The organism is Ruegeria sp. CG4, assembly GCF_056537185.1.
This window is the reverse complement of record NZ_JBQFRB010000004.1, coordinates 228,996-284,348: the sequence shown is the minus strand read 5'-3', so window position 1 is coordinate 284,348 and position 55,353 is coordinate 228,996. Positions and strand designations below refer to the sequence as shown.

General features: G+C 55.8%; 60 protein-coding genes and 1 pseudogene (2 of these 61 running past the window's edge). 23 read left to right on the top strand and 38 right to left on the bottom strand.

The annotated features are described in order from the left end of the window. On the top strand, nt 1-358 hold the end of the coding sequence (locus tag ACR0J2_RS13660) for a phytanoyl-CoA dioxygenase family protein (RefSeq protein WP_480812900.1). The gene continues 431 nt to the left of window position 1, outside the view; 358 of the gene's 789 nt are visible here — the last part of the coding sequence; its start codon lies off the left edge, out of view; it ends in the stop codon at nt 356-358. A gap of 44 nt (nt 359-402) precedes the next feature. Here ACR0J2_RS13660 and ACR0J2_RS13655 read toward each other — a convergent pair whose 3' ends face one another. Both ACR0J2_RS13655 and ACR0J2_RS13650 read right to left on the bottom strand, forming a co-directional pair. Continuing rightward, nucleotides 403-1,452: an aromatic ring-hydroxylating dioxygenase subunit alpha gene (locus ACR0J2_RS13655; protein ID WP_480812899.1), complete on the bottom strand. Its 1,050-nt coding sequence runs from the start codon at nt 1,450-1,452 to the stop codon at nt 403-405. Nucleotides 1,453-1,550: 98 nt separating this feature from the next. After that, nucleotides 1,551-2,480 carry a LysR substrate-binding domain-containing protein gene (locus ACR0J2_RS13650; RefSeq protein ID WP_170808145.1) on the bottom strand — a complete coding sequence of 310 codons (930 nt, stop codon included), beginning with the start codon at nt 2,478-2,480 and terminating at the stop codon, nt 1,551-1,553. A gap of 95 nt (nt 2,481-2,575) precedes the next feature. Here ACR0J2_RS13650 and ACR0J2_RS13645 point away from each other — a divergent pair, with 95 nt between their 5' ends. The 3 genes from ACR0J2_RS13645 to ACR0J2_RS13635 all read left to right on the top strand — a co-directional run bounded on the left by ACR0J2_RS13645 (nt 2,576) and on the right by ACR0J2_RS13635 (nt 5,095). Further along, nucleotides 2,576-3,661, top strand: a complete 1,086-nt coding sequence (locus ACR0J2_RS13645; RefSeq protein WP_480812898.1) for a hypothetical protein — start codon at nt 2,576-2,578, stop codon at nt 3,659-3,661. A 156-nt stretch (nt 3,662-3,817) separates the two neighbouring features. Further along, complete coding sequence (locus ACR0J2_RS13640) at nt 3,818-4,774, top strand: fatty acid desaturase family protein (protein WP_480812897.1); 957 nt, start codon at nt 3,818-3,820, stop codon at nt 4,772-4,774. A gap of 3 nt (nt 4,775-4,777) precedes the next feature. Next, on the top strand, nt 4,778-5,095 hold the full coding sequence (locus ACR0J2_RS13635) for a non-heme iron oxygenase ferredoxin subunit (RefSeq protein ID WP_480812896.1): 318 nt from the start codon (nt 4,778-4,780) through the stop codon (nt 5,093-5,095). Between the two features lie 33 nt (nt 5,096-5,128). Here the strand turns inward: ACR0J2_RS13635 and ACR0J2_RS13630 are convergent, their stop codons facing one another. From ACR0J2_RS13630 to ACR0J2_RS13615, 4 genes are read right to left on the bottom strand one after another with little or no spacing between them, the layout of a single operon-like run. Continuing rightward, nucleotides 5,129-6,010 (bottom strand): amino acid ABC transporter permease, encoded by an 882-nt coding sequence (locus tag ACR0J2_RS13630; protein ID WP_170613904.1) that lies wholly within the window; start codon nt 6,008-6,010, stop codon nt 5,129-5,131. A gap of 55 nt (nt 6,011-6,065) precedes the next feature. Beyond that, nucleotides 6,066-6,899: a transporter substrate-binding domain-containing protein gene (locus tag ACR0J2_RS13625; RefSeq protein WP_170613903.1), complete on the bottom strand. Its 834-nt coding sequence runs from the start codon at nt 6,897-6,899 to the stop codon at nt 6,066-6,068. A gap of 36 nt (nt 6,900-6,935) precedes the next feature. After that, nucleotides 6,936-7,778, bottom strand: a complete 843-nt coding sequence (locus ACR0J2_RS13620; RefSeq protein ID WP_170613902.1) for an amino acid ABC transporter permease — start codon at nt 7,776-7,778, stop codon at nt 6,936-6,938. A gap of 1 nt (nt 7,779) precedes the next feature. Beyond that, a complete protein-coding gene (locus ACR0J2_RS13615) occupies nt 7,780-8,526 on the bottom strand; it encodes an amino acid ABC transporter ATP-binding protein (RefSeq protein WP_480492299.1) in 747 nt (248 codons plus the stop codon). A gap of 313 nt (nt 8,527-8,839) precedes the next feature. On the opposite strand from ACR0J2_RS13615, the gene ACR0J2_RS13610 reads away from it, so the two are divergent. The 3 genes from ACR0J2_RS13610 to ACR0J2_RS13600 are packed head-to-tail and all read left to right on the top strand — an operon-like array spanning nt 8,840 to nt 11,406. Next, nucleotides 8,840-9,418, top strand: a complete 579-nt coding sequence (locus ACR0J2_RS13610; RefSeq protein WP_480812895.1) for a carboxymuconolactone decarboxylase family protein — start codon at nt 8,840-8,842, stop codon at nt 9,416-9,418. Nucleotides 9,419-9,429: 11 nt separating this feature from the next. Continuing rightward, nucleotides 9,430-10,017, top strand: coding sequence for a helix-turn-helix transcriptional regulator (locus ACR0J2_RS13605; protein WP_170613900.1), 588 nt, complete (start codon nt 9,430-9,432; stop codon nt 10,015-10,017). 12 nt (nt 10,018-10,029) lie between these two features. Continuing rightward, nucleotides 10,030-11,406 carry an MATE family efflux transporter gene (locus ACR0J2_RS13600; protein WP_170613899.1) on the top strand — a complete coding sequence of 459 codons (1,377 nt, stop codon included), beginning with the start codon at nt 10,030-10,032 and terminating at the stop codon, nt 11,404-11,406. A 48-nt stretch (nt 11,407-11,454) separates the two neighbouring features. Here the strand turns inward: ACR0J2_RS13600 and ACR0J2_RS13595 are convergent, their stop codons facing one another. Next, on the bottom strand, nt 11,455-11,649 hold the full coding sequence (locus ACR0J2_RS13595) for a hypothetical protein (RefSeq protein ID WP_480812894.1): 195 nt from the start codon (nt 11,647-11,649) through the stop codon (nt 11,455-11,457). A gap of 239 nt (nt 11,650-11,888) precedes the next feature. Here ACR0J2_RS13595 and ACR0J2_RS13590 point away from each other — a divergent pair, with 239 nt between their 5' ends. Then, entirely contained in the window at nt 11,889-12,338 is a 450-nt protein-coding gene (locus tag ACR0J2_RS13590; protein ID WP_480442023.1) for a MaoC family dehydratase, read from the top strand. A gap of 373 nt (nt 12,339-12,711) precedes the next feature. Here ACR0J2_RS13590 and ACR0J2_RS13585 read toward each other — a convergent pair whose 3' ends face one another. Further along, nucleotides 12,712-13,806, bottom strand: coding sequence for an Ntn hydrolase family protein (locus ACR0J2_RS13585; RefSeq protein ID WP_480812893.1), 1,095 nt, complete (start codon nt 13,804-13,806; stop codon nt 12,712-12,714). A gap of 198 nt (nt 13,807-14,004) precedes the next feature. On the opposite strand from ACR0J2_RS13585, the gene ACR0J2_RS13580 reads away from it, so the two are divergent. Beyond that, the gene (locus ACR0J2_RS13580) at nt 14,005-14,343 is read left to right on the top strand and encodes a helix-turn-helix domain-containing protein (RefSeq protein ID WP_170613896.1); all 339 of its coding nucleotides are present in this window, start codon (nt 14,005-14,007) and stop codon (nt 14,341-14,343) included. Nucleotides 14,344-14,628: 285 nt separating this feature from the next. Here ACR0J2_RS13580 and ACR0J2_RS13575 read toward each other — a convergent pair whose 3' ends face one another. The 11 genes from ACR0J2_RS13575 to ACR0J2_RS13525 all read right to left on the bottom strand — a co-directional run bounded on the left by ACR0J2_RS13575 (nt 14,629) and on the right by ACR0J2_RS13525 (nt 26,528). Beyond that, complete coding sequence (locus tag ACR0J2_RS13575) at nt 14,629-16,137, bottom strand: aldehyde dehydrogenase (NADP(+)) (protein WP_480812892.1); 1,509 nt, start codon at nt 16,135-16,137, stop codon at nt 14,629-14,631. 3 nt (nt 16,138-16,140) lie between these two features. After that, on the bottom strand, nt 16,141-17,136 hold the full coding sequence (locus tag ACR0J2_RS13570) for a 4-hydroxythreonine-4-phosphate dehydrogenase PdxA (RefSeq protein WP_480812891.1): 996 nt from the start codon (nt 17,134-17,136) through the stop codon (nt 16,141-16,143). Nucleotides 17,137-17,139: 3 nt separating this feature from the next. Next, entirely contained in the window at nt 17,140-17,850 is a 711-nt protein-coding gene (locus ACR0J2_RS13565) for a GntR family transcriptional regulator (protein WP_170613893.1), read from the bottom strand. A 1-nt stretch (nt 17,851) separates the two neighbouring features. Continuing rightward, entirely contained in the window at nt 17,852-18,766 is a 915-nt protein-coding gene (locus ACR0J2_RS13560) for a dihydrodipicolinate synthase family protein (protein WP_480812890.1), read from the bottom strand. Next, a complete protein-coding gene (locus ACR0J2_RS13555; protein ID WP_480812889.1) occupies nt 18,763-19,938 on the bottom strand; it encodes an L-rhamnonate dehydratase in 1,176 nt (391 codons plus the stop codon). Before ACR0J2_RS13555 ends, ACR0J2_RS13560 begins: the two co-directional genes overlap by 4 nt. A gap of 2 nt (nt 19,939-19,940) precedes the next feature. Next, nucleotides 19,941-21,440 carry a tripartite tricarboxylate transporter permease gene (locus ACR0J2_RS13550; protein ID WP_170808133.1) on the bottom strand — a complete coding sequence of 500 codons (1,500 nt, stop codon included), beginning with the start codon at nt 21,438-21,440 and terminating at the stop codon, nt 19,941-19,943. A gap of 5 nt (nt 21,441-21,445) precedes the next feature. After that, nucleotides 21,446-21,931 (bottom strand): tripartite tricarboxylate transporter TctB family protein, encoded by a 486-nt coding sequence (locus tag ACR0J2_RS13545; RefSeq protein ID WP_170613889.1) that lies wholly within the window; start codon nt 21,929-21,931, stop codon nt 21,446-21,448. 69 nt (nt 21,932-22,000) lie between these two features. Next, on the bottom strand, nt 22,001-22,951 hold the full coding sequence (locus tag ACR0J2_RS13540) for a tripartite tricarboxylate transporter substrate binding protein (RefSeq protein ID WP_170613888.1): 951 nt from the start codon (nt 22,949-22,951) through the stop codon (nt 22,001-22,003). Nucleotides 22,952-23,451: 500 nt separating this feature from the next. After that, nucleotides 23,452-24,975, bottom strand: a complete 1,524-nt coding sequence (locus ACR0J2_RS13535; protein ID WP_480812888.1) for a tripartite tricarboxylate transporter permease — start codon at nt 24,973-24,975, stop codon at nt 23,452-23,454. A gap of 1 nt (nt 24,976) precedes the next feature. Further along, on the bottom strand, nt 24,977-25,468 hold the full coding sequence (locus ACR0J2_RS13530; protein ID WP_170613886.1) for a tripartite tricarboxylate transporter TctB family protein: 492 nt from the start codon (nt 25,466-25,468) through the stop codon (nt 24,977-24,979). Nucleotides 25,469-25,544: 76 nt separating this feature from the next. Further along, nucleotides 25,545-26,528 (bottom strand): tripartite tricarboxylate transporter substrate binding protein, encoded by a 984-nt coding sequence (locus ACR0J2_RS13525; RefSeq protein WP_480812887.1) that lies wholly within the window; start codon nt 26,526-26,528, stop codon nt 25,545-25,547. A 108-nt stretch (nt 26,529-26,636) separates the two neighbouring features. Here ACR0J2_RS13525 and ACR0J2_RS13520 point away from each other — a divergent pair, with 108 nt between their 5' ends. Genes ACR0J2_RS13520 through ACR0J2_RS13510 form a run of 3 tightly spaced genes read left to right on the top strand, consistent with a single transcriptional unit; the run spans nt 26,637 to nt 29,633 of the window. Continuing rightward, on the top strand, nt 26,637-27,305 hold the full coding sequence (locus ACR0J2_RS13520) for a response regulator transcription factor (protein ID WP_480812886.1): 669 nt from the start codon (nt 26,637-26,639) through the stop codon (nt 27,303-27,305). Next, nucleotides 27,298-28,647, top strand: coding sequence for a sensor histidine kinase (locus ACR0J2_RS13515; protein ID WP_480812925.1), 1,350 nt, complete (start codon nt 27,298-27,300; stop codon nt 28,645-28,647). The genes ACR0J2_RS13520 and ACR0J2_RS13515 overlap by 8 nt, the downstream gene beginning before the upstream one ends. Continuing rightward, nucleotides 28,626-29,633 (top strand): ABC transporter substrate-binding protein, encoded by a 1,008-nt coding sequence (locus ACR0J2_RS13510; protein WP_480812885.1) that lies wholly within the window; start codon nt 28,626-28,628, stop codon nt 29,631-29,633. The genes ACR0J2_RS13515 and ACR0J2_RS13510 overlap by 22 nt, the downstream gene beginning before the upstream one ends. Before the next feature lie 145 nt (nt 29,634-29,778). On the opposite strand, the gene sigZ is transcribed toward ACR0J2_RS13510, so the two are convergent. Beyond that, on the bottom strand, nt 29,779-30,465 hold the full coding sequence (sigZ, locus tag ACR0J2_RS13505) for an RNA polymerase sigma factor SigZ (RefSeq protein ID WP_480812884.1): 687 nt from the start codon (nt 30,463-30,465) through the stop codon (nt 29,779-29,781). 2 nt (nt 30,466-30,467) lie between these two features. Between sigZ and ACR0J2_RS13500 the strand changes: the two genes are divergently transcribed. Together ACR0J2_RS13500 and ACR0J2_RS13495 are read left to right on the top strand one after the other, a co-directional pair. Next, a complete protein-coding gene (locus tag ACR0J2_RS13500; protein WP_480812883.1) occupies nt 30,468-31,178 on the top strand; it encodes a glutathione S-transferase family protein in 711 nt (236 codons plus the stop codon). 87 nt (nt 31,179-31,265) lie between these two features. After that, on the top strand, nt 31,266-32,309 hold the full coding sequence (locus ACR0J2_RS13495) for a PLP-dependent cysteine synthase family protein (RefSeq protein WP_480812882.1): 1,044 nt from the start codon (nt 31,266-31,268) through the stop codon (nt 32,307-32,309). Nucleotides 32,310-32,474: 165 nt separating this feature from the next. On the opposite strand, the gene ACR0J2_RS13490 is transcribed toward ACR0J2_RS13495, so the two are convergent. The 4 genes from ACR0J2_RS13490 to ACR0J2_RS13475 all read right to left on the bottom strand — a co-directional run bounded on the left by ACR0J2_RS13490 (nt 32,475) and on the right by ACR0J2_RS13475 (nt 36,020). Continuing rightward, nucleotides 32,475-33,491 (bottom strand): GlxA family transcriptional regulator, encoded by a 1,017-nt coding sequence (locus tag ACR0J2_RS13490; RefSeq protein WP_480812881.1) that lies wholly within the window; start codon nt 33,489-33,491, stop codon nt 32,475-32,477. Between the two features lie 340 nt (nt 33,492-33,831). Beyond that, complete coding sequence (locus ACR0J2_RS13485) at nt 33,832-34,083, bottom strand: Na+/H+ antiporter NhaC family protein (RefSeq protein ID WP_480812924.1); 252 nt, start codon at nt 34,081-34,083, stop codon at nt 33,832-33,834. Nucleotides 34,084-34,257: 174 nt separating this feature from the next. Next, nucleotides 34,258-34,386 carry a hypothetical protein gene (locus ACR0J2_RS13480; RefSeq protein WP_480812880.1) on the bottom strand — a complete coding sequence of 43 codons (129 nt, stop codon included), beginning with the start codon at nt 34,384-34,386 and terminating at the stop codon, nt 34,258-34,260. 725 nt (nt 34,387-35,111) lie between these two features. Next, complete coding sequence (locus ACR0J2_RS13475; protein WP_480812879.1) at nt 35,112-36,020, bottom strand: LysR family transcriptional regulator; 909 nt, start codon at nt 36,018-36,020, stop codon at nt 35,112-35,114. Nucleotides 36,021-36,117: 97 nt separating this feature from the next. On the opposite strand from ACR0J2_RS13475, the gene ACR0J2_RS13470 reads away from it, so the two are divergent. The 5 genes from ACR0J2_RS13470 to ACR0J2_RS13450 are packed head-to-tail and all read left to right on the top strand — an operon-like array spanning nt 36,118 to nt 40,945. Then, entirely contained in the window at nt 36,118-37,119 is a 1,002-nt protein-coding gene (locus ACR0J2_RS13470) for a sterol desaturase family protein (protein WP_480812878.1), read from the top strand. After that, nucleotides 37,109-38,137 carry a sterol desaturase family protein gene (locus tag ACR0J2_RS13465; RefSeq protein WP_480812877.1) on the top strand — a complete coding sequence of 343 codons (1,029 nt, stop codon included), beginning with the start codon at nt 37,109-37,111 and terminating at the stop codon, nt 38,135-38,137. Before ACR0J2_RS13470 ends, ACR0J2_RS13465 begins: the two co-directional genes overlap by 11 nt. Continuing rightward, entirely contained in the window at nt 38,134-39,135 is a 1,002-nt protein-coding gene (locus ACR0J2_RS13460) for an Ldh family oxidoreductase (RefSeq protein WP_480812876.1), read from the top strand. Before ACR0J2_RS13465 ends, ACR0J2_RS13460 begins: the two co-directional genes overlap by 4 nt. Beyond that, the gene (locus ACR0J2_RS13455) at nt 39,132-39,980 is read left to right on the top strand and encodes a hypothetical protein (RefSeq protein WP_480812875.1); all 849 of its coding nucleotides are present in this window, start codon (nt 39,132-39,134) and stop codon (nt 39,978-39,980) included. The genes ACR0J2_RS13460 and ACR0J2_RS13455 overlap by 4 nt, the downstream gene beginning before the upstream one ends. Further along, nucleotides 39,977-40,945: a sugar phosphate isomerase/epimerase family protein gene (locus ACR0J2_RS13450; protein WP_480812874.1), complete on the top strand. Its 969-nt coding sequence runs from the start codon at nt 39,977-39,979 to the stop codon at nt 40,943-40,945. Before ACR0J2_RS13455 ends, ACR0J2_RS13450 begins: the two co-directional genes overlap by 4 nt. Before the next feature lie 386 nt (nt 40,946-41,331). On the opposite strand, the pseudogene ACR0J2_RS13445 reads toward ACR0J2_RS13450, so the two are convergent. Together ACR0J2_RS13445 and ACR0J2_RS13440 are read right to left on the bottom strand one after the other, a co-directional pair. Further along, a pseudogene (locus ACR0J2_RS13445) lies at nt 41,332-41,442 on the bottom strand (IS6 family transposase); the annotation flags it as partial. A gap of 72 nt (nt 41,443-41,514) precedes the next feature. Continuing rightward, nucleotides 41,515-42,186 carry a GntR family transcriptional regulator gene (locus ACR0J2_RS13440; RefSeq protein ID WP_170596893.1) on the bottom strand — a complete coding sequence of 224 codons (672 nt, stop codon included), beginning with the start codon at nt 42,184-42,186 and terminating at the stop codon, nt 41,515-41,517. Nucleotides 42,187-42,300: 114 nt separating this feature from the next. On the opposite strand from ACR0J2_RS13440, the gene ACR0J2_RS13435 reads away from it, so the two are divergent. The 4 genes from ACR0J2_RS13435 to ACR0J2_RS13420 all read left to right on the top strand — a co-directional run bounded on the left by ACR0J2_RS13435 (nt 42,301) and on the right by ACR0J2_RS13420 (nt 46,348). Further along, nucleotides 42,301-43,299: a TRAP transporter substrate-binding protein gene (locus ACR0J2_RS13435; protein ID WP_480812873.1), complete on the top strand. Its 999-nt coding sequence runs from the start codon at nt 42,301-42,303 to the stop codon at nt 43,297-43,299. Nucleotides 43,300-43,377: 78 nt separating this feature from the next. Beyond that, nucleotides 43,378-43,863 (top strand): TRAP transporter small permease, encoded by a 486-nt coding sequence (locus ACR0J2_RS13430; protein ID WP_170347550.1) that lies wholly within the window; start codon nt 43,378-43,380, stop codon nt 43,861-43,863. Nucleotides 43,864-43,894: 31 nt separating this feature from the next. Continuing rightward, the gene (locus tag ACR0J2_RS13425) at nt 43,895-45,157 is read left to right on the top strand and encodes a TRAP transporter large permease (RefSeq protein WP_480459664.1); all 1,263 of its coding nucleotides are present in this window, start codon (nt 43,895-43,897) and stop codon (nt 45,155-45,157) included. A 45-nt stretch (nt 45,158-45,202) separates the two neighbouring features. Next, nucleotides 45,203-46,348, top strand: a complete 1,146-nt coding sequence (locus ACR0J2_RS13420; protein ID WP_480812872.1) for an alpha-hydroxy acid oxidase — start codon at nt 45,203-45,205, stop codon at nt 46,346-46,348. 24 nt (nt 46,349-46,372) lie between these two features. On the opposite strand, the gene ACR0J2_RS13415 is transcribed toward ACR0J2_RS13420, so the two are convergent. The 12 genes from ACR0J2_RS13415 to ACR0J2_RS13360 all read right to left on the bottom strand — a co-directional run. Next, nucleotides 46,373-46,786, bottom strand: a complete 414-nt coding sequence (locus tag ACR0J2_RS13415) for a methylglyoxal synthase (RefSeq protein ID WP_117868137.1) — start codon at nt 46,784-46,786, stop codon at nt 46,373-46,375. Beyond that, a complete protein-coding gene (locus tag ACR0J2_RS13410) occupies nt 46,767-47,285 on the bottom strand; it encodes a 2,4'-dihydroxyacetophenone dioxygenase family protein (protein WP_170596888.1) in 519 nt (172 codons plus the stop codon). Before ACR0J2_RS13410 ends, ACR0J2_RS13415 begins: the two co-directional genes overlap by 20 nt. Nucleotides 47,286-47,294: 9 nt before the next feature. Beyond that, complete coding sequence (locus ACR0J2_RS13405) at nt 47,295-47,996, bottom strand: SDR family NAD(P)-dependent oxidoreductase (protein WP_480812871.1); 702 nt, start codon at nt 47,994-47,996, stop codon at nt 47,295-47,297. Continuing rightward, the gene (locus ACR0J2_RS13400) at nt 47,993-48,619 is read right to left on the bottom strand and encodes a 2-dehydro-3-deoxy-6-phosphogalactonate aldolase (RefSeq protein ID WP_480812870.1); all 627 of its coding nucleotides are present in this window, start codon (nt 48,617-48,619) and stop codon (nt 47,993-47,995) included. The genes ACR0J2_RS13405 and ACR0J2_RS13400 overlap by 4 nt, the downstream gene beginning before the upstream one ends. After that, a complete protein-coding gene (locus ACR0J2_RS13395) occupies nt 48,616-49,536 on the bottom strand; it encodes a 2-dehydro-3-deoxygalactonokinase (protein ID WP_480812869.1) in 921 nt (306 codons plus the stop codon). The genes ACR0J2_RS13400 and ACR0J2_RS13395 overlap by 4 nt, the downstream gene beginning before the upstream one ends. Beyond that, nucleotides 49,517-50,206, bottom strand: coding sequence for an RraA family protein (locus ACR0J2_RS13390; protein ID WP_010437256.1), 690 nt, complete (start codon nt 50,204-50,206; stop codon nt 49,517-49,519). The genes ACR0J2_RS13395 and ACR0J2_RS13390 overlap by 20 nt, the downstream gene beginning before the upstream one ends. Before the next feature lie 12 nt (nt 50,207-50,218). Further along, nucleotides 50,219-51,250, bottom strand: coding sequence for a C-terminal binding protein (locus ACR0J2_RS13385; RefSeq protein ID WP_480812868.1), 1,032 nt, complete (start codon nt 51,248-51,250; stop codon nt 50,219-50,221). Beyond that, nucleotides 51,243-51,737, bottom strand: coding sequence for a lactoylglutathione lyase family protein (locus ACR0J2_RS13380; protein ID WP_108861949.1), 495 nt, complete (start codon nt 51,735-51,737; stop codon nt 51,243-51,245). The genes ACR0J2_RS13385 and ACR0J2_RS13380 overlap by 8 nt, the downstream gene beginning before the upstream one ends. 22 nt (nt 51,738-51,759) lie before the next feature. After that, nucleotides 51,760-52,548: an SDR family NAD(P)-dependent oxidoreductase gene (locus ACR0J2_RS13375; RefSeq protein WP_480812867.1), complete on the bottom strand. Its 789-nt coding sequence runs from the start codon at nt 52,546-52,548 to the stop codon at nt 51,760-51,762. Between the two features lies 1 nt (nt 52,549). After that, nucleotides 52,550-53,551, bottom strand: coding sequence for an ABC transporter permease (locus tag ACR0J2_RS13370; protein ID WP_050606102.1), 1,002 nt, complete (start codon nt 53,549-53,551; stop codon nt 52,550-52,552). Beyond that, nucleotides 53,548-55,071 (bottom strand): sugar ABC transporter ATP-binding protein, encoded by a 1,524-nt coding sequence (locus ACR0J2_RS13365; RefSeq protein WP_117868124.1) that lies wholly within the window; start codon nt 55,069-55,071, stop codon nt 53,548-53,550. The genes ACR0J2_RS13370 and ACR0J2_RS13365 overlap by 4 nt, the downstream gene beginning before the upstream one ends. 84 nt (nt 55,072-55,155) lie before the next feature. Further along, a protein-coding gene (locus ACR0J2_RS13360; RefSeq protein ID WP_117868122.1) for a sugar ABC transporter substrate-binding protein crosses the window boundary here: on the bottom strand, nt 55,156-55,353 show its 3' end. 837 nt of this gene lie beyond the right edge of the window; the window shows 198 of its 1,035 coding nt (coding positions 838-1,035); its start codon lies off the right edge, out of view — the gene reads right to left on this strand; the stop codon is at nt 55,156-55,158.

Genomic DNA, 55,353 nt, shown 5'->3' with positions numbered 1-55,353 from the left:
TAAATACCGACCGTTCAAAACCGATCAACTGGGTGGTTTCTTGCATTATCTTGAGCAGGACAACCCGGAATACATCGACATGCCGGACTTTGAGGCCAACCGCGCAGACTTTGACATCTTTCACTATGAGCATATGGAGCCCGGTGACGCTTTGGCCTTTGACGGGATGACCGTGCATTCGGCGATGGGCAACAGAACCACGACCCGCCGAAGACGCGGATATGCAATACGGTTTGCAGTCAAAGGGGCAACCTATGAACCGCGCGATGCGGTGACCGAATGGCTGCATGATGAAAGCCTGCAACCCGGCGCCCCGTTTGCAGGCGGACGTTTCCCGGTTATCTACGAAACTGCATAGGCTGAATGTGGCAAGGGCCGGTGTTCCGGCCCTTCACCGCGACCTCAGGCAGATTTCGCGACGTTTTCCGTTGCAGGGTTTTCCGCCTCGATCGCGCGGTCAAGCACACGGCGGAACTGTTTTGCCCCGGCATCCAGGCCAAGATCTATGTGGGGCGTTTTGGCGTATTTCATTCCCTTGTGAACTTCTTCCAGCACGTCTTTGTCCTCAAGAAACGCCATTCGAGCCCCATCATTCATGAATTTCGAAACTTCGGCATTGTCCGGATAGGAGTTGCGGTGCTGGAACCAGAAATACCGCGTCCGGTCCTCATCAATCGGGGTCATGAAGTTGTACGAGATATTAATGAATGTCTCATCAACCGGGTCCTTGTCATATCCACCTGTACCAACGGGTGTGTAGATGGATTTGTTCAGTCCGATTGCCGGCATACACATCTCGTAATGCTGTAACCGGTCACAATCGCCGTCGAAGGACACCAATTTCGCATAGTAAGGAGACGGCGGCTTCTTCTCGATCCACCGGGATACGATCACGCCACGGTCCGTCTTCTCGACGTTCAGGGGTTCTTCGTCGGTGCCCGCGCCTGCAAAGGACGTAACGTGCACCCAGGCCACATGGCTGGGATCCAGCAGGTTGTCGCAGACCCAAAGGTAGTGGCAGTCGATGTCCATCACACCACCATCGGTCAGACCCCAGCTTGGATCGTCGAAGTTCTCCACCGGGAATATTTTGTCGGGATCGGCCAGCGCCGGATCGCCCATCCAGATCCAGAGCAGCCGATACCGATCAACCACGGGATAGGATTTCACAACCGCTCGCCGGGGCGTCATGCCACGTTGTGTGGGGCTGTCGATACATGTGCCGGAACAGTCGAAGGTCAAACCGTGATATCCGCACTCGACCAGATCACCCTTAAGGTTGCCTTTCGAGAGCGGCAGCTTGCGATGGGGACACGCGTCTTCCAACGCGACCGGAGTTCCATCTTGCTGCCGGTACAGCACGATATTCTCGCCCAGAAACGTCTCGGCCCTCAGGTCGCGGCTGATATCCTTGCTCCACGCAGCGACATACCAGCAGTTCTTCAGATACATGATCCGGATCTCCGTTCGGTTTGTTGGCTTTGCGCCAGTATGGAGCAATTTGCCCGCGTTTCGCCATGCCGGATTGGTAATGCGACATATAAGGTGGACTAATTTGAAACCGGTGCAGGATCGGGTATGTCCGGCTGCGCCCGAGCCTCTGCCTGAATCCAGTTCAGGAACTCGCTTACCTTCTGGCTGTCCTTGGTTTCGGGTCGGCGCACAAGCCAGTAAGACAGGGGCGATTGCGTCAGGTGGGGAAAAGGCCGTACCAGGCGACCATCGCAGAGCGCATCAATAACCAGAGGCTCACGACCAAGCGCCACACCCAACCCTTCGATTGCGGCCTGCACAACCATATTCGACTGCCCCAACCTGCGCGTGCGTAGTGCGGCAGGCAAACTTAAATCACATTGCCGCGCCCAGAAATCCCATGTCGGACTGGCCGTGCCATGGTGCAGGTTTTCATCCACCAAAAGCGTATGAAGGGACAGATCCTCGATACTCTGAAGCCTTGGCAGAAGGCCGGGCGCACATACAGGAAACAACTGTTCCTTCATCAACAAATCGACCTGAAACCCGGGGTATTCGCCCAGTCCATATCGAATCCCGATATCTGCATCGACGCGTGAAAAAGGGTGTTGCCCGGTGTCGGTGGCAATCGAAATCGAAAGATCCGGGTGGGCCAGGTCAAAGTGAATAAGCCTTGGAAACAACCAGTTAAAGGCGAACCCCGGCAAGCACGAAATAACGATTGTCCGGTCACTACGGGTTTTGTCCCGCAAATGCGTGCAAACATCAGAAATGCGCCCTAACCCATCGGAGATTGCCAGGGCAAGTTGCTCACCCTCGCGCGTGGGGCGCGACTGGCGCGCTCCACGGACCAGTAATTCTCTGCCAAGCCATTCTTCCAGAGACCTGACGTGCTGACTTACGGCGCTTTGACTGACACCCAGTTCTTCTGCTGCGGGCGAAAAGCCCGAATGGCGCACCACGGCTTCAAATGCGCGAAGCGCCGAGTATGGTAGGTTCAAGATCATATTAGCCACCCTAATGCCAGCCATTATTTCTTTCAAATGGATTAGAACCGCGTGCGTCCATTAAATTCATTAAAGTCAGGTATTAGGGGTTATTGATGTCCGACACGACGCCCGAGCGAGGAGCGCGAAATCTGCTGGTGAACTGTGCGCGTGCATCCGCAGGCGACCGGCTGCTGATCGCGTATGAACCCCCGGAGTTTGGGTATTTTGATGCCGACTGCGTCAAGGTGGTCAGAAATGCCGCCCAGCAGCTGGGGCTGGTCGTTGACGCGGTCGATGTCGGTTTCAACCCTGACAACCCGCATCTTTCGCCCGATCTTCTGTCCCGTTTTCAGGCCGCGGACATCATTTTGTTTCTGGCGCGTCTGGGGGATCAGTTGCGGTTTTCGGACATGCCGCAGGGCAAGAAGATTATCGTCAGCTTTGCCGTGAACCAGGAGCTTCTGGGTTCAGGGTTTTCCAACGGACACCACGACGCATTTATGGAACTCAAGGCCGACGTCAACGCGGTTCTGGACAGGGCGGATGACGTACGGATCACCTGCCCTCTGGGATCGGATGTGCGTGGGCGACCAATTATGGATTTGAAACCCACCGGCGATACATCCATTTTGCGGTTTCCGATGTCCGTATTCACACCAGTTCCCGCGTACAGTTTTTCCGGTCGTGTGGCCATCAGCTTCCTGACGGGCACAGGATCGAAATATTATGACGACTATACACTGGAATTTGACAGACCGGTCTTCGCCATGATGGAGAACGGTCGCCTGACGCGGTTTGACGGTGACCCCGAAAATGCCGCCAGGGCCGAGGCACACTATGATCGGGTCGCCGGACAGTTCGGCATCGACCGGAATTTTGTACATTCCTGGCACGCGGGCATTCATCCCGGCTGCGGATACCCATGGGACATGCGGGAAAATTTCGAGCGCTGGGGAGGTGCCGCTTTCGGCAATCCTCGCATTCTGCATTTCCACACATGCGGAGCATATGCCCCGGGCGAGATCAGTTGGAACGTGATTGATCCGACAATCGTGATTGATGGGGCGACGTATTGGGATCACGGTGTTTTCCACGCGGAAAGGTTGCCCAACGGTCCGTCGATACTCGCCCGGCATTCCTGCGCCGCTGATTTGTTTGCAAATCCCGATCCAGATATCGGGCTGCGCGTGGCTGTCTGACCTATCCCGGCTTGATCGAATCACGCTCTGGTTAGATAATCCATTGTTAATAAGGCCTGACCGAGTTGGCCTTATGGTGCGGAGCACTCCCGTCTCCGGTGCCGGATCATGTGCAGAGGGCGCGACCCCCACACCGGCAAAAATTGTGGAAATCACATGCCAAAACCAATCGTCACGCCGCTGACTCAGGCCCTGGCCGAAGGAAAACTCACGCGCGAAGAACTCAGAAGCTACATGCAACGTTCGAACGGACCGGGATTACGCCACCTGGCGCTTTGGGTCCTGTTACTTGCCTTTACATCAACACTCATTACTCTTGCCTGGGACAGCTGGCTGATTTGGCCTGCCATGTTCCTGCAAGGCGTCGTTCTGGTGCACCACTTCTCGCTGCAGCACGAATGTGTGCACTACACGGTTTTTCGGACCCGCTGGCTGAATGATCTGGTGGGACAGATCTGCGGGCTGATCATCATATTGCCGCACCGCTTTTTCAGGTACGAGCATTGCGATCATCACACGTACACACAGCTGACCGGAGAAGACCCTGAACTGATCCCATTGCCCAAGTCCTTGGGGCAGTACTTTCTGTACCTTTCCGCTCTGCCCTACTGGCGCGGCAAGTTCACAGAGGTGTTTCGCCATGCATCCGGACGCCTGAGCGAGACCGAGCTTCGATTTATCCCGAAGGTCGAACACAAGGCCGTATTTCGGGACGCACGAATGATGCTGGGTATCTATGCCGCACTATTCTTGGCCATGGCGCTGACCGGGTGGTGGGGTTTGATCTGGTACTGGATCATACCGCTGTTTCTGGGCGAACCGGTCATGCGGTTTGTGCGCATGACCGAACATGTCGGGCGGCCCGCTGTTGCCAAGATGTCGGAAAACACCCGGACCAACCTGGTATCGGCACCGATGGCGTTTTTATGCTGGAACATGAACTATCACGCGGAACATCACTATGTCGCCTCTGTGCCGTTTCATGCATTGCCCCGTCTGCATGAAAAACTGAAAGACCATATATTCGTTGAAAATGGCGGGTATCTGGCTGCCCATCGCGACATTCTGCGTCAGATCTTGCAGCGCAAACGCGAACATGCGGCTGAGGTTTGAACGATGGCGGCTGAAAAAACCTGGCGCGATGTGATCGCGGTGTCCAAACTTGAGAAAAACTGGGTCACGCGAGTCGAAATCGGCCCGCGCATGATTGCGGTCTACGATACACCAACCGGCATCTACGCATCGCTGGCGTTGTGCAACCATGGCGGGGCCGATCTTTGCGACGGCTATTTTGATGGCCACGTGATCGAGTGTCCGCTGCATCAGGGTGCGTTCGACGTGCGGGACGGCAAGCCTGTGTCTGCCCCGGCCACGCGCTCTATGCGGGTGTTCGAGACGCGGGTTGAAAACGGGATGGTTCAGGCCCGTTTCTGACAAACGCGCTGAACGTTCAGACGAATAACGAACTCATCTTTTGTCTGATCGTTTTTCGAGGCGTGCAAAAAGACGGCTGAGGCCAAAACAAACGACAAAGTAAAACGCTGCGGTCGTGATCCACGCCTCGAATATCATTCTAGATGAAGCGACAAGTTCAACTGTCTTGTAAGTGAGTTCCTGAACCGAAATCAGTGACAGGATCGAGCTGTCCTTGATCAGGGATATGAACTGGTTTGCCAGCGGCGGGACCACTTTTTTCATCGCCTGAGGCAGCACGATGTAGCGCAGCTCCTGAAAACGGCTCATCCCGATCGAACGGGCAGCTTCGCGCTGGCCTTTTGGGATGGACTGAATCCCGGCCCGGACAATTTCCCCCACAAACGCGCTTTCGAACAGGGCCAGAACGATGACGCCGGAAACCAGCGATGGGAAACGCCGCATTTCGCCGAAGAAAAACGTCCAGATCTGGTTGTCTTCCTGTCGTGCAATTCCGCGGGCCCAGCGTTCCAGGTTCAACGCATCGATCAGTTGCTGGGACAGGAAAAAGAAGAAGATAAAAACAACAACAACGGGCGGGACATTACGCAGGAATTCCAGATAGGTGCGCGCCAGCATCCGGATCGTCAGGTTGGCCGAACAGCGCGCGACACCCAGTATCGTGCCCAGCAGCAAAGCCAGAATGCCCGAATAAATGCTGATGCGAATGGTGGCCGCCAGACCCTGCAACAGCAGGTTGGCAAAATACTCCTCACGACCTGTATGCCAGCCAACGATATATCCGGGGATCAGTTCCCAGCGCCACTTGTAGTTCAGCGTGCCTTCAATCGACACCCAGATATACCCGAAGAAGGCGAGCAAAATCGCCATGATCAGGTAATCAGGCCATCTGAGTTTCTTGAGGAAGTTCTGCACCGGGTCCGCTCCGCCTTAGTTCCGGGGGCGGTGTGCCCGCCCCCGGTCGGATTTGTTACTGTGCAACCTGATCAGCCCACTCTTCGGTGGCGAACCAGTAGTTGTGACGCTCTTCCAGCCAGCCGGACCGCCATTGCTGGGCAATCCAGTTGTTGAAGAAGTTCATGGCGTCCGGGTCGCCCTTGCGCATGCCAAATGCTTCACCACGCGGGTCGAAAAGTTCGCCCTCGAGAACAACCAATGTCTCGGGGTTGCGACCTGCCTCACGGTTGGGGGTCGGTTGCGACGCCATCGTAGCATGGGCATTCCCGTTCAGAACTTCCTGAGTGGACGCGCCGTCTTCATCAAAAAGCAACAGGTTGGCTTCGGGGAATGCCTTCGCAATCACGGTCGCCGGGGTCGCGCCGCGACGGGCCGCGAAAGTTACCTCCGACGAATTCAGATCTTCGCGCGACATGCCCGCCGTCAACTCCTTGTTCGCCAGAATTGCAAGGCCCGAATATGCATATGGGTCTGTGAAATTGATTGTCAGGTTACGCTGTGCCGTCACGGACATGCCCGAGATGATCACGTCAAAATTGCCCGATACCAGCGCCGGAATGATTCCGTCCCAGGCGGTGGGCACAAATTCAACCTCGACGCCCATGTCCTCGGCCAGTTTTCGGCCGACATCCAGTTCAAAGCCGATCAGATCGCCATTCTTGTCGCGCATCGACCATGGCACAAACAGCGACAGGCCGATCCGGATCACCCCGTCCTGTTTGATGGTTTCAATAACACTTTCGCTGGACAGTTCCTGGGTCGCGCTTTGCGCCCAGCCCGACGTCGCCACACCAGTCGCCACGACCGCGCCCAGGGCTGCCCCGAGCATTCTGCGAGAAAGCTTCATCTTGGTTCTCCTTGTTGTCCGACAATTGTTTCAGTTTTATTGGTCGACGGCATATTTCTTCTCCAGATGGCTTACGCCAATCGACAGGATCAGGGTCACCACCAGATAGACCAGTGCGATGGTGAACCAGATTTCAAAACTCATATACGTGTCTGAAATGATGTTGCGTCCGAAGGTGGTCAATTCGGCCACCGCAATCACGCTGACAATCGCTGAGGACTTGATGAGGTGCACGACCTCGCCGGTCATCGGCGGCAGCATGAAACGGACGGATTGGGGGAGGATGATATAGCGATACGTCTGGGCAGGGCTCATCCCGATGGATTTGGCGGCCTCCCACTGACCGGTCGGAACCGCGTTAATCCCGGCCCGCAGGATTTCCGATATCAGGGCGGAATGGAACACGGCCAGCGTCAGGATGCTGGCGGTATAGCGATCAAACCCGAAAATCGGCCCCAGAACGTAATAGAACAAATAGAGCAGGACCAGCAGCGGGATGTTTCGGATCAGCTCCAGATAACCGACGGCGACGGCCGACCCAACGACCAGACCGGACAGGCGCAGCAGCGCCACGAACAATCCAATAACGGTTGCCAGCAGAAACGCGGTAACCGATAGCTTGATTGTGGCCACCAGCCCGATCGGGATTTCACCCCATTCGAACCCCAGTTCGGTGTTGCGGTACAGAAATTGCGGCACCCTGTACCATTGCCAGTTATATCCCATGCCCTGCGCGCCAACGTACGAGCCATAGGCAATCAGCCCCACGATGATCGCATACATGACGACGGAAACGGGGACCGAGCCGAAAAAGCGCTTGTAGAGCGGTGGCTTGGGCAACGGCTGGCCCTTTGGTGCAGATATGCCCAGATCGCTCATGTCAGTGTTCCAGTATCTGGTTCAGGAACAACCGGCACCGTTCGCTGGATGGGTTGGTAAAGAACTGTTCCGGCGGCGAAACTTCGACGATCTGACCGGCTTCCATGAAAACCATCGTGTCAGCGACTTTGCGGGCAAAACCCATTTCATGCGTGACGACAACCATCGTCATGCCTGTGTCGGCAAGCTCGACCATCACATCAAGCACTTCATTGATCATTTCAGGGTCAAGTGCGGAAGTCGGTTCGTCAAACAGCATGATCCGGGTCTCCATGCAAAGAGACCGGGCAATGGCCACGCGCTGCTGTTGACCGCCGGACAACTGCGCCGGGTATTTGTCGGCCTGTTCCGGAATGTGGACACGGTCAAGATAGTTGCGCGCGGTTTCTTCGGCCTTTGCCTTCGGGACCTTACGTACCTTCATGGGGCCGATCATCAGGTTTTCCAGCACAGTCAGATGTGGAAACAGATTGAACTGCTGGAAGACCATGCCAACTTCCTGACGCAACTCCCGGATCTCCTTGGCCCCTTCAAAAACCTCGATCCCATCAATCACGAGGCGCCCAGAATTATGCCACTCCAGCCCGTTGAAACAACGGATCAGGGTCGACTTCCCGGAACCTGAGGGACCACAGATGACAACCTTTTCACCCTGGTGAACGGTCAGATCGATGTTCTTCAGCGCGTGAAAGCCACCATAGAACTTGTCCAGATTGCTTACCTCGATCATCGGAGTGGGTTGGTTCATGCCTGACCTGTTCTAATTCGGGATCGCATATTGAGGGCGTTGTGAGTTCAGGAAGCCTATGGCAAGAGCGGTCGCCTTCGGAAATACCTGCGCGCGGAACACTTGTTTCGGCGCAATTCTGGATCGGCCCAAGCAGTGCCATCGACTTGGCGATACGATTGAGTGGGGCAATCTGGTAAGGCCATGGAATCCTCAATTCTGTTGCGCACTGATTAATATGGTTGCTTAATATGCAATATTCGTCAATAAAAAACTCAGCGGGTAGTTTCTGACTGCCTGAAATTTGAGCTGACGGCCAACGGAAGGAGCATGAATGTCTGCCTGGATTCGGATGATTTCTGACGAGGATGCCGACGATCAGCTAAAGGCCGCATTGGACCTGGCCCGTACGCCGCACGGAACCGTCGACAATGTCATGCGCGTGCATTCGCTGCGGCCCAATACGATGAATGGGCACGTTATTTTGTACCGGGCCTGTCTGCACGATGACGTCAACACCGTGCCCATGTGGTTTCAGGAAGTCATAAGTTCCTATGTGTCCACCCTGAACGGCTGCCCCTATTCCTATGCCAATCACTGGGCCAATGCCCGGCATCTGATCGGGGATGATGCACGCGCAGACAGGATTGAAGCCGCGCTGAAAGCCAACCGCCCGGAGGACGCATTTGACGGCGCACAACTGGCAGCGATGGTCTATGCCGGAAAACTTACCCAATCGCCCGCCGCGATGGCCGAGTCTGACGTCTCGGCCTTGAAAGAAGCCGGATGGGACGACGGAGAGATCCTCGAAATCAACCAGATTGTTGGATATTTCAACTACGTGAACCGGTTGCTGAACGGTCTCGGCGTAACCACAGAGGGCGATGTCGTGGGTTATTACGCCGACGAGTGACGGGATGTACCATGCAGGATGACACTCCGGGAAGACAGATTGACCGCGCGATCGGTGCATCGCTGAAGGAGCTGCGCCAAAGCCGGAAACAATCGGCCCGTCGTCTGGCCGAGCAATCGGGCATTTCAGCGGCGATGGTCAGCCGCATTGAAAACGGGCTTGTGTCACCTTCGATCGATACATTGGCCGCTTTGGCCGAGGCGCTTGAAGTGCCCATCGTCTCGCTGTTTCGCGAAGCGCGGACAGATCACACCGACTATACCCTGGTTCGCCACGGACAGGGGCTGAAGTCCACCCGTCTTGCTGGCGGGCATTCCCATGAATACGTCAATCTGGCCCTGCATTCCCGCAAGGACCTGCGATTTCAGGCGCGGCGGGTCACTCTTCTGCGCGATGAAGGGCGCCCGCCAACTTATGTCGGCCACGGTGTCGTCTTTGTTCAGGCGCTGGAGGGTCAGGCTGTCTATCGTTACGGCGAGGCGCGATTCACCCTGTCAGCCGGGGACAGCATCAGCGTCGATGCCGAACTGAACCATGGGTTCGAAGAGGTTTTGACACCGGAATTCGTCTTTCTGACCGTTCAGGCCGAGCGCCCGTAAAGAAATGCTGAAATGGCCATTCCTGCCGATCTTGATCTGACGCGAGGGCCGATCTCGGTGCATTTTCGCACCTTGGCCATTCCCGGCGCCATCGGGATGCTGTTCAACACGCTCTACAATGTTGTCGACATGTTCTTCGCAGGGCTCTTGTCCACAAGTGCTCAGGCCGGGCTCGCACTTGGGTTTCAGGCGTTTTTTGTTGCGATCTCAATAGGCGTTGGGCTTGGCGCTGCAATGAGTGCACTCGTCGGCAACGCACTGGGCGCGGGTGATCATCGAAAGGCACGCAGACTGGCCGCACAAGGCATGAGCTATGGCTTCCTGGCCGCGTGCGTCCTTGCGCTGGCTGGTCTGTGGTATGGTCCTGCACTGATCCGTTTGGTGTCCGAGCCCGGGGATTATCGCGATGCAGGTCTGCGGTATTTCTTTTGGTTGCTCCTTGCTCTTCCAGGTTTTCTGCTGGCCTTTGGCTGTAACGGTATCCTTCAGGCACATGGCGATGCCGTTTCCATGCAGCGGGCGCTGATTGTCGCATTTTTCGCCAATATCGGACTGAATCCATTGCTGATCTACGGGGTTCCGGGCCTTGTTCCCGGCATCGGGTTTGACGGTCTGGCAGTTTCAACCGTGATCAGTCAGACAGGGGTCATGCTCTTCCTGATACGTCAGGTGCTCAGACGGCGCAGGATGCAACGGATGCGGGCGCGGAATTTTGTTCCGCGCCTGGAAAAATTCACTGAAATCTCGGTACAGGTGTTGCCCACAGCCACGTCGTTCATGGTGATGTTGCTGTCCGGGTTCGTGATGCAGTTTGCGCTTAAGATTTTTGGCGAACACGCAATCGCAGGGTACGGCGTGGCCATTCGTCTGGAGCAAATCCTGCTGTTGCCCGTGTTGGGCGTCACCGGCGCACTTCTGCCCATAGCCTCCCAGAATTTCGGAGCCCGAGACGGTGCGAGGGTGCGCGAAGCCTTGTTCTATTGCTGGAAGGTTGGGTTCATCATGACCGCCATCGCCGCACCTGTCCTGTGGATTTTCGGCGGTCCGGTTCTGGGCCTGTTTACTGACGACCCCGAAGTGATCCGCGTGGGACTAAGCTACCTGCGCGTCGACAGCCTGATCCTGCCGTTCTACATGATGCTGTTTTCGATCAACTCGCTTTTGCAGGCACTGAAAAGGCCGATCTGGACCGTCTGGATCAGCCTGTATCGGCAGGGTTTTGGGGTTGCTTTCTTCGTCTGGATATTTGTCGGCCTGCTGAGTTTCAACGAAATCGGCGTGTGGATCGGAACGGCCGCAGCGGTCATAACCGGGTGGATGATTGCCGTTCTCATTGCAACACATGTGGCACGTCGCGAGCTTGGTGGACTCTGGAAGCCGGTGATCTAATCAGAGGCCGGTACGTATGCTGTTAGTGAAGAAGATTTGACTTTCCCACTAGCTCGTTCTCGGGGCCACTGAATCCGTCCGGCGAGCCTGAGGGATGATGTCGCTCAGCGTCAAGTGTTCCAATTTCGGCATAATGGCCAGAATGGCGCTGCCATGTTCCAGCATGTCCGGGATTGAGCTTGCATTTACAAGACCGCCGGCCTTACGAATGATCAGGGATCCCCGCCAGAGCGTCCCGGTCATTCAGGTGCGCCACGTAGTAGGTGCAACGACATCCATCGATCACATCGCCCAAGAGGTTCTGACTTTTTGCAGCAGTCCATCGGTCTCGCGACGAAAAGTCATTATTGAAGGCGGCATTCACCTTTACTGAGGTCAGTTTCAGGTTCAAACATGTATACGTCGCGTTTGCCACTTACGTCTGATCGGCAGGCGTTGGGTTGTCGTTGACGGACAACTGCGCGTTTTTCTATGCTGTTGGAATGATCAGCGGCAAGTTTTTTGACGATCTGTCAGTCGGAGACACCTTCGAGACTGGTGGGATTACGCTCACCGAAGGCGCAATAATTGATTTTGCACTTACGCACGATCCGCAGCCCTTCCACGTGAATAAAGTGGCGGCGAAGGAGTCGATTTTCGGCGGGATCATTGCCAGCGGCTTTCAAACCATAGCGCTCACCTTCCGGCTGTTTCGTGATACCGGCGTACTTACTGGCACCAACCTGGGCGGCCATGGCATGGACGAGGTACGATGGCTCGCTCCGGTGTTCCCGGGAGACACACTTCGTGCTCGTGTTACGGTTGAGGTGCTCACACCGTCACGCTCGAAGCCAGACCGTGGAACGGTACGGTTCCGCTATCTGACGTTTAACCAGGATGATATCGAGGTGCTCAATTTGGTTATGGATCACGTAATGGCACGGCGGCAATAAGTCGGTTGAATTTCATATTTCGGTAGTTGGGTTCTGAGTTTTTTCGGCGCCGACACCGGATCGCGGTCCTGGCCGACCTCCGCACTTTAAAACCTGCTCGGAGCGCTCTATCGCCAACGGAGAGGTTCCAGCATCCTTTCAACAGGTTGCCGAAGGCTATTGCACTCGCCCCTTTCTTACCGTTCGTCGGATTGTCGCATTGCTGCGTGGCGACCTGTCAGACCGTACTTCGGTTCAAAGGCAATATCCTGTCGCCGCCAGAGATTGGCAGTGCGCAACAAAGTTGACGGGGATATTGGCAGCGGGGCATTTCAATATAAGAAAAGCCCCCGTCGGGTAACGGGGGCTGTTTTTGAGTTTCATAGGAGTTGCATCAGGAGCCTGTTTCGGGTTTCGGGCACGGGCGGAACTCGATCATCCGCCCACCTTCGTTGGCTTGATCCATGGCATCCGCACAGACCTGACCACCGTTAAGATCGTGGGCGATTTTGGCATCTGTGATCGAGTACGAAATTTCCGCAGCGGTCGCGAAATCCCGCACTGTGATGACGTCGTCTCCCAGGATCGTTCTGCTGGTCTGTCTGGTAGTATAAGTCGCTCCGATGGTTGGGTCGATCACCTGCTGCGGGACACTGGCACCGCTGTCATACATGTTCTGTACCGTTCCCAAAGCTTCCGGCTTGGACATACCACCCAGAGAAATGTTCTGGTTAAGCCAGGTCAGACGCAGGTGTCGGCTTGCCGAGGAAATGTCCGCCGGAACGTTCTCTGCAGTCTTTCCATCTTCCGCATTGAACGCTGCAATGTTCTCGCGGTGGTACTGCAACAATGGCGCGTTCGCTTTTACCCCAAGGTCCGAACCTTCAACATTGCCGGAGTAAACCAGAACCTCACCGCCCTCGTTCACTTGGAACAGAACGACATCACCATTTGCGTCCACGGCCGAAACATGCACTCCGTGCTGACCCGCATGACCCAAATCTGCTGACCAGGCGAACTGGAACTCACCCGAGTTATACGCCTCGGCGATTTCGGGGGCGGTGTCGTACATTGCGACCAGATAACCCGGCGCGTCGGCCAAGTTCACGGCCGGGGCGCCATTGTCCTTGTAATCACCAATGTAGTCTGCACTGGGGGACATATAGAGCGTATCCGCAACCATTCCCTTGTCGTTGAAGGCCTGTGCCTGAACACCGTGGAAAGACTCGTTCTCTACCCAAGCTACAGTGAAGTTCTTCGCCGGTTCGTCTGATTGGCGCGCGTATCCATCGGCTTCGTAAGATGTGACGTCATCGCCAACGCCGAAAGTCACAAGATCCATTCCGGTTTTTGTGCCCCAATCTACTGAGCGAACATAGGCGACACCGTGGTCTGATTGCTTGGCAAGCCGCGAGCAGGCGTCCGCTGATGACGCCAATGCGGTCGAGGCCATGAGGGTTGCCATCATTACTTTTGAAAAGAGGGTCATTGTCGTTTCTCCGTCTATCTAGTGTGATTGATCATCTCTGTGAGGCCGATATAGACGTTGAATCATCTATGTGCAATGATTTTGCGCACATTTCCGGTATGCTGTTTTTGCAATGCCACCTTTGCCGGTACCGTTGACTGATGTGTAGATCGCCATTAACCCAAGGAATGACAGAACATTATTTACCGATGGAAAATCATGCAGGTTGAGAGCGACGTCGAACTCGGAAAGCGAATTGCAAAAAAAATCGCGGACCTCATCGAAGAACAAGGCACCAACCCTGGTGCTGTAGCGAAAGCGGCGGGGCTTGGCGTGACGTCGGTCAGAGACCTGCTGAGCGGCAGGGCGCGTACGCCGAACGTCGCAACTCTGGTTCGAATAGCGAATGTGCTTCACGCTGATCCGGGAGACCTCATTAGCCCCCAGCAAAGCGACCCCCAGGCAAATGCACTGTACTTTGCGTTAGACGCGGACAATCAACGCCGTATTCGCGCCATCATGCGAGCGTTGCTCAGCGATCAGGAAGCACGCCAGTAATGCTATTCCGAAATGGAACAGCACACGTCAGTCATGGGCTCGGTGTCGACCTTGAACACTCGCACCAATCACTGTGGAGCGGCTCGCCGAGCTAACCTTTCCCGACAAGAGCAATGTCATCGGCCGACGATGGTTTGTTTTACGCCCTGCGCCGCCGCACAGTTGCTGCAGCAAAGTCAGCGCAACCGGCGCTTCCGGATCGACACATCTGAAGGCTGATGATAAACTGTGACGAACCCGGCCGATTCCGATTTCATTTGCCTCTCCCGGAAACGACAGACGAGGCTAGAACTGCTCTGGCAACATTACGTCCGGTACGTTCTGGAAGCATACAGGCCGCAAGAAACGGCGAATGGCCAGTGTACCGACGGATGTTGCCCCAAAGTTCGTGGAAGCCGGGTATGGACCTCCATGTACCATTGTGTCGCTGACTTCCACACCAGTCGGGAAGCCGTTTACAAGGATCCGGCCAGCTTTGCGTTCAAGAACTGGCAACAACGTTTGCGCAATTTCCGCGTCATCTGAATCCATGTGCAGCGTACATGTGAGCTGCCCCTGCAGGGACATTGACACTTCCCGCATCTGGCCGATGTTTTCTGCGACTACCAGGAGCCCCAATGGCCCGAAAACCTCGTGTTCCAGTGTTTCATTGCCCAGCCAACCCTTTGCCGAGACCTGATAAAGGAAAGGGGTTGCCGTGCGCCCGTCGCGCGCTGTTGCCAGCAATTCGGTAACAGACGGTTCTGCAGCAATCATCGACTGACCGCTACGGTATGCCGCCGCAATGCCGTCTGTCAGCATGGTTTGTGGGGCGGTGTTCTTCAAGCCTTCGACTGCTGCCTTGGCGATTTCTTCGGCGTGGTCCTTCAAGACGACTGCAATGCCGGGGTTGGTGCAGAACTGGCCCGCACCCATCGTAAGCGAACCTGCCCAACCGGCGCCAATCTCAGCACCCCGTGTCGCCGCGGCTGCCGGCAGGATGAACATCGGGTTGGTTGAACCCAGCTCACCAAAGAACGGAATGGGTTCAGGACGCTGCGCACAAAGATCGAACAGTGCCCGGCCACCGGTCAAAGAGCCGGTAAACCCTACCGCTCGGATCAGCGGGTGTCTCACCAGTGCCTGCCCTGCCGCCATCGTGTCACCGTGTACGAATGAGAAAGCGCCAGGATGCGTGCCCGTCTTGTCGATTGCGCCCTTGATGGCTTCTGCAACAATCTCTCCGGTCCCCGGATGCGCGGGATGGCCTTTGACCACAACAGGGCAACCGGCGGCCAGCGCCGAAGCAGTGTCGCCGCCAGCGGTTGAGAACGCAAGCGGGAAGTTAGATGCCCCGAAAACGGCAACCGGCCCGATAGGGCGCTGTACCATTTTCAGATCAGGACGCGGCAAAGGGGCTCGATCCGGCAACGCTTTGTCATGGCGGCGGTCCAGATAGTCACCTGACAGTATATGAGAGGCGAAAAGGCGCAACTGGCCTACGGTACGACCCCGCTCTCCCTGAATCCGAGCTTCGGGAAGGCCGGTTTCCTGCGTGCCAATTTGGGTAATGAGATCGCCGCGCGCGTCGATCTCATCGGCAATCGCATTCAGCAGGGCCGCGCGGTCTTCGCGGGTGGAATACCCAAAGTTCCAGAATGCCTCTTCGGCGGCTTGGACCGATGCGTCGATATGGGCGGCGGTTCCGGATGAAAACTCATGTGCGTCCCCACGCGCCGGGGAGGATGAAAATTTCACGTCTCCAGCGATCCAATCACCTGCAATCAGGTGTTTTCCGTGCGGCTTGAAAGTCATGTTTCAGTTGTCCCAATGCGTGACCATGTCACATGCGATGTCAAAAGCAGCGCGGGTTGCGCCGACATCCGCACAGCCCTGGCCTGCGATATCAAACGCCGTTCCGTGGGCCGGAGTGGACACGGGGAATGGCAGCCCACCCTGCACCGTCACACCACGGTCAAAGCCAAGCAGTTTCAGCGCTATCTGACCCTGATCGTGATACATGGTCACAACCGCGTCTATTTCCTTGGCAACCGCCTTGAGGAACACGGTGTCGGACGGCCACGGACCATCAACTGACATCTGCCCCCGCGCCAGTTTGCGGACTGCCGGTTCGAGGATGTCGATCTCCTCGGTGCCGAAATTTCCACCGTCACCGGCATGCGGATTGATCGCGGCCACTGAAATCCGAGGGCGATTTAAACCAGAACGGCGCAGTGTGTTGTGGATCAGATGCACCGCTTCGGCAACGCGTTCTTCGCTGATCATGTCGGCCACGTCACGCAGGGCGACATGACTGGTCACGCGGCTGGTCCACATGCCGTCAAGCGTGTTGAGTTCCGAGATGTAGTTCGTCACGCCCAGCTTTTCGGCCATGTAGTGAAGCTCGTCATCATGACCCAGCCCCGCCAAGTGCATCGCGGCCTTGTTGAACGGTCCAAATACGATGGCGTCAATCACACCGGAGCGCGTCAGTTCCAGAGCGGAATCCAGCGTTCGCAGAACCGATGCACCGCCAGCTTCGGTCACTTCGGCAACCCTCACTTCGTCAGGCGCAATCGTCTCCATCTCGTGCAGGGCGAACGCAGGGGCTTGGGTCCAGTCGCCCAACACGTCAACGAGGGTCAGGTCATAAGTTTCACCGGCGACGGTCTGTCCCGTTTCAAACACATGCCTGTCGCCGATCAGCAGAATGTCCGCCGCCTCGGAAACGCCCTCCGAAGTCAGCAACCGTGCGATCAGTTCCGGCCCGATGCCGCTTGGATCACCGGGGATAATACCAATTCTGGGCTTCATCTTTCAGTCCTCGGACTTTGCTCCACTGCTTTGGGCGTGAAGGCGTTCAATATTCTCGATTGTACTATTCAGGTGATCGCGCAGCGCCCGCCGCGTCGCGGCTGCGTCACGCTTTTGCAGGGCGTCAGTGATCCGCGAGTGTTCGGACAGGGTATTGTCACGGCGATCAACCTGTTGCGACGACAAGAAACGTGCACGCCAAAGGCGGGCGTTATATTGCCGGTGCGTTTCGATAAGGGGCTCATTCCGGCTGGCTTCAACGATGGCCGCGTGAAACTGCATGTCGAGTTGGAAGAACTCCAGCGGTTCGAGCTTTCCGGAACCTTTGGACATACGGGCACCTAGGCGAACAATTTCGGCTATTTCAGCCATCGTTGCTTCGACGCAGGCGATTTCACCCGCCAACGCTTCGAGAGCGCCCAGGACCGAAATATACTGCGTCAACTCGTGCAGAGAAGGGTCGGCAACGTGCGGGCGCCGTGTGGCCGAGTACTCCACCAACCCTTCAACTTCGAGCAACCGCAAGGCTTCGCGCAAAGGCGTACGGGATACGCCGAGCGCCTCGGCCAGATCACGTTCGGGAATTGCCGTACCGGGGGCAAGCTTACCCAGCAGAATAAATTCGCGCAGGTTGTCGGCGGCTTCTTCGGCAAGTGTCTTGCGTGGCTTTACACCACCTTCTTCTTTCAGGCTATCAATCCAGCTCTCGCTCAAATCACTTCCCCCAGCTCAAAACCATAGGATCCAACGGCCGCAGCAGGTCGATCAGACGCGAGCGGATGGCGGGATGCAACGGCGGAATTGGGTGGCGGCAAAATTCTGATTTGATTACACCGCCTTCGACCATCGCGGCCTTGCACGATTGCCAGCCGCATTGACGGTTTTCGTGATTAATTGCCATGGCTACCCGACCATAGGCGGCGGTCGCTTCGTCGATGCGTCCGGCATGGTGGTGGGTCAGCACCGGTTTGATCTGATCCACGATCATGCCCGAGGTCATCGAACCTGTTGCACCGGCATCCAAATCCGCCAGAAGGGTGATGGCCTCTTCGCCATCAAAAGGCGCTTCGATTGCGTCGCCACCCTGTTCTATCAGCGAACGGATTTTGTTGGCGGCACGGGGACATTCGATCTTGAACAGCTTCACTTCCTCAATCTCTTGTGCCATGCGCACCAGCAGTGGCACAGGCAGATCCACGCCGGAAAGTGGTGCATCCTGCACCATGATCGGAATGCCGACCTCGCCAACAGATGCGAACTGCTCGAAGCTCTGTTCGGGTGTGCCTTTCAGAAGTGCACCATGATATGGCGGCATCATCATTACGATGTCAGCCCCCAAATCCTTGGCGAATTGCGCGCGCTCAACGGCAATCTGCGTGGCATAATGGCTGATCGTTACGATGACCGGAACCCGTCCCGCGATATGTTCGACCGAAAGCCGCGCCAGTACTTCGCGTTCGGCATCCGAAATCAGAAACTGCTCCGAAAAGTTGGCCAGAATGCAGATTCCATCCGCCCCTTGATCAATCAGGCAGTCGAGCACCCGTTTCATACCTTCGAGGTCAAGTGTCCCGTCATCATTGAACGGCGTTGGCGCGACCGGCCAGATACCTGCGTATTTCCGGTTCATTCCGTCACCTCGAAATCATGCAGATGCTTGTCCGAGATCTCGATCCCGAGGCCGGGTTTGTTGTCGTCCAGATCCAAATAACCATCCACGGCATCCGGGTCGCCTTCGAAGATGTAGTAGAACAGCTCGTTTCCGACCTCGACGTCGAAGACCGGGAAGTATTCGCTGATCATGCAATTCGCATTGGCCATAGTCAGGTGATAATTGTGCATCTGACCTGCATGCGGGATGACCGGAACCTGGAAAGCTTCGGCGACGGCGTTGATCTTTTGCGCGGCCGTGATGCCACCCACGCGGTTCGTGTCATATTGCAGCACACTGACGGCTTTCTTTTGGATCAGATCCTTGCAGCCGATGAGCGAAAATTCATGCTCCCCGCCCGAGATGGGCACGATATTCATGGCATTCAGTTCACGGTATCCTTCCACATCGTCGGCAATCACCGGTTCTTCCAGCCAGCGCGGTTCGTACTTCGCAAGCTTGGGCAGCATCCGCTTGGTGTAATCGACGTTCCAGCCCTGATAGCATTCCAGCATCAGGTCTACATCATAGCCAATAACTTCACGCACCGCTTCCACGCGTTTGAGGTTTTCCCGCATGCCGGTCATGCCGTCCTTGGGGCCCCAGCCAAACCGCATCTTGTAGCCTTGATATTTGTTCTTCCTGGCCTCTTCCGCCTCGGCCTGCATCGCTTCGATGGGCCCCGAATAGAGCTTAGAATAGTAGACCGGTATCTTTTCCTTGGTGCGACCGCCCAGCAACTTGAACACAGGCTTGCCCGCCAGTTTGCCCATCAGGTCCCAGATGGCGATGTCGACAGCAGAAATCGCGGTCATTCCGATACCTTTGCGGCCCCAAGCATGCGAGCGGCGGTACATCTTTTCCCAAAGGTAGGCATAGTCGAACGGGTCCTCGCCGATCACCATGGGCGCGAACCATTCGTCGATGGCCTTTTTCACAACACCTGGCGCTAGTGCAGCGTTGCCGATGCCGACTGTGCCATCTTCGGTTTCAATCTCGCAGGTCAGCCACTGGTGAAACCGGAAAGAGGACATCGCATCGCCCTTTTCCCACAACAAGTCGCTGGCGTTGGTGCAGAAATTACCCTGCGGTGGAACGGTCTTGCCTTTCCAATTCCAGACACGGGTGCGGACGGATTTGATCTTGGTCATTGTTATTCTCCGGTCGACTTAAGCGGCGAGCGTTGTTTGAAAAGGCGTCCCCACAGCAGCGGGCCAAACAGAGCCAGGACCGTAAGAACAAAGAAGAAGAGCGTCAGCGGACGGGTCAGCATGAGCCACCATTTTTCGTCCAGCATCACCATCGACTGACCGAGGCGTGTCTCCAGCATACCGCCCAGGATCAGGCCGATGGCCATGGGCACCACGGAAAAACCGTAACGGCGCATGAAGAAGCCCAGTATCCCCGAGCCGATGGCGATCCAGACATCCAGCATGGATTGTTCCAGCGCATAGGCACCCACGATCGAGAAGATGAAGACACAAGGCCACAAGATCTGGATCGGGATCAGCGTGACGCGGGCAAAGATCTTGGCACCCCACAGTCCGATGAAGAAGAACAAGATGTTCACCAGCATCATCGACCAGAAGATTGCGAAGGCAAAGTCGGCCTGTTCGGTAAACATCGTCGGGCCGGGTCGCAGGCCATGCACCATCAGACCGGCGAGGATCACAGCAGCCGTCGGGCTGCCTGGAATCCCCAGCGCAAGAGTCGGAACCATCGCCCCACCCGTGGCCGAGTTGTTTGCGGCCTCGGACCCAGCGATACCTTCAAGAGAGCCGTTGCCAAACTCTTCAGGCCTCTTCGACCAGCGCTTGGCCTCGTTATAGCCGATCATCGAGGCTACTGTCGCACCTTCAGCTGGCAGAATGCCGATGAACGTGCCAATACCGGACGACCGCAAAATGGTTTTCCAAACCCGCGAATAGTCTTCGCGCGATGGCAAGCGGATGGCCTTCATGATGACGCGCTTGCGCTCCACATGCAGGTTATCGGCCTGGACCAGCAGTTCTGAGATGCCGAACACACCGATCATGACGGGTACGAATGGGATACCTTCGCTCAGCTCGTTCAGGCCGAAGGTGAAACGCTCGATCGAGGTCAGCAGATCGATGCCGACAGTTGCGATCAGCACGCCAAACGCGCCGGACAGGATGTTCTTGACCGGCGATCCATCTCCAATTGTTGCCAGCATCGACAGACCGAAAACTGTCAGCGCAAAGTATTCAGGCGGTGCAAAGTTATACGCAGCCCGCGCCATCAAGGGTGCAGCGGCCATCAGGCACACGACCGAGATAATTCCACCGATGGTCGAGGAGACAGCGGCCATCCCCAGCGCGCGGCCTGCCTCTCCCCTTTGCGCCAAGGGATAGCCGTCCAAGCAAGTGGTGGCACTGGCCGACGTCCCGGGCGTATTGATGAGAATCGCGGTGATCGCTCCGGCAAAAGTCGCCGCGCAATAAATTGTCGTCAGGATCGCAATGGCCGGAATGGGCTCCATCGTGATCGTAAAGGGAAGAAGCAGCGCAACACCTGTTGTCGCATTCAATCCCGGGAGAGCGCCGACCAACACCCCGCCCAGTGTCGCTGCAAATATCAACGCCAGCAGGTTGGGATCAGCAAGAGCCAAAAGGCCGTTCAGAGCAGCATCCATTGTCTTTACCCGTACCAGAGGTTGGTGAGGATCCCGCGCGGGAAGCGGACCTCGAATATGCCGTTGAATAGGAAGAACACCGCCAGCGGCGCGATGATGCCGACCAGTACAAGTGCCCAGACACGCCGCTCACCCCACAGCGCCGCGAGCGACACGGCAAACAGGCCCAACCCCAGAAAGAGATCAATCTCGGCGATCAGCAGGAAACCGATCAGCAACCCGATTGTGGACTGCACAAGTCGCGAGAGCCTGGCAGGTGCCTCATCACGGTCCTTAAAAAGCAACCAGACTGACAGTAGAACGATCAGGCCGATAACCAACTGAGGGAAATCAGAGGGCTGCATGCCGCGTTTCAGGATCGGCGGAACGCGCTCGAATTGCGTCGACAGCCAGAAGGCCCAGGCGCAAAACACCAAGATCCCCAGCGGGACAGCAAACTGCGCGAAACCACCCTTTGGACCATGTCCGGTATTGTCATTGGACTTTTGCATCAGTTTGTACCCGTCCGCTGGAAAAGTTAGCGCGGCAAGCACCTGACCTGCCGCGCTAAATGCTTAAGATTACTCGATAAAGCCCAATTCTTTCAGAGCGGATTCCATATCGGTGACCATAGTGGTGATCTGGTTGCCCCACTCATCGGAACCCACGACCGAAGTGCTGTCCAACCCGACGGATTCCAGGAAGCCTTGGTATACGCCATGGTTCATGGACTTCAGCAGGGAATCCTCGATCTTGACAGCAACATCATCGGGCGTGTCGGCGTGAACAACAAATCCGCGAACCGTCGAGAAACTGACATCAATGCCCATCTCCTTGGCGGTTTTCACATCTGGCAGACCTGCCATACGCTCGTTGGCCAAAACAACGATGGGGCAAACGTCGCCTGCGTCGATCTGAGATCCGGCTTCGGCCAGGTTCAGAACAGCCGCGTCAACCGCACCTGCAACCAGTTGGGTCGCCAGTTCACCACCGCCTTCGAAGGGAACAATTTTCGGGGTCTGCATGCCGCCTTTCTTGGTGAACATGAACGCCGATACGTCGTCAATGTTGCCCAGGTGGGTGGTGCCATAACTGATTGGTGCTTCTTTCTGAGCTGCAACAAAGGCTTCGGCATCCTCATATGCACCGCAACGTACCATCAGGATCTGCGGGTCATCGGTACCGCGGGCGATCGGGCGGATATCGTCCAGAGACATCTTGGTCTTGCCTTTTGCAACTGTCGCCGCGTGACCGATGGTGAAGGTCAGGATCGTGTAACCATCCGCCGGGACGGTCAGGTAGTGGTCCATGGCGACTGCACCGCCGCCACCTTTCTTGTTTACGACAACCATGTCGGTGCCCAATTCGCGACGGGCACGCAGCATCATCATGCGAGTGGTGACGTCCGTACCACCACCGTTTCCGGCATGGGTCACGACCTCGATGGTTTTGGATGGGTACTCATCAGCGGCGGCGATGGTCCCGGTCAGGGTCATGGCTGCAACCGAAACGGTGGCAAGAAACTTCATCATTTTTCGATCCTCCTAAGTTCTCGAACCGGGCCTCCTCAGATCCGATTCGCAATCTCGCCCGGATTTCGTATCAGGTATTTGGAATTTGGTATACCAAATTTTTTTCTTGGGGATGCGTGCCTGAAAACGCAGGTACGGGAAACAGCAAAGTTGCTTCGCTCATGTATTCAGATGAGCGGTCGACCCGTTCTCAAGGCTGGCTTTGAACAGCGCAGCAATTCCAAAGGCTTTTGCAAGAATTGAGCGAAAGTCTATGTATAAGTGAGGCCAGCAACGCGCGCACAGCAAACTTCTGCCATCAGCGCTTTCCAAATGTTTGAAGCGTGAAAATGAATGGCCGCTTCGGACACGCGGACGCTTGCCAGCAGCCCCTCAGGGACTGACATATGGACTTTGCGACCTTTTCACCGAACCCCAAGAACATCAGCTTTCGCTGTTTGGCAACTGAAAGCACAACGGTCTGTTCATCCAGTCTCTTGAACCTTCATCGACAAAAACAATCAGTCACCATCGGCGACGCCTTCTGCCCGTGCAAGCGCTCGGCGCTGGCGATAGCTGGGAAGGACGACCAATACGACGGCCAGCAGCAGCAGTCCCAAAGTCATTGGACGTTCCCAGATAAAGCTTACTCCGTCATACAGTTGCATCGCGCGCGAGAAGTTGTTCTCCAGCAGCGGGCCAAGGATGAACCCGATCAGCAGGGGCGCAAGCGGGTAGTCGGCAAACCTCAGCAACGTGGCGCAAACTCCAAAACCGACCAGAATAAGCAGTTCGGTCGCGTTGTTCTGCCCGATATAGGCACCCATAAGGGTGAAGAACAGAATGAACGGTATAAGGAAGTTGCGCGGTACGGCCAGAATCTTGGCGATGTAGGGAATTAGCGGAAGGTTCAGGATCAACAGAACCAGATTGCCCAGATACATCGAGATAATGACCGCCCAAAAGATCTGCGGTTCGTCAACCATGAGGCGCGGACCGGGCGACACGTTCAGGGCAATCAACGCACCGAGAAGGATCGCCGTCGTACCAGACCCGGGAATGCCGAGCGTCAGGAGCGGAACAAACGACCCCGTACACGCGGCGTTGTTGGCACTTTCGGGTGCGGCGATCCCCTTGACGGAACCTTTGCCAAATTGCTCCTGCTCTTCTTTGGACGCGATATTGCGCTCGACGGCGTAACCGAGGAAAGAGGCGATCGTCGCCCCGGCCCCGGGCAGCACTCCGATGAAGAACCCCTGAAGGGATTGACGTCCGATGACCGGGGTAATCCTGCGCGCCTCGTCGCGTGTGATCCTAAGGTCCTTGATCTCGCCGGCCTTTTCGCCATCACCCGTCTTGGATCGGTTCGGATCAAGCACCAGATAGATCGCCTCGGGCAACGCGAACATCGCCATGGCCAGAGTTATGAAGCCAAAGCCCGACTGCAAATCCATGATGCCCATCGTGAAACGCGGCGAATTGAACAAGACGCCCTCTCCGACAGTGGCCATGATCAGGCCGAGAAACGTCATCAACAGCGCCTTGCTGACCTGCCCGGTTCCGGCAAAAGCCGCGATGGCCGAAAGCCCCACAACCATCAGGGCGAAGTATTCGGATGAGTGGAACAGAAGCGCGACTGAAGCCAGCGCAGGGGCGAAGATCATCAACAGGACCGCGCCAATCGTACCACCCGCAAAGCTTGAAATTGCGGCGACCGTTAACGCTTTGCCAGCTTTGCCCTGGCGCGTCATGGGGTAGCCGTCAAAGCTCGTGGCCACGGTTGAGGCAACCCCGGGCGCATTGATCAGTATCGATGAGGTCGAGCCCCCGAATACCGCGCCATAATAGACACCGGCCAGCAGGATCAGTGCCGCCGAGGGATCACCGATGGTGATTGCGACCGGGATCATGATTGCGATGATCGACATCGGGCCCAGGCCCGGCAACATGCCGATGAATGTTCCGATCAGGCAACCGCCGACAACCATTAGAATGTTGGTGAATGTAAAAGCCGTTGAAAGGCCCGTCATTAATCCTTCGAGCATCTCAAACTCCGTTCAGAAGTGATGGCATCGGGCTGAGGAAAATGCCCAGGACCACATCAACCAGATACCAGATACTGCCTGCCGCGATGGCCGCTACCACAGCCATCAGGACATAGCGGCGTTCCCCCAAAATGAAGTTACCGCAAGTAAGAAACAGGAACGTGGCCGCCAGGAACCCAAGCGGGCGGAGCAAAAAAGCATATGCAACCATGAGGCCTAACAGAGACAGCGCTTGCCCAACTTTGTACTCGCCCAATCGGGACAGGTTGATATCCGCGGCTTCCTCTTTCGCCGGGGCTTTCTCGAAGCCGAGCAGAATAGCCAGTGACAGCAATATTCCACCTGCGGCAAGAACCTTGGGAAAAGTCGACGGCCAGAGCGGCCGCTGTTTCATGATCGGCGGCAACAGATCGTCCATTGTGAAATAAGCCGCGTAGCCATAGGCAAGACATAGCATCAGGATGACAAGCGCTATCCAGCGATCAATCACCATCGACCTCTCCCTCGTTTATCGGTACCACGCCCGGGCAATCCCGGGCGCATTTGTGTTTGGAAGCGAATTAGCGTGATCAGAGGAAGCCAAGCTGCCGCATTAGATCGCCGATAACCTTCTCTTGATTTTCCAGGAAGGTCTGGAAATCGTCGCCAGGGTTGTGAATGTTCACCCAACCGTTGCGCGAACGAACTTCTTCCCATTCAGCCGTGTCATACATTTTGGCGATGGCCTCCTGATAGGCCGCCAACTGTTCGGCGGGCAGACCCGGTGCCGCGAAGAACCCACGCCAGTTGACAAACGTTGTGTCGTTGCCTTGCTCGACCATGGTCGGTGCATCCGGGTACGCGTCCACGCGATCCGAGGACGTCACTCCGATGATACGGACCTCTCCGGCCTTGGCCAGTTCCACGGCTTCGGAAAAGCCGGTAGAAACCGCCTGTACTTCGCCAGACAGCAGACCCGCCATCGTGGCACCGCCGCCGTCATATGGGACATACTTCATCGCGACCGGGTCGGCGCCCGCCGCCTGGAACACCATTGCGGCAACCAGATGATCCATCCCGCCCGGGACCGAACCACCACCTACGGCAACACCCGCGGGATCGGCATTGAACGCCTCAATCAAGCCATTGACGTCTTGAATGTCGCTGTCCGCAGGAACAACCAGCGCCGCGTAGTCACCGATAGTTCCGGCAACCAGTGTCAGATCGCGGAAGCTTTGCGGGAAGACACCGGTCAATGAACGGATCACGATGGGCGTTGAGTTCACCATCAGCGTGCCGTGATTGCTGGCCGCGTTTTCGATCAGATAACCGATGGCTTTGCCACCACCGCCACCTGACATGTTCTCGTAGCTGGCGGTTCCAACAAGACCCGACTTGGTCAGCGCTTCGCCAGTTCCGCGCGCCGTGCCATCCCAGCCGCCGCCGGCTCCGCCGGGGATCAGAAAGTGGATGCTGTCCACAACCTGGTGACCATCAGCAGTCGCCGAGCCGACAAGACCAAACGCCGCAACAGCCGCAAGAAGGGCCCGACGGCCCAGTTCGAAATTCGACATAATGTCCTCCCAATTGACAACCGTCCGCACTACGGATCAGTTGATGTGGGAGAATGCACACCAACCTGACACAGACCTGTCACGCAGAAAAAATCGTTCCAGAGCGCAATGAAGTTCCTTCTTGTCGAAGACAATCTTGACCTTGCCAATGCCATCGCATCACGCATGCGAATAGATGGTCATGTCATTGATCATGCAGAGAAACTTGAAGACGCCTCGGCCTTTGTTGCGACCGGGGAATACGATCTTATCCTGCTCGACATCATGTTGCCGGATGGCGATGGCCGCACGTTCCTTGAGAAGCATCGCGCCAGTGATTTGGACACTCCGGTGATCGTCCTGACCGCCCGAAGCCAGGTGTCGGATCGAATCGGTTCGCTTGATCTGGGCGCTGATGATTATGTCACCAAACCCTTTGATCACGCCGAACTGGAGGCCCGTATCCGCGCCGTCCTGCGTCGCAGGTCCGGCAATGTAAGAACCAAGATCGAGATCGGTGGCGTCGTTTTCGACCCGGTCGCAGGCCACCTGACTGTCGGGGGTGAGGCCGTTACAATGCGCAATCGCGAACTGCGCCTTCTTGAACTGTTTCTCAACGCACCCGGCCAGATCTTTTCCAAGAACAAGCTGTCCGATCGGTTGTTTTCCTACGATGAGGACGTTTCGGAAAACGCGATCGAGGTTTACATTGGACGCCTTCGCAAACATTTGTCAGCCTCGAAGTTGAGGATCACGACATTGCGTGGCCTTGGCTATCGATTGGACCAAGATGGGTAGCGTTGCGGTATCAGGATCGCTCAGAAATCGGTTAGTGCTGACCCTGATCGGAGGCGCTGCGGTTCTCGCACTGGTCTTGTTTTTCGCCGTCCGAAACTTTGCGGTGCAGGTGGCGCAACAGGGTCAGGACAACATCCTTGACGCTTCGGTCACGTCGATGCTGGACGCCGCCACAATTCGGGATGGCACGGTCGAGCTTGATCTACCCTACTCGGCGTTTTCGATGCTCAGCACCCCGGCCGACGACCGCGTGTTTTATGCAATCCTGCAGGACGGCCAATTCTTGTCGGGCTACGAGGACCTGACATTTGCCGATGACCAGACATTTCAATCCGACAAAATTCGCGGTTCAGACGTCCGGAAAATCAGCGCAAGCCGCACCTTGATCGGGGCGAACCGACGAACAGAAATCCAGATTGTCCTTGCTCAAACGCAAGACGCTCTTTCCGAAACACTCGACCAGATTTCACGAAATGCTGCCCTTCTCGGTATCGGCTTTTTTGGGCTGGCCGCTGGACTTTCATTTTGGGCGACGTCGACCACAATTGGCCAGCTTGGCAAGCTGACGACATCCGTCGCGCGACGGGGGCCGCAGGACCTGAGCCCGTTCGCCAAACCAGTGCCACGGGAAATGGCACCACTGGTCAAGTCGCTCAACTCGCTGATGGGGCGGCTGGACCAGTCCCTAAGCCAGTCCGAGGACTTCATCGCAGAGGCTGCGCACCGAGTCCGCACGCCACTTGCAACCGTCCGTTCCTACGCGGAAGCCACTTTGCAGCGTGTTGAAAAAGAGGAAAATCGCGAAGCCATGCGGTCGATGGTGAAGGCCATCGACGAAAGTTCTCGTGCGGCAGGTCAGCTTCTGGATCATGCGATGATCACATTCCGGGCCGATCATCTGGAACGGCTCGAGATCGACCTTGTCGAACTTGTGCGCGATCTGGTTTTGCGCCTGACGCCCATCGTGGAAATGAAAGATCTTTCTCTTTCTTTGGTAGGGGACGCGCACGTTCGTTATGCCGGGGACGCGATTTTGATCCAAAGCGCTGTGCGAAACTTAATTGACAATGCAATGAAATACGGACCTGTCGAAAGTGAGATCGAGATCACGGTTTCGAGCAAACCGACCCCTCGGATCACGGTGTGCGACCACGGGCCCGGTTTTCCATCTCATGAAATCGAAACTCTGACCACGCGTTTTCAGCGTGGGGCAAATGCCTCGAATACTATCGGCTCAGGACTAGGACTGACGATCGCACGGGATGTCGCATCGGTCCATGGCGGCCAGCTAATTCTGAAAAACCGACCGGAGGGTGGCGCGTGCGTAACCTTATCGCTTTAGGTTTGATCTGGCTGTGCCAAGTCGGATGGGCGCAGGACTGGGAAGATCGGCAGATCTTCAACGAAACCCAGGCGACCACGTCCCTGCGTATAATCTCAAGCACTGACACGGACCTGTTTGCGCCACTGATCGAAGCCTTCGTCGCCAGCAATCCGGACGTGACCATCGAATACCTGGTCACCGGAACAGCCGATATCGACCGGCGTTTTCGTGAGGAACCCCGGGCTTTCGATATTGCCATTTCCAGCGCCATGGATTTGCAGTTGAAACTCACAAACGATGGCTACGCCCTAGCTCTGGAGGACCTTTCACATCCGGCCTGGGCGCAATGGCGGCAAAGCCTGTTTGCCTTCACCTCTGAACCAGCGGCCATTGTCATCAACCGCGCCGCCTTCAAAGGGCTCCCAATCCCGCAATCCCGGCAGGAGCTGATCGAGACGCTGCGTGCGCACCCAGACATATTCAGAGGCCGCATTGGAACCTACGACGTCCGCCAGTCCGGTTTGGGCTATCTTTTTGCGACGCAGGACGCGCGGGCGTCCGAAACGTTCTGGAGGTTGATGGAAGTGATGGGCGGGCTTGATGCCCGGCTTTATTGTTGTTCGGGCGAGATGATCGACGACCTTACCAACGGAAAAATTGCGGTCGCCTACAATGTGCTTGGCAGCTACGCCGAAGCGCGTGCCGAAAGCCAGGACATCCTTGAAATTGTGCTGCCCTCTGACTACCCGACAACAATGATGCGGACAGCGTTGGTTTCAAGGGCATCCGGTGAACCGGCAACAGCCCGGCGGTTCATCGAGTTTGTTCTGAAGTATCAATCCAACCCCATGGACGGAGCGCGTACTCTGCCGCCGCTTCAGGAAAGAAAGAACGGCACGGAACACGCAACTATTGCGCTTGAACCAGCCTTGATGACATTTCTGGATACCCTGAAGCGAAACAAGTTTCTTTCGGAATGGGAAAACGCGCTGATACACAAATAAGATCGCTTGGCGGTGGTCAGTTTTTCCTGTGTCCGAACATTGGTCGATCTTAAGGGTCTGATCTATTTGGGCTCCTGCCAGACTTCGAAAGATGCGCAGCATTTCGTGCACTTATTCCTCTTCAAGGACGCTTCGCGGTGATGGTTCAACACGGGCCACAGTTTCCCACTTTGCGTTCATAGCCAACAATGTTGCCCTTTTGATCCAGAGAGAAATCACAGCAATTCTCGAAAAGTTTGCGCAGTTGACGACGGCTGGCCTGCACCTGGGACTTCAATGTTGAGTAGCTAACACCGAGTTCGGCCGCTTGATCTTTTTGCGATACGCCTTGCAGGTCTATCCTGCGCAGCAGCTCGCCCATTTCAGGCGGCAGAGCATCTATGAATGGTGCAACACAATTCTCCAGCACATGCTGGTCATTTTCATCCAGATCGCCGTACCAAAGGTCATCCGGATGAACAGATTTGTGCCGCCCTCTGCTTCGATAAAAGTCAGTGATCGTGTTGCTCGCAATCTGAAACAGCCACGATTTCAGGCTTTTGACCTCATTTGGACCGCTTATGCCCTGGTGCGCTTTCAGCAGGATCACTTGAAGCAGATCCTCTGCATCTTCTTCGTTCGGTACTTTTGAGCGAAGGAATGCAAACAGGCTGGCCCGGTATTCTGACCAAACACGTTCGATATCTGGTTTCGCTTGCGCCATTCGCGGCCACCCCATCACTGCCAAAACATATCCCTCAAGATCAACTTGTTGGAAGGTTTTTTCCCAATAGGTTCGTCTTTTTGCATCGCTGGTCGTCTTACAGGTCGGATCAACCAGAAAGGACTTCACCCATGATCAAGATCGTCAGTTTCAAGATCTGCCCGTTCGTTCAGCGCGTCACCGCGATGCTCGAAGCGAAGCAGGTTCCCTATGATATTGAGTACATTGACCTGAAGAACAAGCCCGCGTGGTTTCTCGATATCTCACCCACCGGCCAGGTTCCTGCATTGATTACCGAAAACGGCCAGTCGCTGTTCGAATCCGATGCAATCATCGAATACATCGACGAAATCACGCCACCACTACAGGAGAACTTGACGCCCGAGCAGCGCGCGGCCAATCGGGCCTGGAGCTATCAGGCAACCAAACACTATCTGGTTCAATGCAGCACGATGCAAAGCGCCAACAAAGAGGTTCTGGACGAACGCATGGCGAAACTCAGAAAATCCTTCGAAAAGGCCGAGCGCCAGTTGGGTCAAGGACAATATTTCTCGGGCGATACGATTGGGAACGTGGATATCGCCTGGCTCCCTCTGCTGCATCGCGCGGCTATTGTTGAGGAGCACAGCGGTTACGACATGCTCTCGGATTTCCCGAAAGTAAAGGCCTGGCAGCAAGCGCTTTTGACCAGCGGAGTTCCTTCGAATTCTGTGCCTGAAGACTTTCACCAGAAGTTTTCTGACTTCTATCTGGCCGAACGGACCTGGCTGGGACGTGGGGCCAATCCGAACGAAGTCCCTTGCGAACCAACACAAACCAAATCGGGTGCGTGCTGCGGATAACATGACGCGTCGGATCCTGCCCATTTGCCATCTGCAAATGGGCAGACGCATAATTGGACAGGATGAAACTGCGGACATGAGGGTGAAATGAACAGTTGGGTCGAGGACGCTATCGCAAAGATCAATGCAGATGCACACAGGTCGGCGGATACACACCTGTTCAAACTGCCGGTTCCGCATCTGGAAGGCGTGGATATCTACCTGAAAGACGAAAGCACACATCCGACGGGCAGTCTCAAACATCGGCTGGCCCGATCCCTGTTCCTCTACGCCTTGTGCAACGGCAAAATCAAAGAAGGCACAACGATCGTCGAGGCGTCATCCGGCAGCACGGCGGTGTCCGAGGCCTACTTCGCGCGTATGATCGGCGTTCCCTTCATCGCTGTAATCCCGAGAAGCACCGCGCATAGCAAGATCAGAATGATCGAGTTTTTTGGGGGCCAAACGCATTTCGTAGACTCTGCACCGGAAATGCACGGCGCATCGGTTGAACTTGCCAACTCCATTGGCGGCTACTTCATGGATCAGTTCACTTATGCAGAACGGGCCACCGATTGGCGCGGCAACAACAACATAGCGGAAAGCATCTACCGTCAGATGGAATGTGAACCTCATCCAGTGCCTGCGATGCTGGTGATGAGCGCAGGCACCGGAGGGACGTCGGCCACGCTTGGTCGTTTCATTCGCTATAAAGGGTATGATACCGCCCTGACCGTCGTCGACCCGGAGAACTCTGTGTTCTACGAAAGCTACCTGACGGGAGACCGAAGCCTGACGTCTGAAACCTCCAGCCGGATCGAGGGCGTTGGTCGACCCAAAGTCGAGCGCTCATTTCAACCAGATATCATCGACCGCATGATCAAAGTGCCGGACGCAGCAAGTGTCGCCACGATGCTCTGGCTGGAAAAGCGGATCGGACGACGCGCCGGCGCGTCGACGGGAACCAACCTTTGGGGTGCGTTGCAGATTGCAAACGAGATGATGGACGCCGGCCGGAACGGCTCGATCGTCACCCTGCTGTGCGACAGCGGAGATCGGTATCTGGATACGTATTACGATCCAGATTGGGTCAAAGCACATATCGGGGATGTCCAGCCCTTCGCCCAGGAGCTGGCCGGTGAACCAAGCTGAGGCCGGGGCTGTTCAACAATGCCTCACTGATCGACTTTAAACACTGTAAACCAAGGCTATGCGTCCGTTGTTTCAATGCGCGGACCCAAAGCGGACCCTGGCTGGCCGTACCGAATCTGTGTCAAAATCCAGAAGCCAAGAATTCAAACCCCGGCCAGACGCCAATCATGCACGCCTGTCCGACCACCCCCTTCTGAATGACGTTGGCGCCTCGCCGTAGCGTTTTTTGAACCGCACCGTAAGCTGTGTCGCGCTGCCAAAACCTGTCGCGGCCGCGATTTCGGCAACCGTCATCTCAGTTTCGCTGAGCAATGCGTAAGCCCGCGAGACGCGCAGTTCGATGTAAAACTGTACAGGTGAAGTTTCGACATATTTTTGGAAAAGACGCTCAAGCTGGCGACGAGATATCTGCACAGCTTCGGCTATTTCAGAGATATCCAACGGATCTTCCAGGTTTGCCTGCATGATCTGCATGGCGTTGATCAGGTGCTGGTTGCGACTGCCCAACGCCACCGAGAAAGCTGATTTCTGAAGCGTTTTACTATTGTTGGAGCGAAAGTGGATGCACATGTCCGACACGATGACCGCCAGTTCGTTTCCAAAATCAGATTCGATCATGTCCAGCATCATGTCGGTGGCGGCATGCCCACCACCGCATGTCATAAGCTCATCGTCGATCTCGTACAGGTTTGCCGACGGTTCCAAATCATTAAAATGTTCGGCAAATGCAGGATGGTTCTCCCAATGCAATGTGAACCGTCTGCCTGTGAGAACTCCGGCCTTTGCAAGGGCAAAAGCTCCTGTGCAAATACCACCCAAATTACACCCAAAGGTTCTCTGACGCCTGATCCACGACAGGACTTTCGGGTTCGTACTTTCCGCCGGTTCAATTCCCGAACACACAAGCAGTCGCGAGGATCTCGGTAGATTATGCAAGGCAGAATCCGGCGTAATCTCTATCCCGTTCGAACAAGAAACCGGCCTTCCGTCCTCCGTGATCAGAAACCACCTATACAGTTCCTTGTTTGTAACCTGATTGGCGATCCTCAGGGGTTCCACCGCAGCGCTAAAGGCCAGCATGGTCAGCTTTGGCAGCAACAGGAAATAGATTTCCCTGGCCGACCCATCATACTCTATACGATAGCTGGCGGCACCCTTTGGGACAAAGTTTCTTGGGTTCATTTTGGCTGCTCCCAGCTTGGATCAGGACGGATGAAGGGCACCAACACCCATTGAGCTTTGGTGCAGGACGGTCAGGTGCTCATCTGCGCAACAGGTTAACCGCCTTCCTCCCTGGACCGTATCCCATAGTTGCTCGCTCTGGGTGAGAAGAGCCCGTCATGGCGTAAATGATACCAATGACTGGCGACGGCCAGCAAGCAAGCAAATGCGAGCGGAATATACAGCAGGTTTACGAAATTGCCGTCTGCGATACCCAAGCCAAGCGCCGCGCTAACGAACGCACCGCCCGCATTCAAAGGGATCAGCGGAGAAACCAATGTCCACCTTTCTCAAGGCCACGTTACAAGTTCAACGGGGAACAGCCCATGGCGCGACAGACCGGCGCATACATTCGCCCCGGCAGTGCGATTGACAAATATGGATCACCCGTAACGGTATTGGTGGCAACGGATCTCAGGACCGCCGAGGTCGGAACACCGGCGAAGGTCTTTTCCTTTGAAAGGACCACTTTGATGATGGCTTTAAGGCAACTCACGCGTTCAAGCGCTCTGCCGAAACCCAGGGCCACCAGCACCAATGAGATTGCCCACATCATCGACTGAATGCCGCTGCGGTTCAAAACGAGATCAATCTCAGGAAACCCGGCATTGATAAAATAGCCGTTCTTGCCGAAAGTGAACGCTTCAAGCAGTCCGGCCGCCTGAAAAAAATGGCCATGGAGCCGCCCGCAACAGTCCAGCAAACAGCGACGAGATTGGAGGTTGTTTCATGACGGCCAGTATAATGACCAGAACAGCCGGAACGCATCATCCAGCGCGGTCGTGATTGCGTGAATAAGCTCTAACGAAACCTGAGACGTATCGATCAGAGTGAAGCCGACGACAAAATAGATCACGAGCGCGAGCGCTATATGGTCCTACCGGAATATTGGAGTTCGTTGGGGCACTTGCGCAGGCATGATGCATTCCTACGCTAATGAAAAGGCAGTCATGACAAAACTGTGGGTTATGTCCGAGGAAGCGACAGGATTCATTTGAGCGCTTTGAGCTTCACTGCCGAAATACAGATCTTCAAGCAACGTCCTAATCTGCCAATTTCCGCATGACCCAGCGCCGCAGTGGCGTTTCCAACACGCGGAAGTTGGCCCACCCTTGGTTTCGAATACTAATATGGCACCAATCGCAAACCGTCCAAGACAACTCAACCAATATTCAAAGACAGATAACTGCGGAAACAGGTGTGAGTGGTTTGATTCCGGTCCTGGCTAAGATTGCACTCAACGAACTGGAAATCTGTTCCGGGAGGCTCAGTTCCGCCATCATTGTGAGGCTCCTTAGGTCTGCCAATATAGCCAACATATCGAAACTGTTATGGTTGCCGGTAAGAGACTGAATGCCCCGGGGAAGTGCCGTTCTTGAGACCGGAAAGAGCGGTATATGGAGCGTTGTTTCGCTAGACGCTGCCGAGGGGCCGTATTCATTCTAAAGCGGGCCTCGTGGCTCAGGAAACGAACGGCAAGTTTGTCCGCAGAGTCGTCATTAATGCACTGCACCGAGAATGACCCTTTTGCGGACTTTTCGGCCATCCGGCTATCAAGGATGAAGGGTCGCTACGGGTTGCTTATGTGTCATTGGTCAAAAAATCTCGGAGCGTCTTCGTGGATTGCGAGAGAGGGACATTTTCCTTGTGGCACAAGAAATAGGATTTCTTGGGGGTCAGGCCAACTTCACCAATTCTGACAAGCTTGCCGGACTGAAATTCAGTTTCAAGCAAGTCCGAATTTGCCAGAACGATGCCTTCGCCCTTGAGCGCCTTGCCGACCGAATGAACGTAGCTGTTGCACGGGATTGTTGACCATGCGGATATGTCGGCAAAACCCGTTTGCCTGAGCCAAATCTGCCAGTTGATCCAATCCGGCGTGAGATTCGCGTATTCCAGAAGGGCGGGCTCGCCGCCCTTGGGCGCGGCGCCATCAAACATCGCCGTTGCTTCTGCAATCGCGGCAATATCTGGTGTTGCTGCAGGTACGAGTTCGCCGCTCAAGAGATTTATGGCGTCCCAACCCGGCACCTTTCCGTCGCAATAGACGATCGCGAGGTCATGGGCATCCGACAAAAGCTCGACGGTGCTGTCGGTTGTTGAAACGCTGACATTGCAAGACACATCGCTGAGCGAGAATTCTTTGAGTTGATCGTAAAGCCAAAACATCGAGACTGCCGCATTCGCAGCAATGCGTACCACGGGTTGCTCCGGGGCTTTGACCTTGTCGATGGCGCGTTCAAGGAAATCGAGCGCAATTTCGACATCCGCTGCCAGACTGGTGCCTGCTTCGGTGATCTGCAAGGCACGCCCGTCGCGTGAAAAAAGTGGTGTTCCAAGCCAGTCTTCGAACCGTTGTATGCGTTTGCTGACGGCGGCCTGTGTCACAAACAGCTCTTCTGCGGCACTGTTCAGGCTGCGATTGTTCGCGACTGCGTTGAAAAACAGCAGGCTGTCAAGCGGCGGCAGGGATTTGCGATATGATTTCATTCCTTGAGGTTATGTATTTGGCAGACAAATACTAGCGTTTTCTATTTCTGCGGAAAACATGAAGTATAGTCTTGTAGAGCCGATGGGAGGATCACGCATGTCCACAACTGATGAGCACCTGAAAGCGGGTTCAAGCAAGGAATGGAATTGGCACCCGGACCTGCCGGTTGCTGTCACACCGCTGTTTTCCTGGCCGCCGCAGCCTGTGGCAACGCTGCGCTGGTTTGCGACCAACTGGCTGCCGATGACCGAGTACCTGATCTATGCGCTGATGGCATGGGCTACATGGGCTTGGCTGGTGCCGCCACTGGAGCAGATGCAAACGCTGAGCTGGGGGTGGGTGTTCCAGCTTTGGGCGCGCAACCTGATCCTGATGATCATTTTTGCCCAAGGGCTGCACCTCTGGCTGTACGGGTGGAAGAAACAGGACGACGACTACAAGTTCGACCGGCGCGGACTGGCCAAGAACGCGCGCATCTTCCTGTGGAACGATCAATATTGGGATAATGTCACCTACACGCTGCTGTCTGGCGTAACGTTCTGGACGTTCTATGATGTGATTGTCTGGATGGGATACGCCAATGGCTGGGCCCCGATGATCACGATCGAAAGCAACCCGATCTGGTTCTTTGCCCTGTTCCTGCTGATGCCTGTCTCTCAGTCCTTCCACTTCTATTGGCTGCACCGCGCGCTGCACATCCCGTGGATCTACAAGCGCGTACATTCAGTGCATCACCGCAGCGTGTCCATCGCGCCTTGGTCCGGCTTTTCGATGCACCCGATCGAACATATCGGCTATATGGGGCTGCTCCTGATCTTTCTGGTGGTGCCCGCGCATCCGATCCACTTCATCTTTATGGGATATTGGCTGGCGCTGGCGACGGCGACCTCTCATGCCGGGTTTGAAAATCTTGTGCTGGGGGACAAGGCCCATCTGAAGATCGGGTCGTTCCACCACCAGCTGCATCACCGGTATTTTGAATGCAATTACGGCAACCCGGAAATGCCCTGGGACAATTGGTTCGGCAGCTATCACGATGGCAGCCCAGAGGCGACGGACCGTGTGCGCGAAACCAAGAAACGGATGCATGCCCAGTAGCGACACCTCACAGAACAGGCCCAAATCCATGTCCGCCCCACACCACAGACCCACGGTCTGGAACCACGCGCCAGAATTGCCCTTGGCACCGATGCCCTATTGGCATTGGCCGCCCAGGCCATGGGCCGTGCTACGCTGGTTGTTTGAGAATTTCCTGCAGGCCTCTGATCGGGCGCTGTTTCTGGTCTACAGCATTGTCATCGCGTTCTGGCTGATGCCCTTTGGGCCAGCTGAGGCGGCATTGTCTTGGGATTGGGCCACGCTGGTCTTGCTGCGGAATATGGTTGCTGTGCTCTTGGTGGTTGGCGGGCTGCATATCTGGTTCTACGGCATTGATGGGCAGGGCAATGTCATGCGTTTTGATGCCCGCCCGATCACCGGTCGCAAGAACGCGCTGTTCCTCTTTGGATACCAGACATGGGACAACATGTTTCACACGCTGGTCTATGGTGTGCCGATTGCATCTGGTTTTGAGATCGCCATACGTTGGGCCTACGCCACCGGCTGGACGACGCCAGTTACCTTTTCCGAAAACCCGGTTTGGTTTGTCTTGCTCTTTCCGGTGCTGACAGTGCTGCAAGGTCTTCACTTTTACCTGATCCATCGCCTGATCCACTGGCCGCCGCTGTACCGGCATGTGCATTCGGTGCACCACCGGAATGTCAACGTTGGCCCCTGGTCCGGCTTGTCGATGCACCCGGTTGAACACCTGTTCTACTTCAGCAGTCTGTTCGTCTTTTTTGTGCTGCCCGCCCATCCCGTACACATGATGTTCCTGTTGCACTGGCAGTTGTTGGGGGCACCGACCGGCCATTCGGGATATGAGGCTGTGTTTGCCAAGAACAAGGCGCGCATTTTGATTGGCGGGTTCTTTCATCAGCTTCATCACCGCTACTATGAATGCAACTATGGCAGCCCGGAATTCCCGCTCGATAAATGGTTCGGCACGTACCACGATGGAACCGAAGAGATGACGGCTGTCATCCGTGACCGCAAAAGAAGGATGCACGCGAAATGAGCGTTTTACTCTCCCCCCAAGACGCCCGTGCGTTGATCTGGAATGCGTTGACCGGCAGCGGCACCGCGCCTGAGAATGCCGAATATTTCACAGAAGCTATTCTGGATACCGAACTCTCCGGTCTTGAGGGCCACGGGTTCTACTGGCTGCAATACTACTGTGCCCATCTGCGCAGCGGCAAGGTAGATGGCAAGGCGATCCCGCAGATCGAGGCGCTGTCCGACACCAGCTTTCGCGTGGACGCGCAGCACGGGTTCGCCCATCCGGCGATTGAGGCCGGGTTCAAACATCTGATCCCGGCGGCCAAGGCAAACGGAGTTGCGGCGATGGGCGTCTATAACTCCTACAACGCCGCGACGCTGGGGTGTCACACAGGGTATCTGGCGCGCGCTGGCCTGCTGGCGATTGGTGCGACAAATGCCGTGCCCAATCTGGCACCGGTAGGTGGCAAAACCCCGATCATCGGCACCAACCCCATTTCCTATGCAGTGCCTGCTCCAAATGGCGGGATAGCCTTTCTGGTTGATCAATCGGCAACACAGGTCGCCTGGACAGCGGTGAAACGCGCAGCCGAAGCCCGTGAGCAGATCCCGCTGGGCTGGGCGCTCGATGCCGACGGCCAACCCACAACCGATGCAGCGGCCGGGCTTGCCGGGTCTATGGCCCCTGCGGGCGGGGTCAAAGGGTTCGCCATCGGCCTATTGGTCGAGGTTCTGTGCGCCGCACTCGCTGGGGGCAAATTGGGGCCAGATCAGGGGTCTTTCACTGATGATGACGGCACACCCATCGACAACGGTCAGTTCTTTGTGGCTTTTGATCCGGGTAAACTGTCTGGCGGCGGTTTCGATCAGACGATCACCAAACTTGTCACTTCGATCACCGAACAAGACGGCGCTCGCCTGCCAAACGCGCGGCGCGAGGCGAACAAGCGGCAACTCGCAGAACAGGGCATACCGATTGAGTCAGAGCTTTATGAAACGCTGAAAGGGTTCGCATGACCGAGGTGGAGTTGCGGGACTTCCTTGCCAAGCAAGGACTGGCGGACAACGGATCAGCGTTTCGCAAACTCAAAGGCGGCTATCTGAACAGCGTCTGGCGTGTTGATACCCCGGATGGGTGTCTGGTTGCCAAGGAGTTTGCCAAGCCCATGACCGGCACACTCTTTCCGAACCTTCCTGAAGATGAAGCGGTGGCCCTGCGCCGCCTTGCTGGGCTGGAGGTTGCCCCAGATCTGGTCGGGTTCTGGCCGGACGCATCGCTGCTTGTCTACGACTTCGTTGAGGGTGAGATGTGGGACGGCGATATGGCAAGCGTCGCGCAACTGCTTTTACGCAAGGAGGCTGCTGATCCGACAGGATTCCGGAGCGTGTCGTTGACGATCCCGGACATCATTGCCGAAGGAGACGCCCTGTTCGCCCGTTGCACATCGCCGCCAGTTGTCATCCCACCACCACAGGCCAAGGTGCCACCACCTCAAAAGCTCTCCCTGATCCATACGGATATCGGGGTGAACCTTGTGGGCGCCGGGTCAAACTTGCGCCTCATTGATTGGCAATGCCCGGCCATTGGCGATATCTGCGAAGACATCTACAGCTTTCTGTCGCCCGCATTCCAAATCCTCGGCGAACGTGCGCCCTTGACCGACGCACAGGTCCGTGACTTTTGGGATGCCCTCGCGCGCCCCGACCTTGAAGCGCGATACGCCTTGCTGCGGCCCGCTTATGCTTGGCGTTTCGCCGGATACTGCGCATGGCGAGCGGAAGTTCTGGAAGATGCCGAAATCTGTGCCCGCTACCGCCGTGCGCTTGGCGAGGAACTGAGCTATATGGGGCAATCGGCATGATCGTTGAGACCACAATCCACAGCTTCAGCCTCTGGCATCACTTCGTGCACAAACCGGGCTTTGACGTTATCGCCTTTGCCGAACTGGCAAGGTCGATGGGGTTTCAGGGCATCAGTCTGTCGCTGAATGATGCGAACTACCGTCATCTGGGCGGACGTGAGATTGAACCTATGGATCGCCTGCGCACCTATCTGACGACCCACGGGATGAGCCTGGAGGTGGACACCTCAGACACCGCTCCCGCCCACATGTCTGAAATGCTGAACGTTGCGCACCGCATGGGGGCAACATCCTTGCGCACATATACCCGGCACAACGGCACGGTGCGGGAGATGATGCAAAACACGAGCGATGATCTGGCGGCAGTCACACAAGAGGCAAACGATCTGGACGTGATCATCGTGCTGGAAAACCACGAAGATTTCACCGGCCCGGAACTGGCCGAGATCGTTGAACGGGTGAACCACCCCAATCTGAAAATCCTCTATGACTACGGCAATTCACAGATGGTTCTGGAAGACCCAATTGCCGCCCTCGACGCGGTGTTGCCCCATGTCTATTCCGTCCATTTTAAGGATCACGTGATGATCCGGGCCGAAGATGCGGGCCAGCTTACAGTTGCGGGCGTTCCGGTGGGCGACGGCTTCCTGCCCCTGACTGAATTGACCCGCCGCCTGCTGGATCAGGGGTTGCGGCGGTTCACGTATGAAAATGTCTGGGCCTACAGCGCACCCATTCAAGAGGGTCGCAAGGCGCTGAATGGTGTGAACCTGGGAGAGGGTGCATTTGCCTATCTCGATCCACCCTTTAACCCGGCGCACGTCATATTGCAGCAATCCGCATTCAGCCCGCAAATGCTCGTTGATCTTGAAAACCAAGCTCTGCACCGGGGGCATGAAGGCTTTCGGCGGGTTCTGAGAAAGCTCGGCACAAGCGGAGACTGGGATATCCGGGAAATCTGTTGACTCTATGGGCCAGCGGAACCGCCAGACGTCTCGATTTGGATGAAAAACACATCATTTGAAGGTCCGCTTGCAGATGTTACGTACTATCGTTTACGCCGCAGCATTCGGAACTTTGGGCTCGGCGCAGACCTTCGCTGCAATTAGCGAAAATGGCAGCTTTGCGCTTCATCGCAGACGTTTGAGGTCGAAGATTTCATACCCACGCACAGCTCGGTCAAAAGCGCCCTCGCGCGGCGTCACAACCGCATGCGATTTTCCCTTCTTGGTCGTTCGGGTCGATAATTGCCTTGGCGGCGGTCGGAGTAAGGATCTGAATCGAGATATGTTCCTTGGCTTCCACGCATATATTCAGCGAACTGGGTAAGGGCATCCACCTAGTCATCTTTTAGAGCATTCACATTCCGAAGCGAGAGCGGGAACCGGATGTTCAGCATCACCGCAAGGCGGATGATCTCGGGACTGGTTTTGAAGTACTTAAAAGAGGCAGGCCTGATCATGGGCAAAAGCTACGCAACCGCCCTGCCCCGCTCAAGCAAAGTTCTTCTGACAAGACCCAGATGGCAGAACAACTATACTTGCTTCAGACCAACCAAATCGGAATAAGAACGCTCACCGCGAGTGATTTGACGTTTGAGGGTGTTCGTTGCTGCTTTTACTTTACCCTCGCCCAATAGCGATGTGATCGCTTGATGTTCCTTGTAAGATTTCTTCGTTCGATTGGAACGCTTGGACAGATGTGTCCGCATAGTTTGGACGATATCACTGACTTTTTGATATCCATCCCGCAGATAACTGTTTCCGCAGGACCTGAAAAACGCGTCGTGAAACTCGGCGTCAAGTTCCAAATACTGCTCGAATTCATCCGCTTCCTGCGCTTCTGACATCTTAGAAACAATTGTAGCCAGCTCATTGATCAGAACCGACGGGTTCTTTTCAAGCGCCTGCTCCAAAGCTGCAGATTCTAGGATGAGCCGATACTGGCAAAGCTGCACCACGTCCTCTTGAGAAAGAGAGAATACAAACGCTCCTCGATGAGGAAAGATCTGAACGAGCCCCTGAAGATTCAAAGCCGATAGCGCTTCGCGAATCGGAGTTTTGCTGATGCCCATGGCATTTGACAGCTTCACTTCCGGCAACGATTCACCCAATTGAAACGTGCCATTGATAATGCCTTTTCGTATATGCTCTTCAGCAGTTTTACTCAAAGAATCCGGTCGCTTAATCTGCAAAATCTCGGTCATTTTCACTTCGTCCTATTTCGTCTCTCTAACACAATAGCACAAGTAAGCTTGATTTCTATATTATATCTGATATCTCAGATAATAGATCGAAAAATAAATCCATGGGAGGAAACCTTGTTCAAGAAATCAACAATGGCGCTTGGCGTCGTCATGTCAGCCGGGCTTGCTTTTGCAGCATCCGCTGAAACAGTCATTAAGGTTGGGCATGGCGCAGCAGAAGCGTTTCATATGCATCGCGCGCTACTGAAATTTGAAGAACTGGTCGAAGCTGGCTCGAATGGTGAGATCGACGTACAGATATTCCCTTCGTCGCAGATGGGCCCTGATCGCGAAATGATCGAAGGTGTTCAAACCGGCGTTCTGGAAATGGCCATTCCTCCTTCCTCTTTCTTCGCGGGCTGGGATCCGGCTTTTGCAGTAATTGAACTGCCCTACATGTATTCCTCCAAGGACATCGCCTTTGATGTTCTTGATGGTGATGCTGGTGATGGCATGCTTGCACGGGTCGAAAACCAGGGATTGGTAGGTCTTGGCTGGCTTGAATTGGGTGTACGCAATGTGACCAACAATGTCCGTCCGGTTGCAACCCCCGCAGATCTTGAGGGTGTTAAGCTGCGTACTATGAAGGTTCCGGCGCATGTGGCGACTTTCGAGACGCTCGGGGCCAACCCGACGCCAATGAACTTTGGTGAGGTCTATTCTGCTCTCCAGCAAGGCGTGATCGACGGCCAGGAAAACCCCCTGGCGATCATTACATCACAGCGTTTCTACGAGGTGCAGAAATACCTTTCGACCACGGGCCATGTCTTTGCGGTCTATATGCCGGTCATCTCCAAACCGTTCTTTGACTCGCTGTCCGCAGAGCATCAGCAACTGGTGCGGGACTCGATGGCCGCCGCACGTGACTATCAGGCGGAACTGGTCGCAAGCGAAGATGCGGAACAGCTGGAACAGATCCGTGCTGCTGGTGTCGAGATTCTGGAACTGACTGCCGAGCAGCGACAAGCCTTTGCAGACAAAACCGAAAGCGTCCGTCTGCAGTATCGCGACGAGGTTGGCGCCGAAGCCTATGACGACTGGGTAGCAGCGGTTTCCGAAGCGAGCGGAAGCTGACCCTCGGACTACTCAGCCAATACGGGCACCCGTGCCATTAAGGTTCGGGTGCCCCTTTCGTTCAAGGGGAGGTGAACGGTGTCGGTTATCAAATGGATCGATATGAATGCCGAAAAGGTCTTAGCCAGTGCACTTTTGGCCGCGATTGTCTTGTTGATCTTTGGCAATGTGTTCATGCGCTACATTCTGAATGCCTCTCTTTCATGGGGCGAAGAGCTAACGCTTTGGCTGTTTGTATGGTTTGTCTGGCTTGGTGTCAGCTATGCATTCCACACAGGCGATCATGTGCGTATCACGGTCCTGCGTGATGTCCTAAGCGAGCGCGCAAGGCTTTACGCGGATGTTGTGATCGCGCTTCTTGTCCTTGGATTTCTGATCGTTCTGACAATTGAATGCATCAAGCTTATCCGACAGCCTTTTGTCGCCAGCCAGACTTCGGTCGTTTTGGGGCTACCGATTCCGATCCTTTATGCTTCGGCGCCGATTGGCGCGGGCCTGTCCGCGATCCGCGTCACTCAACATCTGTTCCGAACCCTGCGTCTGATCGCAGGAACCAAAGCGTGAGGAACCCTGCATGCTTGCAACAACGCTTTTCTTGACGCTCTTTGCCCTGTTGCTCTTCAGCGTGCCTATTGGCATCTGTCTGGGCTTGGCCACTATGATCGTGATGGTCTTTGTAGATGGCACACCACCCATGGTTCTTCTGGCACGGTCGGTGGTAACAGGCGCGGACTCCTTTCCTCTAATTGCTGTCCCTCTGTTCATATTGGCAGGCGACCTGATGCAACACGGCGGAATGTCTCGCCGACTGGTTGGATTTGCCAATGCGCTGATCGGTCATATCCGGGGTGGGCTGGCTTATGTGAACGTGCTCGCCTGTGTGTTTTTTGCAGCCATATCCGGCTCATCTCCTGCGACCGTAGCCGCCATCGGGTCGAACATGATCCCAGAGATGGAAAAGGTCGGCTATACGCGCAAATTCAGCGGCGCATTGACAGCATCCTCAGGAATGATCGGTGTAATGATCCCGCCAAGTATTCCCTTCATCATCTATGGTGTTACTGCCGAGGTTTCGATCGGCAAACTGTTTCTTGCAGGCGTTGTTCCTGGCATCCTTTTTGCCCTCATGTTCATGTTGGTCGCTCGTGTTCTGCTGCGAAAGGACGAGGTTGTTCAGCAATCGACGACTACGTTCTCAGGCCCGGGCGTCTGGCAGAGCTTCCGGTCTTCCATCTGGGCGCTATTGGTGCCGGTAATTATCCTTGGGGGCATCTACAGCGGTATCTTCACCCCAACCGAAGCCGGTGCCGTGGCCGTAGTCTATGCCGCTTTCATCGGCATATTCGTCTATGGCGACATCACCCTCAAGGACCTGCCAGAGGTTTTGGCGGGCAGTGCAAAGACCAGCGGGACCATTCTGATATTGGTGATCATGGCGACCGCCTTTGGCAGGTTGATCACGCTCGCAAGAATCCCGACAGAGCTCGCAACAACGATCACCAGCCTGTCCGACAACCCAATCATCATCCTGTTGCTGATCAATCTGCTGTTGTTGGTGATCGGCATGTTCATGGAGACGATTTCGTCGATCATCATCATGACGCCGATCCTGCTGCCGGTTGCAACCGCGCTGGGTGTCGATCCGATCGTTTTTGGTGTCATCTTGACGGTCAACCTGGCCATTGGGTTCTGCACACCGCCATTGGGTGTGAACCTGTTCGTGGCCAGTACCATTTCGAAGGTTTCCATCGAAAGCCTCAGCCGGGCGATCCTGCCATTCTTTGTCGGCATGCTGATCTTGTTGATGTTCATCACCTATGTGCCCGCAATTTCCTTGGCCCTGCCATCCCTTTGGTGACCGACTGAGGAGCTTCAAACGTTAGACAAAGAACAGAGGACCCGGATGGATCTGGACCTTTCCCACCCGTCGATAGAAGACCTTCGGAAAACCGCACAAAAGCGCATTCCGAAGTTTGCCTTCGAATACCTCGACAGCGCGACCGGCCGGGAGCTGGGGTTGAAGGTCAACCGGGACGCACTTGACGCCATCGGATTCATGCCGCGTGTACTATGCGGCCGAACAAAGGCCGACCTACAGACTACATTGATGGGTAGAACTTACGATCTGCCATTCGGGATAGCACCGGTAGGTATGTCCGGCCTGATGTGGGCAGGAGCAGAGCGGATGCTTGCAAAGGCTGCGGTTGCTCACAATATTCCGTTTTCGTTGTCCAGCGTGGCGGTTGCTTCACCGGAGGATGTGGCACCTTACATTGGAAAAAACGGATGGTTTCAGCATTACCCGGTGAACTCCGGCGATCTGCGTCGCGCCATGCTGCCGAGGATTAAGGCAGCGGGATTTCATACGCTGATCATCACGGTGGACGTACCAGAAGAAAGCCGGCGCGAACGACAACGCCGCGCCAACTTGACCGTGCCTCCAAAAGCTGACCTGCGCACGCTGACAGAAATGGCGTCACGACCCGCCTGGTGTCTTGCGCATCTGCGCGAGGGCATCATGCCACGCATGCGGTTCTTTGACGATTACGTCCCCGCGCGTGGGCGAGAAAGCTTTACTCATGCAGGCGCTCTGATCCGTGGGATTCCAGATTGGGACTACCTGCGCGAACTGCGGCAGGAATGGGAGGGCCACCTGGTCGTCAAGGGTGTCCTGCGGCCGGAGGACGCGCAAAAAATGGTGGCCGAAGGCGTGGATTGCATCTGGGTCTCAAACCACTCCGGGCGTCAATTCGAAGCCGGGCCCGCCGTGATTGACCAACTCCCGAACATCCGCGAGGCGGTCGGTATAGATGTGCCACTGATCTACGACTCTGGCGTTGCCTGGGGATTGGACATCATGCGTGCCCTGGCGAAAGGTGCAGATTTCGTCATGGTCGGGCGCGCCTTTCAATATGCTGTTGCAGCGTTCGGAGCACGAGGGATCGACCATCTCGTTCACATCCTGAAAGCTGACATTGAGGCCAACATGAGCCAGCTTGGTAGCGAAAACCTCGGCAGTCTGGCAGAGCACCTTCTGAGAACCAGCTGATCGGCGCTTGCGGCGCGTGGCGTATCACGCAGGCGCGTTTTCATCCTCGTCAATCAGCCCCTTGACGATCAGATCCGCAGTTGAGCGCGAACATGCCATTGGCAGATCATATACCGTTGCGAGACGGGTCAGAGCCTTAACGTCGACGTCATGTGGCATGGGTGAGAGAGGGTCGACAAAGAAAATCAATGCATCCAGTTTTTCTTCGCAGATCATAGCGCCGATCTGTTGGTCGCCTCCGAGTGGTCCGCTTTTCAGGCAGGTCACATCCAGTTGTGGATAGGCTTGCTTAATGCGGCTGCCGGTGGTCCCTGTCGAAAAGATTTGTACTCTGGACAAGCGGGCCAATTGCAGACCCACCCATTCAACGATTTCGTCCTTTCGCGCATCATGGGCTACGAGGGCGAAACGCGGCGCATCACCGGATGAACTGTTCAACGTAATCTTCTCCAAGACCGACTTCCGCGAAGTGTTTTCGGCACAGATCAATCTTGGTAAAGACATCTTCGTAGCCAGTAACCTCGCCCCACGGATCAACATAGCACATCACGCCATTGACCTGGAAATAGGTTACCATCTCTTCGACATCGTCGGGAACGACCAAGGTATGAGTCTCACCCGGCGGCTCAAAGACATATCCCCCTTCTTCCGCAACCCAATCATGTTCCAGATAATGCCAGCGCCCTTTCAGGACGAAGCCGTGGACTGGCTGTGGATGGCGGTGCCGCGAAAGAACACCAGCTTTGCGTACTTTGAGAAGGTTCATCCAATAACCTTGCGAGCGGTTCAGGCAGAGCGGTCGGAACCAGACGTTCTCTGCCTGCGGAACCCACAGTCTGTCGTCCTCACTCATGGCATTCGGGATCACGATCTCGTCTTGCGCATCCTTGGGGAATGGCAATTGATATGGCATTCGGGCGGTGTCATCGTCATTCATAGATTTTCCTCACATAGCGAGATAGCCGCCGTCGACCGGATAGATCGATCCGGTCACAAAACTGGCGTTTTCACTCAAAAGCCATTGCACAAGCGCACCAACTTCTTCGGGTTTCCCCCAGCGTTTCATTGGCGTACGCGCCATGATCCCCGCCGTTCGTTCAGGGTCTTCCCGAAGGCCCTGGGTCATCTCTGTCTCAATCCAACCCGGCGCGATGGCATTGACCCGGATACCGTCTTCGGCCCAGCGACCTGCGAGCGCCTTGGTCAACTGTGCCACGCCGCCCTTAGAAGCGGAATACGCCGGAACCAAAGGCCCACCAAAGGTACTGAGCATAGAGGCGGTGTTGACGATGGCCCCACTCGCTTCAGCCAACAATGGATGCGCGGCAAGACAGCAGCGCATGGTGCCTGTCAGATTCACATCGAGCACCTTGGCGAAGACGTCGATGTCATATTCTTCGCCACGCAAAAGAATACCTGCGCAGTTCACCAAGGCATCGAGACCCGTGAGTTCGCCGAATACATCATTGATGGACGCCTGGTCGGTGACATCCAAGAGCTGCACGTTGATCCCGTCCTGAGGCTCGAATGCATCCATTTCGGATTGGGAGGCGGATGCGGCAATGACGGACCAACCTGCGTCTGCCAACGTACGTGCAACACCCGCACCAATCCCTCGCGTACCGCCCGTTACAAGGACCTGTTTCATCCAAGTTCCTCCAATACACTGGTGAAGGCGCGCGCGCGCCTGCCGATATCATCCAATGTATAGCTCGGTTTGAATAGTGCAGAGCCCAGCCCATATCCATCTGCACCCGCGGCATGATACGACGCCATCGTATCCGGCGTTATGCCCCCTACCGCAGCGACGACTGCGTCTGCAGGCAATACGGCGCGCATGGCAGCAATGGCAGCTGGTGGCACCATTTCCGCCGGAAAGAATTTGAGGACCGATGCTCCGATATCCAACGCCGTAAAGGCCTCGGAGGGGGTCATGACACCCGGACACCAAAACAGATCACGGGCGACAGCCGCGCGCCCGACATCCGGGTTCATATTGGGCGACACGATGATCCGCCCGCCTGCATCAGCAACCGCCGCGACCTGATCCACAGTCAACACTGTGCCAGCGCCGACGATGGTCTGAGCGCCATGTTTCGCAACGATCTGCGTAATCGATTCCAGCGGGTCCGGTGAGTTGAGTGGCACTTCGATTATCCGAAACCCGGCATCGAAGAGTACATCAGACACCGGGCGCGCATTTTCTGGTGCCAGCCCCCGCAAAATCGCAATCAGCGGGTTCTCGGCAAGAGCTGCGGTGAGGTCAATCATCCAACCAACCCCGCAGCGCGAGCAATCAGAAAATGCCCTTTCGCAACGATATCGTCAGGCGCGCGACGGCTGTCGAAACCAGCAGTTCGAAGCGCTATTTCGTATCGGTCAGACAAATCACTTCGTCCAACAACAGTGATCGTGCCGAAGTCTTTTACTTCGCCGGTCGCGGCGGCAACCTCGGTCCCGATCAACAAGCCCGACAAGTAGTCGGCCGTAGCAACCTTTGGTATTTTGCCCATAAGAGGAAGCGTCCGGACATGAAACAGGCTGTGCAGCAGGTTCGACTCACCACTGAGGCCTGCCTTGACGCCCATCTCGAATGCGTCTTCGCTGAAAGCGTCCTCCTTCATCAAGGTGCCAAGGATTGTGTGTTCTTTCAGCGCCGAAAAGATCTCACCCGTCATGTAAGTCGAGAAATCCACGATCTTCCCGTCCGCAACCTGAACCCATTTGCTGTGCGTTCCCGGCATCACGAACATACCTTCGCTCAAGCCTAGCGAAGATGCCCCGATGATCTGGGTCTCCTCGCCGCGCATTACGTCGGGTCCTCCGGCATGTTCTGTCGAAGCACCTGTCACAAAATGAATACGCGCTCCGTTGGCCGCTTCGTGCGGGACCAACGCTCGCGCAAGACCGCCAGCACCCAGCGGCATCTCAGCATATTGCGTTTCTACCCAGCCATTGCGGCTGGTGATCATGCCAGATGCCAGGATCGGCAGGTTAGCCTTGGCGACCCAAGGGCCGATGAGACGATCAAGGACCGCCTCAAAGGTTTGTCCCGCAACCTGCATGATACCTTCAGGCGACGAGACCCCATCGATCACGTCGCCCTCCGCACCAATGAGAAATGCACGGAACGATGAAGTGCCCCAATCTACGCCGATCAGCGCTGGCTCAGATGCGACCGAATTCATTCAGCAGATCCTCAACGGTTTTGCCTTGGGCCACCCATTTACGGGTTTCCTCCTCACGGTCAGCTTGCTCTTGAGCAAGGCGCACGGTTTCTTCGGCAATATCCTGTGGAACCACAACGACGCCCATAAGATCAGCTACAATGAAATCTCCGGGGTTTACCACGACGCCCCCACAGGCGATTGGCACATTGATCGAAAGTTCTTCTTTACGTTCCGAGAACATCGTGTGCGTTCCGCGCGGCGTGATCGCGCGCGTCCAAATCGGCCAGTTGATATCTTCCAACTCATCTGTGTCACGCCCAGTGCCATCGACAATCATACCGCGAATGCCACGGTTCTTGGCCAGACCACCCATTAAACCGCCGCAGACTGAAGTTTGACGATCACCACCCGCGTCCACGACGATCACGTCCCCGGGTTGTCCCATTTCAAGCGCTCGCAATGGGTCGACCAGATCGCCTTTTGAAAGCTGAACCGTCACGGCCTGGCCTGTCACCTTGGCGCGGAAAGCGGGCTTGATGGCGCTGTCCATCACGCCTGTTCGGTACTGAACATCCGCAAAAATGGCAGCAGCAGAGTACGCCTCCAACACCTTGTCGAATTTTTTGAGAAGTTCCGGGTTTCTTTCAAAATCATTGAAAACCCTGAGGTCCGTGCTGACGTCTGGCATTCTAGTCTCCTGTTATGCGGTAGATACGGCCAATGCGTCGGCATTGACGGTATAGTCGGGGTTTTGCCCTGTCAGGACCTTGGCCACCTGAGTGGCCGCGGTGACCCGCGCTGCGTTTATGGATTCCTCGGAATAGTAGGCCGCATGTGGCGTTACGAGCACGTTGGGCAGTGTGAACAACGGGTTGTCATCAGGCGTCCAGTTGGCGCGCTTGGCCGGCTCTTCTTCGGGGTCGTCGAGCCCTGCAGCGGCCAGATGGCCTTCGGTCAGCGCCCGGAATAGGGCTTTGTTGTCGACCGTTGGTCCGCGTCCGGTGTTCACGAGTATCGCACCGGGTTTCATGACCGCGAATTCGGCATCCGACAAAAAGTGATGCGTGTTCGGCGTCATCGGCGCCTGCATCAGGATATAGTCGGACCTTGCCAGCAATTCGGGCTTGCTCACCAGCTCGACCCCAATCTTTGCCGCGACTTCTCTTGGCAAATACGGGTCGTAGGCGATGACCGTAACCCCGAAAGATTGCGCCCGCGCCACGATGGCTTGCCCGATTTTACCCAGCGAGACGACACCCATCGTCCGCCCGCGCAAACGGTAGACCGGCTGCCCGCTTTGCCATTTCCAGATCCCTGCATGAGTGGCCCGATCATAGTCAGGCAACTTGCGCGCCAGGGTCAGCCAAAGGGCAATCGCATGATCGGCGACCTCCTCGGTGCAATAGTTTTGCACATTGGTGACGAGGATACCTTTTTCCGTCGCCGTGCCGACATCCACGATATCCACGCCTACGCCATAGCGCGCGATGACCTCGCAGTTTCGCATCCGCGTGATCGTTTCTTTCCCGATCCGGGCATATTGGTTCATCATCGCTGCGCAATGCGGCGCGAGATCAAACAGGTCTTCCTGGCGCTTGGCCTGAAGCGCGATCACCTCGGCTCCTGCGGCTTCCAGGATTTCCGTCTCAACGGCAACATCACCAAAGTCGTAATCGGTTATCACAACCTTGGGTTTGTCCGTTCTGGGGGGAAAGTCGGCGCGATCAGTCATAAGCACCCGCCGAATAGGTCAATTCGTACGAGTGGCTGTAGAGCTCGAAGATGTTGCCAAACGGGTCTTCCATATAGACCATGCGATAAGGCTTTTCACCTGGGTAATACTTGCGCACTTGGCTCATGCGCTGGCGTCCGCCCAGGTCTTCGATAACCTTGATGCGACCTTCCAGATCCTCGTCCTGTACGCAGAAATGAAACAAGCCACGCCGCCAATATTCAAACGGGCGTTCTTCTTCGACGGTCTTCGGGAACTCAAACAATTCGATGCCAACACCGTCGCCCATTGACAAGTGCGCGATACGGAAGCTTCCCCAACCTTCCCCAAACACATCGTCGCACATCTGACCGATGGCGCTTTCGTCATGCAGGATTTCAGTTGGTTCCATCAGCACGTACAGGCCGAATGCCTTGGAATAAAACTCCACGGCTTTTTCCAGGTCGGGAACTGTGATGCCAATGTGAGAGAAAGTAAGAGCGGCCATAGCAGGCTCCTCCAGTTAGCAGTTAAAGAATATTGCGAACGATGCCGCCTTCGATCCGATGCGCAGAACCATTGGAGGCTGTGCTTGCAGAGATCGTGACGATCATGCGGGCGACTTCGTCTGGTTGGACAAAGCGTTGTATGAGCGATGTGGGCTCATCTGATTTGAAGTAATTGTCTACGATCGCGTCGAGCGGCTCACCCTTTTGATCGGCGAGGCCGTCAAAATAGGCTTCGACACCTTCGGTCCAGGTTGGGCCAGGCAGGATCGAGTTAACCCGGACTTTTGTCCCCTTTGTCAATTCTGCCATGCCACGTGTTAGACCTAACATGGCAGTTTTAGTGACAGAATAGTGCACCATCTGAGGTAGTGGTTTCACTGCCGCTTCGCTGGCCATGTTGATGATAGATCCCTTATCCCGGCCAAGCATGTCAGGCAGGAAAATTCGGCTCATCCGAACGGCGGACAGGACATTGATGTTGAAGTAATGCATCCAGTCGTCATCCGTGAGATCCTCAAACGGCTTAACCGAAAAGATGCCGACATTATTCACCAGAACGTCTACGGCACCGCGAGCTCGCGCAAAATCCGCCAGTGTTTCTGCATCTGAGGTCTTGGTTAGGTCGGCCGCAATGCCCTCAACGTCGCCCAAAGATGATAGGTCGTCGACGCAATCGGACACTTCCGCCTCGGTCAGGCCATGCACGATGACCCGCGCGCCCTCTTCCAGGTAGACCCGGGCAGTGGCTTTGCCGATGCCGGAACCTGAGCCAGTCACCAGAACCAGCTTATTTTTGAGCCCCAGATCCATCTCAGGCCTCCTTCTTAACGTTAGATGACTGCTGCGATGAAGGGCGACCGAACATTCGACCCATCAAGCCCGAAATTTCCGCGCGCCACATGTCTATGCCGACGGCCAACAGAATGATCAGGCCCAGCACGATGTTCTGAACCGAAGATGGCGCAGCGTTCAGGTTCAAACCATTCTGGACGATAACGATTGTCATCGCCCCCATCAGCGTGGCGAGGATGTTGCCGCGGCCGCCTGCAAGGCTGGCTCCGCCAACTACAGCAGCGGCAATGGCCTGCAGTTCCAGCGTCTGGCCATAGTTGGGTGAACCAGAGTTGAGGCGCGCTGACATCAGGATCGCACCAACCGCAGTCATGAAACCTGCGATGACAAATGTCGTCGTCTGAACTTTACGTACGTTGATGCCCGTCAGAACGGCAGCGGCTGGGTTGCCACCCACGGCATAGATCTCACGGCCGAGTTTCGTGAAGTTCATAGTGAACGCGGCAAGGACGTAGAAGAACACGAGGTAGAAGAAAGGCATCGGAACGCCGAACAGCTTGCCGTAAAATATTGGCTCCAGCGCCGGATCCAGCGAAAAGATCGGCGATCCATTGTTGAAGGTCAGCGCAAGGCCCCTGAAGGCAATCAACGCTGCCAATGTTGTGATGAAAGACGGGATACGCCCGTAGGCTGTTATCAGCCCAATGAACAGACCAAGCAATCCGCCCATGAGAAGAATGAGTGGCAATGCCAGTACCAGTGGAATGCCAACAAATTTCAGCATCTGCGCAAGGATCATGGTCAGCAACGCCACCATAGACCCGGAACTCAGATCGATGCCCGCAGCGAAGATCACGATAGTAGACCCGATTGCGATCAAGGCCACGATGCTTACCTGTAGGGACAGGTTTGAAAGGTTACCCGGGTTCAGGAAGCGTTCCGTCGTAAGTGCCACGATCAGTGCGACGATCACCATTGCTGCAAATGGTCCGATCAACTGGGTGTCAAAGATCCGCTTCATGCGAAAGCCTCCTTAGGCTTGGATTGAGGAGTGTCGGCGGATGCGCGCACAAGGTCGTCATGAGTAAGGTCGGATGCATCGACCGTGCGCACTATCGTTCCGTGCTGCACGACGGCAATTCGATCGCTCATCGCAAGCAACTCATCATGGTCTGAACTGATCAGAATGATCGATTTTCCCGCCCGCGTGAGCCTGTTAATCAGCTTGTAAACAGCGATCTTAGCGCCGATATCGATCCCTTGCGTCGGTTCATCAAGGATCAGGATGTCAGAAGCTGAGAACAGCCAACGTGCAATCACGATCTTCTGCTGATTACCACCAGACAAGAAGTTGACCGTCTTTTCCTCAGCCTGGGTCGAGATTTCCAAATCGCGGATCAGGTCATGGGTGGCTTGCTCTTCCGCCTTGAGATTCAACACGCCGAACCGACTAAGCCCGCCGAGGGAGGCTGCGGTTACGTTCCCGCTTGCGCGGAAATTGAAGAACAACCCGTCAAACTTTCGGTTCTCTGGAACAAGAGCCAAACCCGCACGGATCGCATCAATTTCCCGGCGAAAGCGAACCGGTTTGCCGTTCAGTGATATCTGCCCGGCGGTTAGCTCATCTGTCCCGAATAGGGCGCGGGCAATCTCTGTGCGGCCACTGCCCAATACACCACCCAAGCCCAGAACTTCACCCCGGTGCAACGAGAACGATACATCTTTCACGCCCGAATTGGTGCCCAGACCTGCCGCTTCCAGCACAACATCCTTGGTCGCGTTCTGCTCCTTGGGATAGTGCTCACCAATGTCCTCACCGACCATTGCGCTGACAATTTCAGAGACGTTGATCTTGGTCTCGCCACTTGCACGCACAACACAGCCGTTGCGCAGGATCGTCACTTCATCAACGATCCGTTCAACCTCATCCAGCCTGTGCGACACATAGAGAATAGCGGTTCCGCGTTCACGCATATTGCGCAGTAACTGGTGCAGGCGTTCAATTTCATCTTCACCCAATGCCGCCGTTGGCTCATCCAGGATGATCATGCGGGCGTCCATCGCGACGGCTTTCGCAATCTCGACCAGTTGTTGCTCGCCTACCGATAGCGAGCCGGTGATCGTTTCGGGAGAAACATCGACATCCATTTCCGCCAAAACGCGCGCGGCTTCGTTGTGGACCTTGGCCCAGTCGATCACGCCAAAGCGGGACCGAGGCATATTGCCAAGGAAGATGTTTTCGCCAACCGACAAGGTGGGCACGATAGAGAATTCCTGAAAAACTGTTGCGACGCCCAGTTCACGTGCCGCCTGCGGGTCGCTGATCGTGACCGGCTTGCCATTGTGCAGGATTTGACCGCTATCGGGTTGCTGCACGCCGGACAGTGTCTTGATCATAGTCGACTTGCCACAGCCGTTTTCACCCAGCAGCCCATGAATGGAACCGGGCATAAGCCGGATACTGACCTTGTCATTCGCCAGTACCCCAGGATAGGCCTTGGTGATATCGACAAACTCCCAAAGTGGCGTTGCGGGTGTCATTGCGATTGCCTCGACAAAAGTGAAACTCGGTCGGTTTGCGACCCGGCAGCACGCGCACGCGCCACCGGGAAGCGGGGAGAAAGCTCAGTACTCTTTGGACGGCTGCGGGAAGAGCTTTTCTGGCTCTTGCAGCACGTTGATCGCACCGTCTTTGTCTTCAATTGATGTGGGCGTTTCGATCCAGCCGCCGGGATAGGACCCGTTGAGCGCATCAATGGTTGCGTGCATAGCCGCCTTACCCATCAAAAACGGTGAGGTGTTGACGGTTGCCGTGATGTTGCC

Bases quoted from the DNA above. Each gene is read 5' to 3' on its own strand.
- ACR0J2_RS13530 (WP_170613886.1), bottom strand. From the start codon at position 25,468: ATGGTGATTGATCGCTGGATAGCGCTTGTCATCCTGATGCTATGTCTT.
- ACR0J2_RS13485 (WP_480812924.1), bottom strand. From the start codon at position 34,083: ATGTGGGCAATCTCATTGGTGCTGGTGGCCCTGGGTTTCGGCAGAGCG.
- ACR0J2_RS13545 (WP_170613889.1), bottom strand. From the start codon at position 21,931: ATGCAAAAGTCCAATGACAATACCGGACATGGTCCAAAGGGTGGTTTC.
- ACR0J2_RS13450 (WP_480812874.1), top strand. From the start codon at position 39,977: ATGATCGTTGAGACCACAATCCACAGCTTCAGCCTCTGGCATCACTTC.
- ACR0J2_RS13620 (WP_170613902.1), bottom strand. From the start codon at position 7,778: ATGAGCGATCTGGGCATATCTGCACCAAAGGGCCAGCCGTTGCCCAAG.
- ACR0J2_RS13555 (WP_480812889.1), bottom strand. From the start codon at position 19,938: ATGACCAAGATCAAATCCGTCCGCACCCGTGTCTGGAATTGGAAAGGC.
- ACR0J2_RS13395 (WP_480812869.1), bottom strand. From the start codon at position 49,536: ATGAATTCGGTCGCATCTGAGCCAGCGCTGATCGGCGTAGATTGGGGC.
- ACR0J2_RS13400 (WP_480812870.1), bottom strand. From the start codon at position 48,619: ATGATTGACCTCACCGCAGCTCTTGCCGAGAACCCGCTGATTGCGATT.
- ACR0J2_RS13590 (WP_480442023.1), top strand. From the start codon at position 11,889: ATGATCAGCGGCAAGTTTTTTGACGATCTGTCAGTCGGAGACACCTTC.
- ACR0J2_RS13375 (WP_480812867.1), bottom strand. From the start codon at position 52,548: ATGGATCTGGGGCTCAAAAATAAGCTGGTTCTGGTGACTGGCTCAGGT.
- ACR0J2_RS13575 (WP_480812892.1), bottom strand. From the start codon at position 16,137: ATGACTTTCAAGCCGCACGGAAAACACCTGATTGCAGGTGATTGGATC.
- ACR0J2_RS13405 (WP_480812871.1), bottom strand. From the start codon at position 47,996: ATGAAACAGGTCCTTGTAACGGGCGGTACGCGAGGGATTGGTGCGGGT.
- ACR0J2_RS13365 (WP_117868124.1), bottom strand. From the start codon at position 55,071: ATGACACCCGCAACGCCACTTTGGGAGTTTGTCGATATCACCAAGGCC.
- ACR0J2_RS13490 (WP_480812881.1), bottom strand. From the start codon at position 33,491: ATGAACCCAAGAAACTTTGTCCCAAAGGGTGCCGCCAGCTATCGTATA.
- ACR0J2_RS13615 (WP_480492299.1), bottom strand. From the start codon at position 8,526: ATGAACCAACCCACTCCGATGATCGAGGTAAGCAATCTGGACAAGTTC.
- ACR0J2_RS13390 (WP_010437256.1), bottom strand. From the start codon at position 50,206: ATGCCAGACGTCAGCACGGACCTCAGGGTTTTCAATGATTTTGAAAGA.
- ACR0J2_RS13520 (WP_480812886.1), top strand. From the start codon at position 26,637: ATGAAGTTCCTTCTTGTCGAAGACAATCTTGACCTTGCCAATGCCATC.
- ACR0J2_RS13595 (WP_480812894.1), bottom strand. From the start codon at position 11,649: ATGACCGGGACGCTCTGGCGGGGATCCCTGATCATTCGTAAGGCCGGC.
- ACR0J2_RS13550 (WP_170808133.1), bottom strand. From the start codon at position 21,440: ATGGATGCTGCTCTGAACGGCCTTTTGGCTCTTGCTGATCCCAACCTG.
- ACR0J2_RS13515 (WP_480812925.1), top strand. From the start codon at position 27,298: ATGGGTAGCGTTGCGGTATCAGGATCGCTCAGAAATCGGTTAGTGCTG.
- ACR0J2_RS13625 (WP_170613903.1), bottom strand. From the start codon at position 6,899: ATGAAGCTTTCTCGCAGAATGCTCGGGGCAGCCCTGGGCGCGGTCGTG.
- ACR0J2_RS13440 (WP_170596893.1), bottom strand. From the start codon at position 42,186: ATGACCGAGATTTTGCAGATTAAGCGACCGGATTCTTTGAGTAAAACT.
- ACR0J2_RS13645 (WP_480812898.1), top strand. From the start codon at position 2,576: ATGTCCGACACGACGCCCGAGCGAGGAGCGCGAAATCTGCTGGTGAAC.
- ACR0J2_RS13525 (WP_480812887.1), bottom strand. From the start codon at position 26,528: ATGTCGAATTTCGAACTGGGCCGTCGGGCCCTTCTTGCGGCTGTTGCG.
- ACR0J2_RS13640 (WP_480812897.1), top strand. From the start codon at position 3,818: ATGCCAAAACCAATCGTCACGCCGCTGACTCAGGCCCTGGCCGAAGGA.
- ACR0J2_RS13455 (WP_480812875.1), top strand. From the start codon at position 39,132: ATGACCGAGGTGGAGTTGCGGGACTTCCTTGCCAAGCAAGGACTGGCG.
- ACR0J2_RS13465 (WP_480812877.1), top strand. From the start codon at position 37,109: ATGCCCAGTAGCGACACCTCACAGAACAGGCCCAAATCCATGTCCGCC.
- ACR0J2_RS13500 (WP_480812883.1), top strand. From the start codon at position 30,468: ATGATCAAGATCGTCAGTTTCAAGATCTGCCCGTTCGTTCAGCGCGTC.
- ACR0J2_RS13420 (WP_480812872.1), top strand. From the start codon at position 45,203: ATGGATCTGGACCTTTCCCACCCGTCGATAGAAGACCTTCGGAAAACC.
- ACR0J2_RS13570 (WP_480812891.1), bottom strand. From the start codon at position 17,136: ATGAAGCCCAGAATTGGTATTATCCCCGGTGATCCAAGCGGCATCGGG.
- ACR0J2_RS13370 (WP_050606102.1), bottom strand. From the start codon at position 53,551: ATGAAGCGGATCTTTGACACCCAGTTGATCGGACCATTTGCAGCAATG.
- ACR0J2_RS13535 (WP_480812888.1), bottom strand. From the start codon at position 24,975: ATGCTCGAAGGATTAATGACGGGCCTTTCAACGGCTTTTACATTCACC.
- ACR0J2_RS13410 (WP_170596888.1), bottom strand. From the start codon at position 47,285: ATGAATGACGATGACACCGCCCGAATGCCATATCAATTGCCATTCCCC.
- ACR0J2_RS13650 (WP_170808145.1), bottom strand. From the start codon at position 2,480: ATGATCTTGAACCTACCATACTCGGCGCTTCGCGCATTTGAAGCCGTG.
- ACR0J2_RS13580 (WP_170613896.1), top strand. From the start codon at position 14,005: ATGCAGGTTGAGAGCGACGTCGAACTCGGAAAGCGAATTGCAAAAAAA.
- ACR0J2_RS13495 (WP_480812882.1), top strand. From the start codon at position 31,266: ATGAACAGTTGGGTCGAGGACGCTATCGCAAAGATCAATGCAGATGCA.
- ACR0J2_RS13635 (WP_480812896.1), top strand. From the start codon at position 4,778: ATGGCGGCTGAAAAAACCTGGCGCGATGTGATCGCGGTGTCCAAACTT.
- ACR0J2_RS13610 (WP_480812895.1), top strand. From the start codon at position 8,840: ATGTCTGCCTGGATTCGGATGATTTCTGACGAGGATGCCGACGATCAG.
- ACR0J2_RS13470 (WP_480812878.1), top strand. From the start codon at position 36,118: ATGTCCACAACTGATGAGCACCTGAAAGCGGGTTCAAGCAAGGAATGG.
- ACR0J2_RS13560 (WP_480812890.1), bottom strand. From the start codon at position 18,766: ATGAACCGGAAATACGCAGGTATCTGGCCGGTCGCGCCAACGCCGTTC.
- ACR0J2_RS13460 (WP_480812876.1), top strand. From the start codon at position 38,134: ATGAGCGTTTTACTCTCCCCCCAAGACGCCCGTGCGTTGATCTGGAAT.
- ACR0J2_RS13600 (WP_170613899.1), top strand. From the start codon at position 10,030: ATGGCCATTCCTGCCGATCTTGATCTGACGCGAGGGCCGATCTCGGTG.
- ACR0J2_RS13655 (WP_480812899.1), bottom strand. From the start codon at position 1,452: ATGTATCTGAAGAACTGCTGGTATGTCGCTGCGTGGAGCAAGGATATC.
- ACR0J2_RS13605 (WP_170613900.1), top strand. From the start codon at position 9,430: ATGCAGGATGACACTCCGGGAAGACAGATTGACCGCGCGATCGGTGCA.
- ACR0J2_RS13385 (WP_480812868.1), bottom strand. From the start codon at position 51,250: ATGACTGATCGCGCCGACTTTCCCCCCAGAACGGACAAACCCAAGGTT.
- ACR0J2_RS13380 (WP_108861949.1), bottom strand. From the start codon at position 51,737: ATGGCCGCTCTTACTTTCTCTCACATTGGCATCACAGTTCCCGACCTG.
- ACR0J2_RS13585 (WP_480812893.1), bottom strand. From the start codon at position 13,806: ATGACCCTCTTTTCAAAAGTAATGATGGCAACCCTCATGGCCTCGACC.
- ACR0J2_RS13475 (WP_480812879.1), bottom strand. From the start codon at position 36,020: ATGAAATCATATCGCAAATCCCTGCCGCCGCTTGACAGCCTGCTGTTT.
- ACR0J2_RS13540 (WP_170613888.1), bottom strand. From the start codon at position 22,951: ATGATGAAGTTTCTTGCCACCGTTTCGGTTGCAGCCATGACCCTGACC.